This window comes from Streptomyces sp. NPDC047880, assembly GCF_040706515.1.
In the GTDB taxonomy this organism is placed as follows: Bacteria; Actinomycetota; Actinomycetes; order Streptomycetales; family Streptomycetaceae; genus Streptomyces.
On sequence record NZ_JBEZOK010000029.1, the window covers coordinates 57,672 to 114,218 of the forward strand.

The 56,547-nt window shown below is 72.1% G+C and carries 52 protein-coding genes and 1 tRNA gene (1 of these 53 cut by a window edge); 33 read left to right on the forward strand and 20 right to left on the reverse strand.

Annotation, left to right across the window (positions count from 1 at the left end; translation table 11 throughout):
• The first annotated feature begins 72 nt into the window (after positions 1–72).
• Positions 73–963, forward strand: coding sequence for a rhomboid family intramembrane serine protease (locus tag AB0937_RS32650; protein ID WP_366716866.1), 891 nt, complete (start codon positions 73–75; stop codon positions 961–963).
• 254 nt (positions 964–1,217) lie between these two features.
• On the opposite strand, the gene crgA is transcribed toward AB0937_RS32650, so the two are convergent.
• Positions 1,218–1,472: a cell division protein CrgA gene (gene crgA, locus AB0937_RS32655; protein ID WP_221755573.1), complete on the reverse strand. Its 255-nt coding sequence runs from the start codon at positions 1,470–1,472 to the stop codon at positions 1,218–1,220.
• A gap of 139 nt (positions 1,473–1,611) precedes the next feature.
• Between crgA and AB0937_RS32660 the strand changes: the two genes are divergently transcribed.
• Genes AB0937_RS32660 through AB0937_RS32685 form a run of 6 tightly spaced genes read left to right on the forward strand, consistent with a single transcriptional unit; the run spans position 1,612 to position 5,820 of the window.
• Positions 1,612–2,394, forward strand: coding sequence for a DUF881 domain-containing protein (locus tag AB0937_RS32660; RefSeq protein ID WP_366716868.1), 783 nt, complete (start codon positions 1,612–1,614; stop codon positions 2,392–2,394).
• 20 nt (positions 2,395–2,414) lie between these two features.
• A complete protein-coding gene (locus AB0937_RS32665; protein ID WP_366716870.1) occupies positions 2,415–3,092 on the forward strand; it encodes a class E sortase in 678 nt (225 codons plus the stop codon).
• A 17-nt stretch (positions 3,093–3,109) separates the two neighbouring features.
• Complete coding sequence (locus AB0937_RS32670) at positions 3,110–3,307, forward strand: hypothetical protein (RefSeq protein ID WP_366716872.1); 198 nt, start codon at positions 3,110–3,112, stop codon at positions 3,305–3,307.
• The gene (locus AB0937_RS32675) at positions 3,304–3,942 is read left to right on the forward strand and encodes an aminodeoxychorismate/anthranilate synthase component II (RefSeq protein WP_366716874.1); all 639 of its coding nucleotides are present in this window, start codon (positions 3,304–3,306) and stop codon (positions 3,940–3,942) included. The genes AB0937_RS32670 and AB0937_RS32675 overlap by 4 nt, the downstream gene beginning before the upstream one ends.
• Complete coding sequence (locus AB0937_RS32680; RefSeq protein WP_366716875.1) at positions 3,939–5,057, forward strand: class E sortase; 1,119 nt, start codon at positions 3,939–3,941, stop codon at positions 5,055–5,057. Before AB0937_RS32675 ends, AB0937_RS32680 begins: the two co-directional genes overlap by 4 nt.
• A 13-nt stretch (positions 5,058–5,070) precedes the next feature.
• Positions 5,071–5,820 carry a class E sortase gene (locus tag AB0937_RS32685; RefSeq protein ID WP_366716877.1) on the forward strand — a complete coding sequence of 250 codons (750 nt, stop codon included), beginning with the start codon at positions 5,071–5,073 and terminating at the stop codon, positions 5,818–5,820.
• 90 nt (positions 5,821–5,910) lie between these two features.
• Here AB0937_RS32685 and AB0937_RS32690 read toward each other — a convergent pair whose 3' ends face one another.
• From AB0937_RS32690 to AB0937_RS32720, 7 genes are all read right to left on the reverse strand, one after another.
• Complete coding sequence (locus tag AB0937_RS32690; protein ID WP_366716879.1) at positions 5,911–6,315, reverse strand: hypothetical protein; 405 nt, start codon at positions 6,313–6,315, stop codon at positions 5,911–5,913.
• A gap of 165 nt (positions 6,316–6,480) precedes the next feature.
• Complete coding sequence (gene pknB / locus AB0937_RS32695; protein WP_366716880.1) at positions 6,481–8,505, reverse strand: Stk1 family PASTA domain-containing Ser/Thr kinase; 2,025 nt, start codon at positions 8,503–8,505, stop codon at positions 6,481–6,483.
• Between the two features lie 169 nt (positions 8,506–8,674).
• A complete protein-coding gene (locus AB0937_RS32700) occupies positions 8,675–10,153 on the reverse strand; it encodes a penicillin-binding protein 2 (protein ID WP_366716882.1) in 1,479 nt (492 codons plus the stop codon).
• Positions 10,150–11,607 (reverse strand): FtsW/RodA/SpoVE family cell cycle protein, encoded by a 1,458-nt coding sequence (locus AB0937_RS32705; protein WP_366716883.1) that lies wholly within the window; start codon positions 11,605–11,607, stop codon positions 10,150–10,152. The genes AB0937_RS32700 and AB0937_RS32705 overlap by 4 nt, the downstream gene beginning before the upstream one ends.
• A gap of 22 nt (positions 11,608–11,629) precedes the next feature.
• Complete coding sequence (locus tag AB0937_RS32710; protein WP_366716884.1) at positions 11,630–13,189, reverse strand: Stp1/IreP family PP2C-type Ser/Thr phosphatase; 1,560 nt, start codon at positions 13,187–13,189, stop codon at positions 11,630–11,632.
• Positions 13,190–13,329: 140 nt separating this feature from the next.
• On the reverse strand, positions 13,330–13,842 hold the full coding sequence (locus AB0937_RS32715) for an FHA domain-containing protein (protein WP_366716886.1): 513 nt from the start codon (positions 13,840–13,842) through the stop codon (positions 13,330–13,332).
• A gap of 10 nt (positions 13,843–13,852) precedes the next feature.
• The gene (locus AB0937_RS32720; RefSeq protein ID WP_366716888.1) at positions 13,853–14,713 is read right to left on the reverse strand and encodes a DUF3662 and FHA domain-containing protein; all 861 of its coding nucleotides are present in this window, start codon (positions 14,711–14,713) and stop codon (positions 13,853–13,855) included.
• A 472-nt stretch (positions 14,714–15,185) separates the two neighbouring features.
• Between AB0937_RS32720 and AB0937_RS32725 the strand changes: the two genes are divergently transcribed.
• Positions 15,186–15,269 (forward strand) — tRNA-Leu (locus AB0937_RS32725).
• A 108-nt stretch (positions 15,270–15,377) separates the two neighbouring features.
• On the opposite strand, the gene AB0937_RS32730 is transcribed toward AB0937_RS32725, so the two are convergent.
• From AB0937_RS32730 to AB0937_RS32740, 3 genes are all read right to left on the reverse strand, one after another.
• On the reverse strand, positions 15,378–15,911 hold the full coding sequence (locus AB0937_RS32730) for a helix-turn-helix domain-containing protein (protein ID WP_366716890.1): 534 nt from the start codon (positions 15,909–15,911) through the stop codon (positions 15,378–15,380).
• 66 nt (positions 15,912–15,977) lie between these two features.
• Positions 15,978–18,416: an ABC transporter permease gene (locus tag AB0937_RS32735; RefSeq protein ID WP_366716892.1), complete on the reverse strand. Its 2,439-nt coding sequence runs from the start codon at positions 18,414–18,416 to the stop codon at positions 15,978–15,980.
• Positions 18,410–19,135 carry an ABC transporter ATP-binding protein gene (locus tag AB0937_RS32740; RefSeq protein WP_366716894.1) on the reverse strand — a complete coding sequence of 242 codons (726 nt, stop codon included), beginning with the start codon at positions 19,133–19,135 and terminating at the stop codon, positions 18,410–18,412. Before AB0937_RS32740 ends, AB0937_RS32735 begins: the two co-directional genes overlap by 7 nt.
• Positions 19,136–19,291: 156 nt before the next feature.
• Between AB0937_RS32740 and AB0937_RS32745 the strand changes: the two genes are divergently transcribed.
• From AB0937_RS32745 to AB0937_RS32765, 5 genes are all read left to right on the forward strand, one after another.
• Positions 19,292–20,563 carry a sensor domain-containing protein gene (locus AB0937_RS32745; protein ID WP_366716896.1) on the forward strand — a complete coding sequence of 424 codons (1,272 nt, stop codon included), beginning with the start codon at positions 19,292–19,294 and terminating at the stop codon, positions 20,561–20,563.
• On the forward strand, positions 20,553–21,212 hold the full coding sequence (locus tag AB0937_RS32750; protein ID WP_366716967.1) for a response regulator transcription factor: 660 nt from the start codon (positions 20,553–20,555) through the stop codon (positions 21,210–21,212). The genes AB0937_RS32745 and AB0937_RS32750 overlap by 11 nt, the downstream gene beginning before the upstream one ends.
• 97 nt (positions 21,213–21,309) lie before the next feature.
• On the forward strand, positions 21,310–22,047 hold the full coding sequence (locus AB0937_RS32755; protein ID WP_366716898.1) for a VOC family protein: 738 nt from the start codon (positions 21,310–21,312) through the stop codon (positions 22,045–22,047).
• A 163-nt stretch (positions 22,048–22,210) separates the two neighbouring features.
• A complete protein-coding gene (locus AB0937_RS32760) occupies positions 22,211–22,993 on the forward strand; it encodes a ScbR family autoregulator-binding transcription factor (RefSeq protein WP_366716900.1) in 783 nt (260 codons plus the stop codon).
• A 121-nt stretch (positions 22,994–23,114) separates the two neighbouring features.
• Positions 23,115–24,407, forward strand: a complete 1,293-nt coding sequence (locus AB0937_RS32765; RefSeq protein WP_366716901.1) for a cytochrome P450 — start codon at positions 23,115–23,117, stop codon at positions 24,405–24,407.
• Here the strand turns inward: AB0937_RS32765 and AB0937_RS32770 are convergent, their stop codons facing one another.
• Together AB0937_RS32770 and AB0937_RS32775 are read right to left on the reverse strand one after the other, a co-directional pair.
• Entirely contained in the window at positions 24,408–25,331 is a 924-nt protein-coding gene (locus tag AB0937_RS32770; RefSeq protein ID WP_366716902.1) for an NAD-dependent epimerase/dehydratase family protein, read from the reverse strand.
• Positions 25,328–26,425: a ScbA/BarX family gamma-butyrolactone biosynthesis protein gene (locus tag AB0937_RS32775; protein WP_366716903.1), complete on the reverse strand. Its 1,098-nt coding sequence runs from the start codon at positions 26,423–26,425 to the stop codon at positions 25,328–25,330. Before AB0937_RS32775 ends, AB0937_RS32770 begins: the two co-directional genes overlap by 4 nt.
• Before the next feature lie 366 nt (positions 26,426–26,791).
• Here AB0937_RS32775 and AB0937_RS32780 point away from each other — a divergent pair, with 366 nt between their 5' ends.
• The 4 genes from AB0937_RS32780 (at position 26,792) to AB0937_RS32795 (ending at position 30,754) form a co-directional block, all read left to right on the forward strand.
• The gene (locus AB0937_RS32780) at positions 26,792–27,490 is read left to right on the forward strand and encodes a ScbR family autoregulator-binding transcription factor (protein WP_366716904.1); all 699 of its coding nucleotides are present in this window, start codon (positions 26,792–26,794) and stop codon (positions 27,488–27,490) included.
• Positions 27,491–27,685: 195 nt separating this feature from the next.
• On the forward strand, positions 27,686–29,125 hold the full coding sequence (locus AB0937_RS32785; RefSeq protein WP_366716905.1) for a DUF2252 domain-containing protein: 1,440 nt from the start codon (positions 27,686–27,688) through the stop codon (positions 29,123–29,125).
• A 270-nt stretch (positions 29,126–29,395) separates the two neighbouring features.
• The gene (locus AB0937_RS32790; protein WP_366716907.1) at positions 29,396–30,217 is read left to right on the forward strand and encodes a hypothetical protein; all 822 of its coding nucleotides are present in this window, start codon (positions 29,396–29,398) and stop codon (positions 30,215–30,217) included.
• Between the two features lie 207 nt (positions 30,218–30,424).
• A complete protein-coding gene (locus AB0937_RS32795) occupies positions 30,425–30,754 on the forward strand; it encodes a rhodanese-like domain-containing protein (RefSeq protein WP_053670196.1) in 330 nt (109 codons plus the stop codon).
• Between the two features lie 133 nt (positions 30,755–30,887).
• Here AB0937_RS32795 and AB0937_RS32800 read toward each other — a convergent pair whose 3' ends face one another.
• Positions 30,888–32,021: an acyl-CoA dehydrogenase family protein gene (locus AB0937_RS32800; protein WP_366716909.1), complete on the reverse strand. Its 1,134-nt coding sequence runs from the start codon at positions 32,019–32,021 to the stop codon at positions 30,888–30,890.
• A gap of 380 nt (positions 32,022–32,401) precedes the next feature.
• Between AB0937_RS32800 and AB0937_RS32805 the strand changes: the two genes are divergently transcribed.
• From AB0937_RS32805 to AB0937_RS32815, 3 genes are read left to right on the forward strand one after another with little or no spacing between them, the layout of a single operon-like run.
• Positions 32,402–33,364: a DUF5819 family protein gene (locus tag AB0937_RS32805; RefSeq protein ID WP_366716969.1), complete on the forward strand. Its 963-nt coding sequence runs from the start codon at positions 32,402–32,404 to the stop codon at positions 33,362–33,364.
• Positions 33,361–34,572 carry an HTTM domain-containing protein gene (locus AB0937_RS32810; RefSeq protein WP_366716911.1) on the forward strand — a complete coding sequence of 404 codons (1,212 nt, stop codon included), beginning with the start codon at positions 33,361–33,363 and terminating at the stop codon, positions 34,570–34,572. The genes AB0937_RS32805 and AB0937_RS32810 overlap by 4 nt, the downstream gene beginning before the upstream one ends.
• On the forward strand, positions 34,569–35,312 hold the full coding sequence (locus AB0937_RS32815; RefSeq protein ID WP_366716913.1) for a TrmH family RNA methyltransferase: 744 nt from the start codon (positions 34,569–34,571) through the stop codon (positions 35,310–35,312). The genes AB0937_RS32810 and AB0937_RS32815 overlap by 4 nt, the downstream gene beginning before the upstream one ends.
• A gap of 83 nt (positions 35,313–35,395) precedes the next feature.
• Here the strand turns inward: AB0937_RS32815 and paaN are convergent, their stop codons facing one another.
• Entirely contained in the window at positions 35,396–37,087 is a 1,692-nt protein-coding gene (paaN, locus tag AB0937_RS32820) for a phenylacetic acid degradation protein PaaN (RefSeq protein WP_366716915.1), read from the reverse strand.
• 160 nt (positions 37,088–37,247) lie between these two features.
• Here paaN and AB0937_RS32825 point away from each other — a divergent pair, with 160 nt between their 5' ends.
• From AB0937_RS32825 to AB0937_RS32835, 3 genes are all read left to right on the forward strand, one after another.
• Positions 37,248–38,765: a 3-hydroxyacyl-CoA dehydrogenase gene (locus tag AB0937_RS32825; RefSeq protein WP_366716917.1), complete on the forward strand. Its 1,518-nt coding sequence runs from the start codon at positions 37,248–37,250 to the stop codon at positions 38,763–38,765.
• Entirely contained in the window at positions 38,762–39,352 is a 591-nt protein-coding gene (locus AB0937_RS32830) for a TetR/AcrR family transcriptional regulator (protein ID WP_366716919.1), read from the forward strand. Before AB0937_RS32825 ends, AB0937_RS32830 begins: the two co-directional genes overlap by 4 nt.
• Before the next feature lie 88 nt (positions 39,353–39,440).
• A complete protein-coding gene (locus tag AB0937_RS32835; protein ID WP_366716921.1) occupies positions 39,441–39,749 on the forward strand; it encodes a hypothetical protein in 309 nt (102 codons plus the stop codon).
• 18 nt (positions 39,750–39,767) lie between these two features.
• On the opposite strand, the gene AB0937_RS32840 is transcribed toward AB0937_RS32835, so the two are convergent.
• On the reverse strand, positions 39,768–40,253 hold the full coding sequence (locus AB0937_RS32840) for an Lrp/AsnC family transcriptional regulator (RefSeq protein ID WP_366716971.1): 486 nt from the start codon (positions 40,251–40,253) through the stop codon (positions 39,768–39,770).
• A 190-nt stretch (positions 40,254–40,443) separates the two neighbouring features.
• On the opposite strand from AB0937_RS32840, the gene pdhA reads away from it, so the two are divergent.
• The 6 genes from pdhA to AB0937_RS32870 all read left to right on the forward strand — a co-directional run bounded on the left by pdhA (position 40,444) and on the right by AB0937_RS32870 (position 47,701).
• On the forward strand, positions 40,444–41,589 hold the full coding sequence (pdhA, locus tag AB0937_RS32845; RefSeq protein ID WP_366716923.1) for a pyruvate dehydrogenase (acetyl-transferring) E1 component subunit alpha: 1,146 nt from the start codon (positions 40,444–40,446) through the stop codon (positions 41,587–41,589).
• Positions 41,586–42,590: an alpha-ketoacid dehydrogenase subunit beta gene (locus AB0937_RS32850; protein WP_366716925.1), complete on the forward strand. Its 1,005-nt coding sequence runs from the start codon at positions 41,586–41,588 to the stop codon at positions 42,588–42,590. Before pdhA ends, AB0937_RS32850 begins: the two co-directional genes overlap by 4 nt.
• On the forward strand, positions 42,590–44,068 hold the full coding sequence (locus AB0937_RS32855; protein WP_366716927.1) for a dihydrolipoamide acetyltransferase family protein: 1,479 nt from the start codon (positions 42,590–42,592) through the stop codon (positions 44,066–44,068). Before AB0937_RS32850 ends, AB0937_RS32855 begins: the two co-directional genes overlap by 1 nt.
• Before the next feature lie 86 nt (positions 44,069–44,154).
• On the forward strand, positions 44,155–45,210 hold the full coding sequence (locus AB0937_RS32860; protein ID WP_366716929.1) for an NTP transferase domain-containing protein: 1,056 nt from the start codon (positions 44,155–44,157) through the stop codon (positions 45,208–45,210).
• On the forward strand, positions 45,207–46,595 hold the full coding sequence (locus AB0937_RS32865) for a molybdopterin molybdotransferase MoeA (RefSeq protein ID WP_366716931.1): 1,389 nt from the start codon (positions 45,207–45,209) through the stop codon (positions 46,593–46,595). Before AB0937_RS32860 ends, AB0937_RS32865 begins: the two co-directional genes overlap by 4 nt.
• Complete coding sequence (locus AB0937_RS32870; RefSeq protein ID WP_366716933.1) at positions 46,592–47,701, forward strand: potassium channel family protein; 1,110 nt, start codon at positions 46,592–46,594, stop codon at positions 47,699–47,701. The genes AB0937_RS32865 and AB0937_RS32870 overlap by 4 nt, the downstream gene beginning before the upstream one ends.
• A 131-nt stretch (positions 47,702–47,832) precedes the next feature.
• Here AB0937_RS32870 and AB0937_RS32875 read toward each other — a convergent pair whose 3' ends face one another.
• Together AB0937_RS32875 and AB0937_RS32880 are read right to left on the reverse strand one after the other, a co-directional pair.
• Positions 47,833–48,681 carry an ABC transporter permease gene (locus AB0937_RS32875; RefSeq protein ID WP_366716935.1) on the reverse strand — a complete coding sequence of 283 codons (849 nt, stop codon included), beginning with the start codon at positions 48,679–48,681 and terminating at the stop codon, positions 47,833–47,835.
• Positions 48,678–49,697, reverse strand: coding sequence for an ATP-binding cassette domain-containing protein (locus AB0937_RS32880; protein ID WP_366716937.1), 1,020 nt, complete (start codon positions 49,695–49,697; stop codon positions 48,678–48,680). Before AB0937_RS32880 ends, AB0937_RS32875 begins: the two co-directional genes overlap by 4 nt.
• A gap of 170 nt (positions 49,698–49,867) precedes the next feature.
• Here AB0937_RS32880 and AB0937_RS32885 point away from each other — a divergent pair, with 170 nt between their 5' ends.
• Positions 49,868–50,857, forward strand: a complete 990-nt coding sequence (locus tag AB0937_RS32885; RefSeq protein WP_366716939.1) for an NAD(P)H-quinone oxidoreductase — start codon at positions 49,868–49,870, stop codon at positions 50,855–50,857.
• Between the two features lie 81 nt (positions 50,858–50,938).
• Here the strand turns inward: AB0937_RS32885 and AB0937_RS32890 are convergent, their stop codons facing one another.
• The gene (locus AB0937_RS32890; protein WP_366716941.1) at positions 50,939–51,250 is read right to left on the reverse strand and encodes a hypothetical protein; all 312 of its coding nucleotides are present in this window, start codon (positions 51,248–51,250) and stop codon (positions 50,939–50,941) included.
• Positions 51,251–51,756: 506 nt separating this feature from the next.
• Here AB0937_RS32890 and AB0937_RS32895 point away from each other — a divergent pair.
• Positions 51,757–52,323 carry a PadR family transcriptional regulator gene (locus tag AB0937_RS32895; protein WP_366716943.1) on the forward strand — a complete coding sequence of 189 codons (567 nt, stop codon included), beginning with the start codon at positions 51,757–51,759 and terminating at the stop codon, positions 52,321–52,323.
• Positions 52,324–52,408: 85 nt separating this feature from the next.
• Positions 52,409–52,948 (forward strand): bacterial proteasome activator family protein, encoded by a 540-nt coding sequence (locus AB0937_RS32900; protein WP_366716973.1) that lies wholly within the window; start codon positions 52,409–52,411, stop codon positions 52,946–52,948.
• 76 nt (positions 52,949–53,024) lie between these two features.
• On the opposite strand, the gene AB0937_RS32905 is transcribed toward AB0937_RS32900, so the two are convergent.
• Positions 53,025–54,665 carry a protein kinase gene (locus AB0937_RS32905; RefSeq protein ID WP_366716945.1) on the reverse strand — a complete coding sequence of 547 codons (1,641 nt, stop codon included), beginning with the start codon at positions 54,663–54,665 and terminating at the stop codon, positions 53,025–53,027.
• Between the two features lie 357 nt (positions 54,666–55,022).
• Here AB0937_RS32905 and AB0937_RS32910 point away from each other — a divergent pair, with 357 nt between their 5' ends.
• A protein-coding gene (locus tag AB0937_RS32910) for a protein kinase (protein ID WP_366716947.1) crosses the window boundary here: on the forward strand, positions 55,023–56,547 show its 5' portion. 71 nt of this gene lie beyond the right edge of the window; 1,525 of the gene's 1,596 nt are visible here — the first part of the coding sequence; the start codon lies at positions 55,023–55,025; its stop codon lies beyond the right edge, outside the window.

A 56,547-nucleotide genomic window follows, 5' to 3' on the forward strand; every position in this document is an offset into this window, starting at 1 on the left:
AGGGAACCAATCGCCCCGCTCATCCGTAAGGATGAGCGGGGCGGGCTTTTCTCACACGACCTAGGGGAGACCATGGACGACCAGGCTGCGGGCAGCCCGCAGGACGCCCACAGCGTCCCCATGTGCTACCGCCACCCGGACCGCGAAACGGGCATTCGCTGCACTCGCTGCGAGCGCCCCATCTGCCCCGAATGCATGGTCAACGCCTCCGTCGGCTTCCAGTGCCCCGAATGCGTCCGCACCGGCTCCGGCACCGGTCACCCGCCCTCGGCCGCCATGCCCCGGACGATCGCGGGCGGCTCCGTCGCCGCCGACCCCCGGCTGCTGACCAAGATCCTCATCGGCATCAACCTGGCCGTGTTCATCGCCGTCCAGGTCCACGAGTCGCTGCTGAACGACATCGTCCTCCTCGGCGCCTGGCCGCCCGCGCCCTTCACGCCCACCCAGGGCGTGGCCGGAGGCGAGTGGTACCGCATGGTCACGTCGATGTTCACGCACCAGGAGATCTGGCACATCGCCTTCAACATGCTCAGCCTGTGGTGGCTCGGCGGTCCCCTCGAAGCGGCGCTCGGCCGCGCCCGCTACCTCGCCCTCTATGTCATCTCCGGCCTCGCCGGCAGCGCCTTGGCCTACCTGCTGGCATCCCCGACCACGGCGACCCTGGGCGCCTCCGGCGCGATCTTCGGCCTCTTCGGCGCGACGGCCGTGCTGATGCGCCGGCTCAACTACGACATGCGGCCGATCATCGCGCTGCTGGTGATCAACCTGATCTTCACCTTCAGCCCCGGCTTCAACATCTCCTGGCAGGCCCACATCGGCGGCTTGGTCGCCGGTGTCGTCGTCGGATACGCCATGGTCCACGCCCCGCGCGAACGCCGCGCCCTGGTCCAGTACGGCACCTGCGCCCTGGTCCTCGGCGTAGTCGTGCTCATGACCGTGTTGAGGACGGCGCAGCTCGCCTGACCAGGCGTTGTCCACAGCGGGTGCCGGATCTTGTGCATACGGTGCGGGAACACATGTGCCCCCTGTCGCTGACCTACGTTTCCGCAGATCAGGCAGGGGGCGAACAGGTTTTCGAGTACCGGTACTTCCGTCATACCGGCGTCAACGTCCAACGGGTTATCCACAGATCGTCTTCATTATCCCCATGTGGAAAACCGCTGTGGATAACTCAGCGAACAACCCTGGGCAGAGCTGCGTTCACCGGCCGGTGACCGCTACTTCCACTGGGTCGAGACACCGAATCCGGCGGCGATGAAGCCGAATCCCACCACGATGTTCCAGTTGCCCAGCGAGTCGATGGGCAGCGATCCGTCGGTGACGTAGAAGACGACGATCCAGGCCAGGCCGATGAGGAACATGGCCAGCATGACGGGCGCGACCCAGGCACGGTTGGTCAGCTTGATCGCGGTCGTCTGCTTGGCAGGCGGCGGCGTGTAGTCGGCCTTCTTGCGGATACGTGACTTCGGCACGAGGGTCTCTCCTGTCGATGCGCTGCGTGGCCGCGCAGGTAACTGGGTCGGTCTCGGGGCAGCGTAAGGGGACTCCGATTGCTCCCCCGGGCGTCCGTTAGCGTAGTGCTTCCGCCGCGCCGAAGGAGATAAGGGTACGTTGAGCAATTCTGCCGACTCCCCCGGGACGGGATCCACCCCTGAGCGCGCGCGCCGTTTCCGGCCCGTGCGCATCCTCACGGCGGCCGTGTTCGCTCTCGCGGGGCTGATCTTCTTCACCAGCTTCAACACCGCCAAGGGCACCAACATCCGTACGGACACCTCGCTGCTGAAGCTGTCCGACCTCATCCACGAGCGCAGCCGTGAGAACGGGGAGCTGGACGAGACCAACGGCACCCTGCGCCAGGACATAGAGGCCCTCGCCGAGCGGGACGACGGCAGTACCAAGGCGGAGGACGACAAGCTCAGCGCGCTGGAGAAGCGCGCGGGCACACAGAAGCTCAGGGGTGACTCGCTCACGGTCACGCTCAACGACGCTCCGCCGGACGCCACCGCCAAGCTGCCCGGCTACCCCGAGCCGCAGCCGGACTACCTGGTCATCCACCAGCAGGACCTCCAGGCGGTGGTGAACGCGCTGTGGCAGGGCGGGGCCAAGGGCATCAAGGTCATGGACCAGCGGCTGATCTCGACCAGCGCGGTGCGCTGCGTGGGCAACACCCTGATCCTCCAGGGGCGCGTGTACTCGCCGCCGTACAAGATCACGGCGGTCGGTGACCCGGGCAGGCTGAAGAACGCGCTCGCGGCCTCCGCCGCGATCCAGAACTACATGGTCTACGTCAACGTCTACGGGCTCGGCTGGAAAGTCGAGGAGAACGGCCCGGTGACTCTGCCCGGCTACTCGGGCACAGTGGATCTGCATTACGCGAAGCCCGTGGAGCAGTAGCCGGACCGGGGGAGCTGCCGGTGCGCGTGATCGTCAGGACCGTCAGCGAACTGTGCATCACCGTCGGCAGCCTGATCGTGCTGTTCGTCGTCTACGTGCTCTTCTGGACCGGTGTGCGGGCCGACGGCGTCATGGACGACCAGATCGACCTGCTCCGGAAGGAGTGGTCGAAGCCCCGTCCGCCGGCCGGCGCGTCCCCCGAGGGGCCGGTGAAGCCCGCGCCGTACGCCCAGGGCAGGCCTTTCGCGATCATGTACATCCCGCGCTTCGGTTTCACGTGGAACAAGCCCGTGCTCGAAGGCACCGCCACCGGCACCTTGAAGAAGGGGCTGGGGCACTATGCGCAGACCGCTCAGCTCGGGCGGAAGGGGAACTTCGCCGTCGCCGGCCACCGCCGCACCTACGGCGATCCCTTCAAGGACTTTCCCGAGCTCAGGCGGGGTGACGCGGTGGTGCTGACGGACGGCACGACCTGGTTCACGTATCGGATCGACAAAGGCCCGTACAAAACAGTGCCCTCGGACATCGAGGTGATCGACCCTGTCCCACGTACATCCGGGTACACGCGTTCGGGCCGGTACCTGACGCTGACCACGTGTGAACCGGAATGGGGACACAGCCACCGGCTGATCGTCTGGGCGCACCTGGACTCCACTCAGCCCGTGGAGGCCGGGAAACCAGAGGCGCTGCGCCGTTAGTCTGGTGGCTGTACGGCGTGCGTCTGGTGCCGTGGTACGACGGAAGGGACGGCATGTACGGCTGGATCTGGCGGCATCTGCCGGGGAACACGTGGGTGAAGGCAGTGATCTCACTCGTCCTGGTCGTGGCCGTGGTCTACGTCCTCTTCCAGTACGTCTTCCCGTGGGCGGAACCGCTGCTGCCCTTCAACGATGTGACGGTGGACAACCAGTGAGCGCGCGCATTCTCGTCGTCGACAACTACGACAGCTTCGTCTTCAACCTGGTCCAGTACCTGTACCAGCTGGGCGCCGAGTGCGAGGTCCTGCGCAACGACGAGGTGTCGACGGCGCACGCCCAGGACGGTTTCGACGGGGTGCTGCTCTCCCCCGGGCCCGGCACGCCGGAGCAGGCCGGCGTGTGCGTCGACATGGTCCGGCACTGCGCGGACACCGGTGTCCCGGTCTTCGGTGTCTGCCTCGGCATGCAGTCGATGCAGGTGGCGTACGGCGGTGTGGTCGACCGGGCGCCGGAGCTGCTGCACGGCAAGACCTCGCTGGTCGAGCACAGCGGGGGCGGCGTCTTCGCGGGCCTGCCCTCGCCCTTCACGGCGACGCGCTACCACTCCCTGGCCGCCGAGCCGGCCACGGTTCCGGACGAGCTGGAGGTCACGGCCCGTACGCACGACGGCATCGTGATGGGTCTCAGGCACCGCGAACTTCCGGTCGAGGGCGTGCAGTTCCACCCCGAGTCGGTGCTGACCGAGCACGGGCACCGGATGCTGGCCAACTGGCTGGCGGAGTGCGGCGACCAGGGTGCGGTGGCGAGGTCGGCCGGGCTCGCCCCGGTGGTGGGCAGGGCCTCGGCGTGACCGCCCTGCGCCCCGAGCGCGAGTCCGACACCTCGTACGGGCAGCAGTCGTACGGGGCGCGGGGTGCGTTCGAGGAGTGGCGGGGCGGGGAGTCGTACGGGGTGACCCCGCACTCCCAGCCGCAGCAGCCGTACGCGTCGTACGGACCCGTGCCGGACGAGACGTATCTGCCGCCCGCCGACGAGGAGACGGTGGCGCTGCGGATTCCGGACCCCCTGCCGCAGGGCGGCGGCTCCACGGCGGGCTCTGCGGCTTCCTCCGCCACGCGCCGGGACGGACCCGCCCACGGTGGGCGCGCGGCCCGCAGAAAGGCCGCCAAGCGCCGTCACGGGCGCCATGGCGGAGCCTCGGACACGTCGGACACCCCGTCCGCCCGCAGCGGGGGCCGGGGCGGGGCGCCGCTGTCGCGAGTCGAGGCGCGGCGGCAGGCGCGGGCCCGCAAGCCGGGGCCGGCGGTCGTCGCGAGCCGGGCGATAGGCGAGGTGTTCATCACCACCGGCGTCCTGATGCTGCTGTTCGTCACCTACCAGCTGTGGTGGACGAACGTGCGGGCGCACGCCCAGGCCGGCAAGGAGGCCAGCAGCCTCCAGAACGACTGGGCGAGCGGCAAGCGGAACCCGGGGGCCTTCGAACCGGGGCAGGGTTTCGCCATCCTGCACATTCCGAAGCTGGACGTGGTGGTGCCGATCGCCGAGGGGACCAGCAGCAAGGGTGTGCTCGACCGGGGCATGGTCGGCCATTACGCCGAGGGTGCGCTGAAGACGGCGATGCCTGGTGACAGGACCGGCAACTTCGGGCTCGCGGGTCACCGCAACACCCACGGAGAGCCGTTCCGGTACATCAACAAGCTCGCTCCGGGCGATCCGATCGTCGTGGAGACGCAGGACGAGTACTTCGTCTACAAGATGGCGTCGATCCTGCCGGTGACGCCGCCGAGCAACACGAGCGTGCTGAATCCGGTGCCCAAGGGGTCGGGATTCACCAAGCCCGGCCGTTACATCACGCTGACCACGTGCACGCCGGAGTTCACCAGTAAGTACCGGATGATCGTCTGGGGCAAGATGGTCGAGGAACGGCCGCGCAGCAAGGGCAAGCCGGATGCGCTCGTCAGTTAAGGGCAGATGACCAGTGGCAGCGACCACCGACACGGATCACGAAGAGCACACCGGCAGGAGGTCCCGGCCGCCCGCGGCACGACGCCGTGTCGGGCCGGTCGCGATGGCGGTCAGCTTCTTCGGGGAACTCCTCATCACCGCGGGCCTGGTCCTCGGCCTGTTCGTCGTCTATTCGCTGTGGTGGACGAACGTGGTCGCCGACCGTGCGGCGGGCAAGCAGGCGGACAAGGTCCGTGAGGACTGGGCACACGGCCGGGGCGGCCCGGGGGTGCTGGACACGCGCAACGGCATCGGGTTCCTGCACGTGCCGTCGATGCGCAACGGCGAGGTGCTGGTCGAGAAGGGCACGTCGAACAAGATCCTCAACGACGGCGTCGCCGGCTACTACACCGACCCGGTCAAGGCGACCTTGCCGATGTCGGGCAAGAACGGGAACTTCTCCCTCGCCGCCCACCGTGACGGCCACGGTGCCAAGTTCCACAACATCGACAAGATCAGCATGGGTGACCCGATCGTCTTCGAGACGAAGGACAAGTGGTACGTCTACAAGGTCTACGGCATCCTTCCCGAGACGTCGAAGTTCAACGTCGAGGTCCTCTCGCAGGTCCCGAAGGAGTCGGGCCGGAAGAAGCCGGGCCACTACATCACGCTGACGACCTGCACGCCGGTGTACACGAGCACGTACCGGTACGTGGTGTGGGGTGAGCTGGAGCGTGTGGAGAAGGTGGACGCGGACCGCACGCCGCCGAAGGAACTGCTCTGACGGCACTCCCGGCGGGAGAGCGGCCGCCGGCATGACGAAGGCCCGAAGGCGCGCCGTACCGACGCACCCTCGGGCCGGAACCCACGTCCGTCAGGACCACTCGATGCAGGAGTTCAGCTTCCTGTTGCCTTCGAACCGGGCCACCTCGGCGCCGACCTCGAAGATGCCGTAGTCGTCCCTGGCGGTGGTGGAGGCGTACTCGTGGTCGCCCTTGCCGCCCGTGGCCTTGTGCCACGGCCAGTAATGCGTCTTCCCGTTGTGCTGCTTGGACAGGAAGCGGATCCGCGCGTGGTGGTCATCCGCGAGAGTGTCCGTGATGTGCCATTCGAGCTCGAGCGAGGAGACCGCGCCGTCGAAGGTGGGGATGAAGATGAAGCCGTCCGCACCCGTCGTCTTGCAGCCCGGGCTCACCGCGGCCTGAGCCGGACTGGTGGTCAGTGTCCCCACGAGCAGTGCGGCCGCTGCCACACCGAATATCTGCGCAATCCTCTTCACGTGCGTCCCCGTTTCTGGATGGTCCGTGGGCTCGGTCAGCCTCACGCGTGGTCAGTACGTACGTGAACATGCTAACCAACGGATCATCAAGAAGCTTTTGGATAAAGGGTGATGGCCCGGGCTCCCCCTGGGAGCCCGGGCCATCACCCGTGGTGCGGTGTGCCGTCAGTCGTCTTCGTTGCTGCCGGTGATGCCGCCGAAGAGGCCGCCGTTTCCGCCGCCGCCGTTGTTGTTGCCGCCGTTGTTTCCGAAGCCGACCGTCTGGAGGGTGATCGTCGTCCCTGCCGGGTCGTCGACCTCCTGGTTGGCGCCGGGGTTCTGGCCGGCGACGAGGGCGTTGTCGCTCTGGTCGCTGCCCTCGGCGAACTGGATGTTGGTGAAGCCCTGCTGCGCGAGGGTCTGCTTGGCCTGGCCGACCGTCTGGCCGACGACCTGCGGGACCTTGACCTTCTTCTGCTGCTTCTTCTTGCCGATCTGGATGTTGACCGACGAGTTCGGGTCGACCGACGTACCGGCCTGCGGGGTGGTCTGGATGACCTTGCCGACCTGGCTGTCGTCGTCGGTCTCCACCTCGGTGCAGTTGCCGACCAGGTCGCTGGCCTGCATCTGCTGCTTGGCCGCGTCACAGCTCTGGCCGAGCACGTCCGGGACGGTGGACTTCTCCGCCTCCTTGGCCACGGTCAGGGTGATCGTGGAGCCCTTCTCCTGCTCCGTGTCGCCCTTCGGGTCCTGGTCGGTGACCACGCCGGGGGTGCGGTCGGACTCCTCGGTCTTCTGGTCGACCACAAAACCCTTGTCCTCGAGCTGGGCCTTGGCCTTGTCGTAGGTCAGGCCCGTGACGTCCGGCACGGTCACCTTCGGCGCCCCCGTCGACACGACCAGGGAGATGGTGTCGCCCTTGTTGACCTCGACCCCGGGCTTCGGGTTCTGAGCGCAGATCTTGCCCTTGGTCTGGCTGTCGCAAGGCTTGCTGGAGAAGGACAGTTCCAGGTCGGAATTCTTGGCCAGCTGCTGGGCGCCCTGCTTCGACTCACCGATGAAGTTGGGTGCCGCGAGGGCGTCGTTGCCCGCGCCGTCGCCGCTGAACGCCCACCGGCCGATCAGGATCGCCCCCACCAGGACCAGGATGCCCGCGACGACCAGCAGGATCGTGGAGGTGCTGGACTTGCGCTGCTGCCCGCGGCGCCGGTCGGGGCGGTCGTCGTAGCCGTAGCCGCCGTCGTCCGGGTTCATGGGGGGCAGCATGGACGTGGCGCCGGCGCCGGAGTCCGCGCGCAGGGCCGTCGTCGGCTGGTCGTCGGGGTAGCCGCCATAGCCCGCGGAGCCCATCGCTGCCGTGGCGGCGACCGGCTGGCCGTCGAGGCAGGCCTCGATGTCGGCGCGCATCTCGTCGGCCGACTGGTAGCGGTAGTCCGGGTCCTTGACGAGCGCCTTCAGCACGATCGCGTCCATCTCGGGCGTGATCTCGGGGTCGAAGACGCTCGGCGACTGCGGCTCCTCCCGGACGTGCTGGTAGGCCACGGCCACCGGGGAGTCGCCGACGAAGGGCGGACGGACGGTCAGCAGCTCGTAGAGCAGACAGCCGGTGGAGTACAGGTCGGACCGGGCGTCGACCTGCTCGCCCTTGGCCTGCTCCGGCGAGAGGTACTGGGCGGTGCCGATGACCGCGGAGGTCTGCGTCATCGTCATGCCGGAGTCGCCCATGGCGCGGGCGATGCCGAAGTCCATGACCTTGACCTGGCCGTTGCGCGTGAGCATGACGTTGGCCGGCTTGATGTCGCGGTGGACGATGCCGGCACGGTGGGAGTACTCCAGGGCCTGGAGGATGCCGATGGTCATCTCCATGGCACGCTCCGGCAGCAGCTTGCGGCCGGAGTGCAGCAGCTCACGAAGGGTCGAGCCGTCCACGTACTCCATGACGATGTACGGGATCGACACGTTGTCGATGTAGTCCTCGCCCGTGTCGTAGACCGCGACGATCGCGGGATGGTTGAGCGAGGCGGCCGACTGGGCCTCCCGGCGGAACCGGGCCTGGAAGGAAGGGTCACGCGCGAGATCCGCGCGCAGCGTCTTCACCGCCACGGTGCGGCCGAGGCGGGTGTCATGCGCGAGGTAGACCTCCGCCATGCCACCACGCCCGAGCACCTGGCCCAGTTCGTACCGGCCGCCGAGGCGACGCGGCTCTTCCATAGCTACCTACCAGCCCTCTCCGTCGGTCCCGACCGGCACGCTTGTACGGTCGGAGGCTGCCGTCCGGGCCTACCGTACCCGGCTCGCTTTGTGTGACCTGGCCAAGCCCGTCAGCCGATACAGGACCGGTATCGCAACGTGCACCGATGTGAAGCAGGCGTGAGCGGGGTCACTTCTTGCTGTCGATGACCGCCTCCATCACGTTCCTCGCGATCGGCGCCGCGAGGCCGCCGCCGGAGATGTCGTCACGGACGGCGTTGTCGTCCTCGACGACGACCGCCACCGCGACCGGCGAGCTGCCGTCGTCGCCCTTGGCGTAGGAGATGAACCACGCGTAGGGGTTCTCGCTGTTGTCGACGCCGTGCTGGGCGGTACCGGTCTTGCCGCCCACCGTGACACCGGGGATCTTGGCGTTCGAGCCCGTGCCCTTCTCGACGACCGTCTCCATCATCGACTGGAGGATCTGCGCGTTGTCCGGCGACAGCGGCTGGCTCAGCTCCTCGGGGTCGGTCTTCTGGATCGGGTCGAGGCCGGGCGACTGGAGCTCGTCGACCATGTACGGCTTCATCAGCTTGCCGTCGTTGGCGACGGCCGAGGCGACCATGGCCATCTGCAGCGGGGTCGCGGCGGTGTTGAACTGGCCGATGGACGACAGCGCGGTCTGCGAGGGGTTCATGTCGTCGGAGAAGACCGAGGCGTTGGCGCGGACCGGCGTGAAGTGCTCCTCGTCGAAGCCGAACTTCTTGGCCATGTCCAGCATCTTGTCGTTGCCCAGGTCGGCGCCGATCTTGCCGAACACGGTGTTGCAGGAGTACTGGAGGGCGACCCGCAGCGAGGCGTTCTTGCAGGGGATGTTGCCCTCGTTGGGCAGCTTGGTGTTGGTGCCCGTCATGACCCACGGGTCCGGCGAGTCCGTCTTGCCGTCGGCGGTCGTGTACTTGCCGTCCTCCAGCGCCGCGGCCGCGGTGACGACCTTGAAGGTGGAGCCGGGCGGGTAGGTCTCGCGCAGTGCCCGGTTGAGCATCGGGTCGGCGGGGTTGTTCTTCTTCTGCAGCTTCGTCCAGGCCTTGCTGTCCGTCTTCGTGGAGTTCCCGGCGAAGGACGACGGGTCGTACGACGGGTAGGAGGCCAGGGCGAGGATCTTGCCCGTCGACGGCTCCAGGGCGACGACGGCGCCCTTGCCGCCCTGCTTCTCGAGACCGTTGTACGCGGCCTTCTGGGCGGCGGCGTTCAGGGTGGTGACGACGTTGCCGCCCTGCTGCTTCTTGCCCGTGAGCATGTCGAGGGTGTTGCGGAAGAACAGCCGGTCGTCGTTGCCGGTGAGGATGCCGTCCTCGAGGTTCTCCAGCTGCGTGGCGCCGAAGGCCTGCGAGGCGTAGCCGGTGACCGGCGCCCACATGGGGCCGTCCTTGTAGGTGCGCTTGAACTTGAAGTCGCTGCCCGACGACTCGGCGGAGCCGGTGATCGCCTTTCCGCCGACGATGATGTTGCCGCGGGGGGAGGCGTAACGCTCGATGGTGACGCGTCGGTTGTTCTTGTTGGTCCGGAGCTCGTCGGCCTGGACGTACTGGATCCAGTTGTCGCGGATCAGCAGTGCCAGAACGAGCAGGCCGCAGAAGATCGCGATCCGGCGCAGGGGCTTGTTCATGACGGGCGGACCACCTGGGTCATCTCGGCGTCGGGGTTGGCGGCGGGGGCGGGGGCCGGGCGGCGGGCGGTGTCGCTGATGCGCAACAGGATGCCGATCAGCGCCCAGTTGGCGATCACGGAGGAACCGCCGTACGCCACGAACGGCAGCGTCATACCGGTCAGCGGGATGAGGCCCATCACACCGCCGGCCACGACGAACACCTGGAGGGCGAAGGCACCGGACAGGCCGATGGCCAGCAGCTTGCCGAACGGGTCACGGGCCGCGAGGGCGGTACGCACGCCGCGCTCGACGATCAGACCGTAGAGCAGCATGATCGCCATGACGCCCGCCAGCCCCAGCTCCTCGCCGAAGGTGGCGAGGATGAAGTCGGAGTTGGCGGCGAAGCCGATGAGGTCGGAGTTGCCCTGCCCCAGGCCGGTGCCGAGGGTGCCGCCGGAGCCGAAGGCCCACAGCGCCTGCATGGCCTGCTCGGAGTGGACGACGCCGTCCTGGACGGCAGCACGGGAGAGCTCGAACTCACGCATCGGGTCGAGCCAGGCCTGGACACGCGTCTGGATGTGCGGCTCGAAGCTCGCCACGCCGACCGCGCCGACCGCGGACATCAGCAGACCGAAGACGATCCAGCTGGTCCGCTCGGTGGCGACGTACAGCATGATGACGAACATCCCGAAGAACAGCAGGGACGTACCGAGGTCGGTCTCGAAGACCAGGATCAGGATCGACATCACCCAGACGACGAGGATCGGACCCAGGTCACGGCCGCGCGGCAGGTACAGCCCCATGAAACGGCGGCTGGCCAGGGCCAGGGCGTCCCTCTTGACCATGAGGTAGCCGGCGAAGAACACCGCCAGGGCGATCTTCGCGAACTCACCGGGCTGGAGCGTGCCGAGGCCGGGGATCTTGATCCAGATCTTGGCGCCGTACGTCGGAGCACTGAGACCGGGGATCAGCGGCATCACGAGCAGGAGCAGGGCCGCTGCCATGGAGATGTAGGTGTACCGCTGGAGGACCCGGTGGTCCTTCAGGAAGATCAGCACGACCACCAGCAGTGCGACACCCATCGCCGAGTACAGCAGCTGGCGCGGTGCCGCCTCGACGAAGGTCCTGCTCGCCTGCAGCTTCTCCGACTGGTCCAGCCGCCAGATCACCACCAGCCCGAGCCCGTTGAGCAGGGTCGCCAGCGGCAGCATCAGCGGGTCCGCGTACGGCGCGAACTTGCGGACGACGAGGTGCCCGACGCCCGCGAGCAGACCGAGCCCGAGCCCGTAGCTCAGCAGGCCCGGCGGCACCGAGTCGTGGAGTGCCAGGCCGACGTTGGCGTAGGCGAACACCGGGATGACGACGGCGAACACCAGCAGTGCGAGCTCGGTGTTGCGCCGGCTCGGCGCGCCGATGGCGCCGATCGTGGACGTGTGGTGCGTCGCCGAGGGCGACGTATTCGTACCGCTCATCGTGTGACAGGGCCTCTCACGGCTACTGCTTACCGCACAGCGAGACGACCTTCTGCTCTTCCTCCGAGAGGCTGGGGCCGGGGCTGGGGGTGGGTGCGGTCGTGGTCGGGGGCGTGGACTTCTCCGGGGCCGACGGTGAACCCGACGGGCTGGACGGGTTCGGTGTCGGTGTGGCCTTGGACGTGAAGGAGGCGGGAGTGGTTCCCGTGGTGCCCCCGGCCTCGCCTTCGCCGGTCTTGGAGTTGTTCTTGCTCTCGGCTTCGCGCCGCTGCGCCTCCTTCTTGCACGCGGAGGCCTGCACCGACAGTTCCTGGATCTTCGCCTGGGCGTTCTTGAGCCCGCCCTCGGGAATCGTCTCCTTGACCTGCTTCTGCTGGTAGGGCGGCAGGTACTTGAGTTCGATCTCGGGGTGGTCCTTCTGGACCTTCGAGAGCGAGACCCAGGCCAGGTCCTGGCTGATGCCCCGGTACAGGGCGACGTGCTCGTCCTCGGCGCCGACGTAGTACTGCGTCTGCGTCCAGCGGTATCCGCCGTACAGACCGCCGCCGACGACGGCCAGGGCGAGCGCGCCGTAGAAGGATCTCTTCAGCCAGCGGCCCTTCTTGCGGCGGGGCTTGGTGAAGTCGTCGTCGCCGTAGTCGAAGCCGTCCGCGGGGATGTATCCGGTGGTGTCGCCGGAGCCGGGCGGGCCGAACTCGCCGCTCCCGCCGCCGCGGCCGTGCCCGAGGCGGCCGAGCCCGGAGGCGCGGCCCGCGGGGGTCTGCATGATGCCGTTGTCGTGCAGCTGGTGCTGGTTCTCGGCGACGGCGCCGACCACGACGGGGGTGTCGGACAGCTGTCCCGCGAGGGTGTCGCCGGTGTCGAGGTCGAGGACGTCGGCGATGATGACCGTGATGTTGTCCGGGCCGCCGCCGCGCAGGGCGAGCTCGATCAGGTTCTGGACGGTCTCCTGGGGGCCCTGGTAGCTGGCGAGGGTGTCCTCCAGGGTCTGGTGGGACACCACGCCGGACAGGCCGTCGGAGCAGATCAGGTAGCGGTCGCCGGCGCGGACCTCGCGGATGGACAGGTCCGGCTCGACGTGGTCGCCGGACCCGAGGGCGCGCATCAGCAGCGAGCGCTGCGGGTGCGTGGTCGCCTCCTCCTCGGTGATGCGGCCCTCGTCGACCAGGCGCTGCACCCAGGTGTGGTCCTGGGTGATCTGGGTGAGGACGCCGTCGCGGAGCAGGTAGGCGCGCGAGTCGCCGACGTGGACCAGGCCGAGGCGCTGGCCCGTCCACAGCAGGGCGGTCAGGGTCGTCCCCATGCCTTCCAGCTGGGGGTCGTCCTCGACCATGGAGCGCAGCTGGTCGTTGGCGCGCTGTACCGCGGTGCCGAGCGAGGTGAGGATGTCGGAGCCGGGGACGTCGTCGTCGAGGGCGACGATCGTGGAGATGGCCTCGGAGGAGGCGACCTCACCGGCCGCCGCGCCGCCCATGCCGTCGGCGATGGCGAGCAGGCGCGGGCCGGCGTATCCGGAGTCCTCGTTGCCCTCCCGGATCATGCCCTTGTGCGATCCGGCCGCGAAGCGCAGTGACAGACTCATGCGCACCTCGCCTGTCGGCTCCGGGTACAGCCGGTCGTGTCGAGCCACACTGCCCACCCTCCGGTCGGGAGCGCGCGGGGGGCCGGGGTGGGGCCCGCCACTGCGTGCTCGCTCCGCTCGCGCCTATCCATGATGTAGCACTACTTCCGCAGCTCGATGACGGTCTTGCCGATGCGGATCGGCGCGCCCAGCGCAATCGGTGTGGGAGTCGTCAGCCGGGACCGGTCCAGGTACGTGCCGTTGGTGGAGCCGAGGTCCTCGACGATCCACTGGCCGTCGCGGTCCGGGTAGATCCTGGCATGGCGGCTGGAGGCGTAGTCGTCGTCCAGCACGATCGTCGAGTCGTGCGCCCGGCCCAGGGTGATGGTCTGGCCCTGGAGCGCGACCGTGGTGCCGGTGAGGGTGCCTTCGGTCACGACCAGCTTGGTGGGGGCGTTACGGCCCCGGCGGCCGCCGGTGGGCTGCTGGCGCTGCTGCGGCGGCGCCTGGCGGGCGGCGGCCTGCTGCTGCCGGCCTGCCTCGCGGCGCGATCCGCGCTGGGTGACACGCGTACCGAACAGGTCGCTGCGGATGACCTGCACGGCCACGATCACGAACAGCCACAGTACGGCCAGGAAACCCAGCCGCATGACCGTGAGGGTCAGCTCTGACATTGCCCCCGCTTCACCCTTCGGCTTGCCGGTAAATGATGGTGGTGCTGCCCACGACGATCCGCGAGCCGTCGCGGAGCGTAGCGCGGGTGGTGTGCTGCCCGTCCACCACGATGCCGTTGGTGGATCCGAGATCCTGGATCGTCGAGGGCGTTCCGGTCCGGATCTCGCAGTGCCGGCGGGAGACGCCGGGGTCGTCGATCCGCACGTCGGCGTCGGTGCTGCGGCCCAGCACCAGCGTCGCGCGGGAGATCTGGTGGCGGGTGCCGTTGATCTCGATCCAGTGGCGGGTGCGTCCGCCCGCGGCCGGGGGCCGCTGGGCGCTCGCGGCGGGCGGGTAGCCGTAACCGCCGGGGCGGCCGCCGGGCGGCGGCGCGGCCGGCATGGGCGGGGCGCCGGCGGGTGCGGCGGACGGCGGGTAGCCGTAGCCACCGGGGCGTCCGCCCTGCGGGGCCGCGGGCGCGGCGGCGCCGCCTCCCGGGCCGCCCTGCTGGCTGCTGGAGGAGGCGAGCGTACGGCTGCGCACCCGGTACAGGCCGGTGTCGAGGTCGTCCGCCTTCTCCAGGTGCACCTTGATCGGGCCCATGAAGGTGTAGCGCTGCTGCTTGGCGTAGTCGCGCACCATGCCGGCGAGCTCGTCGCCGAGCTGGCCGGAGTAGGGGCTGAGCCGCTCGAAGTCGGGTGTGCTCAGTTCGACGATGAAGTCGTTGGGGACGACCGTCCGGTCGCGGTTCCAGATGGTGGCGTTGTTGTCGCACTCACGCTGGAGAGCTCCCGCGATCTCCACGGGCTGGACCTCGGACTTGAACACCTTGGCGAAGGTGCCGTTGACCAGACCTTCGAGACGCTGCTCGAACTTCTTCAGGACTCCCATGGGGCACCTCCTCCGTCGTTGCCGTCCTGTGTACTGCCCTGCGGACCGCTTGGCTGGTACTGCTTACTGATCGTATCCACGCGCCGCTCGATCGGCTGGTTCCCCCTGTCAGCCCCGCCGACGGGTGTCGACGCATGACGAAGTTCCCTGTGGAGCTCGTCTTCGAACTCCTCCGGTGTTACTGCTGCGCGTATCCGCCTCCGGTATGCCTGACAAGGATCGTAGAGGCGGCTGAAGACCAGTGTCCCGCACCTGGCTGTGGACCCCGCCTCCTCCTGCGGAGACGGCGGGTACCGGTACGAGGTTGATACGTGAACCGGTACGGGTTGATACGTGGCAGGGACATCGACCGTTCGCCGGCGGGTCTGCCTGCGGGGATAAGGGATGTGAACCCACCCCTTCCAGCGTGCTAATGTTCTGGGTGTCGGAAGGCGCCGGCCCCAACGGGGCAGACGCCCAGGACACACCCAATGCGCGGGTGGCGGAATAGGCAGACGCGCTGGATTCAGGTTCCAGTGCCCGCAAGGGCGTGGGGGTTCAACTCCCCCCTCGCGCACCGTCGGAACGGGCGGCATCGATCAGATGCCGCCCGTTCTTCGTGTGTCCGGATGTGCCGTCTCGGGCCGGGCCCGGAGCCGTGCAGCCGTGCCGTGTGAGGAAGCTCTCAGGCCTGTTCGGCCGGGCCGTCCCCCAAGGTCCGCCCCGGTGCGAAGCGTTCCCGGACGAGCGGGTCGTCGAGGAGGCGGGGCGGGTAGCCGGGGCCGGTGCGGGCGCTCATGTCCCGCTGGTGCAGTACCTCGCCGCAGGCCGAGCAGACGACCCGGGCCTCGGTGTCGTGGCCGCAGGGCCGGTGGTGCAGGACCACGGGGGCGCCCGCGTCGTCGGCCAGCCAGCGGTCCCCCCAGGCGTTGATCGCGGCGAGCACGCCGAAGAAGTCGCGGCCCTTGTCCGTGGGCAGGTACTCGTGACGGACCGGGTCGCTCTGGTAGACGCGCCTGTGCAGCAGGCCCTCGGCCTCCAGGCGCCGCAGCCGGTCGGTGAGGGTGTTGCGGGCGATGCCCAGGGTGTTGATGAAGCCGTCGAAGCGGGATTCGCCGTAGAAGACCTCGCGCAGCACCAGGAGGGTCCAGGCGTCGCCCAGGATGTCGGCGGTGCGGGCGATCGAGCAGGGCCAGGTGCCGAACGAGGTCCGTCGCATGGGTTCACTGTAGAAGGCGGCCGCCTTGTCGGTCTCATGATGAGATCGGCCCTTCCGGCCGGGGCGCTACTCGCGCATGCCCGCCAGGTCCGCCGGGCGGCGGCGCAGGGCGAGGGCGGCGGGGACCGTGGCACTGACCACGGCCAGGAGGGCGCAGGCGGTCGCCGTCGCGCCGAGGGCCTGCCACGGGAGGGTGACGGCGGACGGCACCGACAGCAGGGCGAGGGCGGCCCCCATGCCGGCCAGGTTGACGCCGGTGACCAGCAGGCCGAGCAGCACGCCGGCCGTGACGGCCGTCAGGGCCTCGGCCGCGGTCAGCCGCAGCACCTGCCGGCGGGTCGCTCCGGCCAGCCGCAGCACGGCCAGGTCACGGGCCCGGTCGGAGGCCGCCATGACCGTGGTGCTGGCCACGGAGATGCCCGTGTAGAGCAGGGCGATACCGAGGACCATGAGGAGGCCGAGGCGGGTGGTGCGGTTGGTCTCGGGCTGGTTGGCGTGCAGCCATGCGTCCCGGGTGAGGACCCGCGCGCCTCCCGGACCGGCCGCCTCGCGCAGCGCGGTGGCCACGGCCCCGGGGGTGGTGCCGTGCTCCAGGGCCACGTCCACGCGGTCGACCGTGGCGCCCGGGGCGTTGCGCGGGGTGACGTAGACGCCGTTGCCGCCCGTGCCGGTGGGCATCACCGCGGCGATGCGGAGGGTGCGCGGGGCTCCGTCGCCGAGCCAGACCCGGACGCGGTCGCCCACCCGGTGCCGTTCCCACTCCTCGTTGACGATGATCGAGTCGTCGTCGAGGTCGCTCACCCCGCCGGCGCCGAGCGGCAGGCGGGTGGTGGCCGCCAGATCGCGGGGGATCGCGGCGCGGGCCTCGGAGCGGATCAGGGCCACCCCGTCCTCCAGCACGTGCACGGCCGTCGACGACGTCGGGGAGATCCGCGCGCCCGGCACGGCACGCAGCCTGTCCAGGGTGGCGGCGTCGAAGCCCTGCCCGGCGGCGGGGGTGACGACGAAGGCGGCGGTGGTGCGTTCGCTCGTCTCGGTGGACTTCGCCTGGTCCAGAGTCGCGGTGGCGCCCAGGAGCGAACCGGCGAGCGCGACCGTGATCAGGACGGGGGCCGCGAGGGCGGCGGTGCGGCGCACCGCGGTGGCGGTGTTCTCGCGGACCACGGTGCCCAGGACCGAGGGCAGGCAGGTCAGCAGGCGCGTCAGGGGGCGCAGGACGAGGGGGGCGAGCAGGGCGGCCGCCGTGATCAGCAGCATGGGGCGGCTGATGTACGTCTTGCGGTGGAGCAGGTCGCCCGGGTCGGTGGTGAGGGACAGGGCCAGGGTCACGGCGGCGACGAGCAGGAGGGCCGTGCCGCAGAACAGACGTCCCCGGGTGAGCGGTCCGCTGTCGGCGGCGGCCTCGCGCAGGGCCTCGGCGGGGGCGGTGCGGCCGGCCCGCCAGGAGGCCGCGGTCGCTCCGCACAGGGCGACGAACAGGCCCGTCCAGAAGGCGGCGTGGTAGGGCCAGGTGTGCTCGCCGATGGTGAACCAGGCGGGGGCGAGGCCCTCTTCGGCCACCCGGGCCGCCAGCAGCGGCGCCCCGTAGGAGCCCAGCGCGCAGCCGGCCACCGAGGCGAGCACACCGACGGCGAGGGCCTCGGCGAGGACGGCCCGGCGCAGCTGCGCGGGACTGGCCCCGGCGGTGCGCAGCAGGGCGAACTCCCTGCGGCGCTGGGCGACCGCGAAGGCGAAGGTCGACGCCACGACGAACACGGACACGAACGCGGTGACGCCGCCGGCGGTGCCGAAGAGGGCGTTCATGGCGGTGAGCGCCTCACGGTCCCGGTCCGGGTTCGCATCGGCGAGGCGGCGTGCCGTGCCGGTGAGCACCTGGGCGCTGTCGCCCACCGCCGCGCGTACGGACGCCGGGTCGGCCGCGACGACCAACTGGTCTGCCGCCGGGCGCAGTTGTGCGGCGCGGGCGTCCGCGAAGAACACGGCGTTCTCGAAGCCGCGCGGGGTCAGCGTGCCCACGACGCGTACGGTGCCCGCGTCGGTGTGGATCCACCGGCCCGGGCGGGCCCAGTCGCCGGTGACGGCGACCTCGCCGGCCGTGCGGGGGGCCCGGCCGGTGGCGAGGTCGTACGGGGCGAACGCGGCGGTGGACCAGGGGTGGCCCACCAGGCCGGCGGGAGCGCCGGGTGCCCGGACGGGGAACGAGCGGTCCTCGACGACCGGGCCCAGCGTCCGCAGCCGTGCGACGGTCGCGGCCGGTACCGGACGCGGGTGGGCGAGCCGGGAGGCGCGCACGCCGATCGGGGTCGGTACCCGCAGGGTGTCCTGCCCCTTGACCACGACCGGCGCGGCGGCGAAGCGTTCGGGGGCGCGCTCCGGGGCGGTGAGCGTCGAGGCCAGGGCCAGGCCCATCACGGTGAGCAGGGCCACGCCCAGGCAGAGCGCGACGAAGCTGCCGGTGAAGGTGGCCCAGCGGGCGCGCAGGGTGTGCAGGGTGACGCTCAGCACGGCACGGCCTCCAGACGGGTCATGCGGCCGGCGATGGTTTCGGCGTCGGCGCCCGTCAACGCGCCGCTCACACGGCCGTCGACGAGGAAGACGACACGGTCGGCGTACGCGGCGGCCACCGGGTCGTGCGTGACCATGACGACCGTCTGGCCCTCGCGGTCGACCATGCCGCGCAGCAGGCCGAGCACCTCACGGCCGGTGCGGGTGTCCAGGGCGCCGGTCGGTTCGTCGGCGAACAGCACATCGGGCCGGGTGATCAACGCGCGGGCCAGGGCGACGCGTTGCTGCTGGCCGCCGGAGAGCTGGGCCGGCCGGTGCCGGGACCGGTCCGCGAGCCCGACCTGACCGAGCGCCTCGCGCACCCGGGCCGTGGGGACGCGGCGGCCGGCCAGGCGCAGGGGCAGGGCCACGTTCTGCTCGGCGGTCAGCGAGGGCAGCAGGTTGAACGCCTGGAAGACGAACCCGACGCGTTCGCGCCGCAGCAGGGTCAGCCGCCGTTCGCTCAGCCCGGTCAGCTCGGTGCCGCCCACGGCGACCGAGCCGGAGGTGGGCCGGTCCAGGCCGGCCGCGCACCGGAGCAGCGTGGACTTGCCGGAGCCGGAGGGGCCCATGACGGCGGTGAGGGTCCCGGCGGGGAACGCGAGCGAGACCGCGTCGAGTGCGGTCAGGGGCCCGTATCTCCTGGTGAGCGAGTCCAGCCGGACGGCGTCGTGTGTCATGGGTTCCCCCTGGTGTCGGTGTCGCTTCCACGAAACCGGGCGGGGGCGGGCCGGCGCACTGCGGCAGGGCCTAGACCCGGGGTAGGGCCAGGCATACCCCCGGGCCTCTGCCTGCGCCCATGGCCGCGGCACCGGGCGGCTCCTACGGTGATCCGCATGCATCCTCGGAACGTGTGGCAGGCCCTGTCCCGCCCCGGCTACCTGCTGTCGGCGTGGCCCTGGAGGTCGGCGGCCTACCTGCTCACCGGCGCGGTCACCGGCGTGGTCGTGCTGGTGGGCATCGTGCTGGGGGCGGTGGCCGGCGGGGTGCTCGCGCTCGCGCTGGTGGGGCTGCCGCTGCTGCTCGGGACGGCCCTGGCGGGGATTCCGGTGGCGGCCCTGGAGCGCTACCGGCTGCGGCTGGTCGACGAGGAGCCGGCGCCCGGCCCGCACGAGGAGCCCGGGGAGCCGGGGCTGCGGGCCTGGCTGGTGACGCGGTTGCGGGAGCGGGCCACCTGGCGGGAGCTGGGCCACGCCCTGCTGTTCGCGGGGCTGCTGTGGCCGGTGGACGCCCTGGCGTTCGCCGTCCTGCTGCCGGGGCCGCTCTCCGTGGTGGCGACGCCGTTGCAGCTGGCCCTCTTCGGTGAGGCGAAGGTCCTCAAGGTGTGGCTGGTCACCGGCTGGCCGGCTGCCGTCGGCTGGGCAGTCCTCGGGCTGGTGCTGCTGGCCCTGGGCGGCTGTCTGCTGGGTGTCGTGGCCGGGGCCCGGGCCGGGCTGGCCCGGCTGCTGATCGCGCCGCGGGAGGCCGAGCTGGGGGCCCGCGTGATCGAACTGGCCCGCTCCCGGGTGCGGTTGGTGGACGCCTTCGAGACGGAGCGGCGGCGGATCGAGCGCGATCTGCACGACGGGGCGCAGCAGCGGCTCGTCGCCCTGACGATGACGCTCGGGCTGGCTCGCCTCGACGCCCCGCCCGGCCCGCTCGCCGACCAGCTCGCCAAGGCGCACCAGGAGGCGGGCACGGCCCTCGCGGAGCTGCGCGAGCTCATCCGCGGCATCCACCCCAAGGTCCTCGCCGACTACGGTCTGGAAGCGGCGGTGGCCGACGCGGCCGACCGTTCGGCCGTGCCCGTGGACGTCGGCCTGGAGCTGCCCGGACGGCTCTCCCCGGCGGTGGAGGCCGCCGCGTACTTCGTGGTGTGCGAGGCGCTCGCCAACGTGGGCAGGCACAGCGGGGCCGGCCGGGCGGAGGTCAGCGGGGAGCACCGCGACGGTCGGCTGCTGCTGCGGATACGCGACGACGGGCGCGGCGGGGCGCGGGCCGGGGAGGGCAGCGGGCTGACCGGACTCGCCGACCGGGTGTCGGTGCTCGATGGCAGACTCTCCCTGTCCAGTCCGCCCGGCGGACCGACCCTGCTGTGTGTGGAGATCCCTTGTGACCCTGCGAGTTGAGCGGCCGCTGCGGGTCGTCCTGGCGGAGGACAGCGTCCTGTTGCGGGACGGGCTCGTCGGACTGCTGGAGCGCTGCGGGCACGAGGTCGTCGCGGCCGTGGGGGACGCCGGTGCGCTGGTCGCGGCCGTCGGGGAGCACGACCCGGACGTGGTCGTGACGGACGTGCGGATGCCGCCCGGCTTCCAGGACGAGGGCCTGCACGCGGCGGTGCGGCTGCGCCAGGAGCGGCCCACGCTGCCCGTGCTGGTCCTCAGCCAGTACGTGCAGCGCCGGTACGCCGCCGAGCTGCTGGACTCGGGCGACGGCACGGGCGTCGGCTATCTGCTCAAGGACCGCGTCGGCCAGGTCGAGGAGTTCGTCGAGGCGCTCGGCGAGGTCGCGGAGGGCGGCACGGTCGTCGACCCCGAGGTCGTACGGCAGTTGCTGCGCCGCCGCCGCGACCCGCTGGAGCGGCTCACCCCGCGCGAGCGGGAGGTGCTGGCGCTGATCGCCGAGGGCAGGTCCAACAGCGCGATCGCCCGCGAACTGGTCGTCTCCGAGGCGGCCGTGGGCAAGCACGTCTCCGGCATCCTCACCAAGCTCGACCTGCCCCCGGCCGACGCCACCCACCGCCGGGTGCTGGCCGTGCTGGCGTATCTGCGGGCCTGACGGGGCGTTTCCGCGGGCCTGACGGGCGTATCGGCGGGCCCGACGAGGCGGATCCGAGGGTCTGACGGACCGGCAGCCCCGCCCATAGGGTGCACGCATGACGCTGCAACTTGTTCAGGTGAACTTCAAGGCCCGGGACGACTCGGCGCTCGGCCGGTTCTGGGCGGACGTGCTGGGCTGGGGCGTTTCCAGCGAGGGCCCCGGGGTCACCAACCTGGAACCGGTGGGCTTCGACTGGCCTGACCCGTCCGCCGTCTGCGTCGATCTCGTCCGCGTCCCGGACCCGGAGTCGGTGCGGTACCGCGTCCATCTCGAACTCGCCACCACGTCGGACGCCCATCAGGCGGAGCTGGTCGCACGCCTGAAGGACCTCGGGGCGACCCCCGTCGACCCGGGTCGGGGTGACGTGCCGTGGACGAAGCTGGCCGACCCGGAGGGCAACGTCTTCAGCGTCCTGGAGCCGCGGGAGCTCTACCGCGACACCGGGCCCATCGCCGCCGTGGTCGTCGACTGCGCCGACCCGCGGGTCATGGTCCGGTTCTGGGGAGAGGCGATCGACTGGACCGTCCATGAACTGACCGACGACCGCGCCCTGCTGCGCTCCGCCGAGGGGGTCGGGCCGTACCTGGAGTTTCGCCGCACGCCGGACGACCGGGTCGTCACCGGTCGCGTCCACCTCGACGTCAGGCCCGACCCGATCGAGGACCAGGCGAAGGAGGTCGCCCGGCTCGAAGGGCTCGGCGCAACCCGGGCCGATGTGGGGCAGGGCGACGTCCCCTGGGCCGTCCTGGCGGACCCGGAGGGCAACGAGTTCTGCGTGCTCGGCCGGGGCTGACGGGGACTGCGTCCGGTCCTTTCGCACGGCGGTACGGCAGTGCGCACCCGTACGGGACGGCCCGAGGAGCACTTCCAAGGGCCTTGCGTGGTGCGCACGTTGTATTAAAACCAGCGAGTTGGTTTCATTGCGTCGCCATCAGAGCCCTGCAGGGGAGCCACGGGTGACCAAACAGGACCGGGCCGTCCGGACCCGTCTCGCGCTGATCCGTTCCGCGGCCGAGCAGTTCGAGGCCCGGGGATACGTCCGGGCCTGCCTGGCGCAGATCAGCGCGGGTGCCGGCGTCAGCTCCGGCGCGCTGCACTTCCACTTCGCCAACAAGGCCGCCGTCGCCGAGGCCGTCGAGCACGCGGCCGCCGGTGCCCTGCACGAGGCGGCGGGGCACGGCCGGGACGCCGGCGGCAGCGCTCTGCAGCGGCTCGTGGACGTCACCCACCACGTCGCCCGGCTGATGTGCGCCGACGTGGTGGTGCGGGCCGGGCTGCGGCTGAACGCCGAGGGTCACGGCGGGCGGACGCGGGACCTGCGCCGCGAATGGCGGGAGTGCGTGCAGGGGCTGCTGGCCGAGGCGGAGGGGCGGGGCGAACTCGCCGCCGGTGTGACACCGCAGCGCACCGGCGCCGTCGTCCTCGCCGCCACGACCGGTATCGAGGTCCTGGCCCGGGACGACCGCGACTGGCTCGCCCGGCCCTCGCTGACCGATCTGTGGCACCTGCTGCTGCCGTGCCTGGCGGCACCGTGCCTGGCCGGAGCGCTGGATCCGGCGGGGAGCGGATCGGCGGCGAGTGGACCGAGTGGATCGCCGGGGAGCGGGTCGGCGGGGAGTGGGCCGGCAGCAAGTGGGCCGACGGCCGGTGGGTCGGCGGAAGCGGCGCCGGTGGGGAGCGGATCGGACGTTCCGGGCGTCCGGGCGCAGGCGTGCGGTGTGGGGCTCGCGCTGCGGTAGGGACGCGCCCCCTGGTCGAGCACGCTGCCGAGCCGTGACCGAAACAAACCGGATGGCAAGTTTTTCGGGCGCGCTGATCGCACGATGGTCTCCCAGCATCTGGACCGAGGAGCGATGAGCCATGACTCAGCCCGCCTGCCCCTTCCTGTCGATCGACCCGTCCGGTCAGGACCTGTACGGCGAGATATCCCGCATCCGTGACCAGGGCCCGGCCGTGGAGGTCGAACTCCCCGGCGGCGTACGGGCGTGGTGGATCAACGGCCTGGAGCTGAACAAACGGCTCCTGGCCGGCCCCGAGACGAGCAAGGACGCCTTCCAGCACTGGCCGGCCTGGATCAACGGGGACATCTCCCGCACCTGGCCGCTCGCCATCTGGGTCTCGGTGCGCAACATGGTCACCGCCTACGGCTCCGACCACAGCCGGCTGCGCAAACCGATGGCCGCCGCCTTCACCAAACGCCGCGTCGACGCGCTGCTGCCACGCGTCCAGCAGATCGTCGACCAGGCGCTGGACGCACTGGAACGCGTCCCGGACGGCGAAGTCGTGGACCTGCGGGCGGCGTTCGCGGCGCCCGTCCCGCACGAGGTGGTGTGCGAGCTCTTCGGCGTACCGGGCGGCGAGGACGGCCCGCGCGCGGACCTCTACCGCATCATCAACCGCTTCTTCGACACGGCCATCTCCCTGGAGGACGCGCAGGCCAACGCCGTCGACCTCTACGGCACGCTGACGGCCTTCCTCCAGCACAAGCGCGAACACCCGGCCGACGACCTGACGACGGCGCTGATCGCCGCGCGCGACGAAGGTGCCCTGAGCGAGCAGGAGTTGATGGACAACCTGATCCTGCTGCTCACCGCGGGTTTCGAGACCACGGTCAACCTCATCGACAACACCGTGCACAGCCTGCTCGCCCACCCCGGGCAGCTCGACCTCGTCCGCTCCGGGCGGGCGACCTGGGAGGACGCCCTGGAGGAGTCGCTGCGCTTCGAGGCGCCGGGTGCCATGTCGGGGCTGCGCTACGCCGTGGAGGACATCGAGATCGAGCCGGGCCTGACCATTGCCAAGGGCGACCCGCTGGTGGTCTCCTTCGCCGGTGCCGGGCGCGACCCCGAGCGGCACGGGCCCGACGCCGAACGGTTCGACATCACCCGCGGCACCAGCCGCGACCACGTGTCCTTCGGCCACGGGGTGCACCACTGCCTGGGCCGGCCCCTGGCCATGGCCGAGGCGACCGTGGCCCTGACGTCGCTGTTCGCGCGCTTCCCGCGGCTGGCCCTGGCCGATCCGTCGTGTCCGCCGAAGCGGCTGCGGTCCATCATCTCCACCGGCCACGAGGAACTGCCGGTGCTGTTGCACGGCCGGCGCCCCGGCCCGCGACCGGAGTCCGAGCGGGAGCCGGAGGCGGCGCCGGAGTGATCAGGAGACCTTCCGGCCCTGGAGGAAAGCGCGGTACCAGGGCACCGCGCGGGGGAAGGCGGCCGTGAACCCCTCACCGGGCGAGCAGTCGAAGGTCTTCCAGAACGTGTCGTCCACGAACCAGTGGTCGACCGTGAGCATGCCGAGGTGATGCAGGGCGAGCGGTGACCCGGCGGCCCGGTCGAGGGCGGTGGCGACGTCCACGGCCGCGCCGCCGCCGGGGTCCCCGAGCTCCCGGCACACGGCCGCCAGCAGGTCCGGAACCGGCACCGGCTCGGGGTGGCCGACGTGGTGCACACCGCCGCCGGGTGCCGGGGAGAGCGCGGCGGCCACCACCGCACGGCCCAGGGTGTCGGCGTCGATCATCGACTGGAGCGCCTCGCAGCCGGTCAGGGTGGCCGACAGCTCGTTCATCAGCCACACCAGCCCGGGGATCACCCAGCGGTCGCCCTCGCCGTACACGAGGTGCGGGCGCAGCACCAGGCCGCCCGCGTCGAGGACGTACCGTTCGGCGGCGGCCCGGGTGCGGCTGGTGGGCGAGGCGGGTGCGATCGGCACCTCCCCGGGGCGCACGCCGCGGAAGGGGCCCCGGCCCTGCACGGCGGCCGTACTGACGTACACGATCCGGCGCACTCCGGCGCGCACGGCCTCCTCGACCAGGGCCCGGGTGCCGTGGTCGTTGACCGCCTCGACGGTCTCGGCGTCGCCGCCGACCCGCGTGGCGCAGTGCACCAGGACGTCCGTGTCGGCGCAGACGCCGCGCAGGGAGGGCGGGGCACAGAGGTCGCCGTGCACGTACTCGGGTCCGGGCGGTGCGTGCCGGGACAACAGGCGTACGCGGACGCCCGGTTGCCGCTTCGCCGTGGCGGCGACCCGGCCGCCGACGAAGCCGCTCGCGCCGGTGATCAGAATCTTGAGCGTCACGACAGGGACCGTACCCGCGCGGGGCGGGCGGAGGTCAGGTCGGCGGTGAAGACCGGCTCGCCGTCCTGCCGCCCCGACACCCGTACGGTCACCTCCCCGGGACGCTCGTCGACGACCTCGGTCTCGATCCGGCACGGGCTGTGCAGTTCGGCGTAGCGGGCGAATTCCGCCGTCATCCTGAGCGGCAGGAACGGGTGCAGGCCCGACGCGGCGGTCGCGGCCTGGCGGGCCGCCTCGAACAGGACCATGCCGGGAACGTGGTCGTTGGGGCGCGAGAAGAGCACCGGGTGACCGGTGTCGACGCGCAGGTTCCAGACGCCGGGGCGGTCGCCGGGAGCGAGGACGACGTCCTCGGCGCGGGCCCGGCCCGCGGTCCGCGGCGCAATGCCCGCCGGGAGCGGCACCGGTATGTCCAGGGCGTGCAGCCTGCCCGCGCGCAGACGGCGGTAGGCGCGCGGTGGGGTGCAGCCGGTGCTTCCGGTGCCGCGGGCGACGAGACGTCCCGCGCGGCGGAACTCCATCGTGGTCCGCATGCTGCGCAGCCCGCGGCCGCGGCGGCGGACCTCGGAGCACACGACGTCGAACTCGACGGGTTCGGCGGCGTCCGCGAGCAGGAGTGCGGCCGGGTCGACGTGGACCGTCATGTCCCACATGACGAAGTGCGTGTCGGCCGGGGCACCGAACTCGGCGTGCGCGAGCACCATCGAGGCCTGCCGCAACGTTTCGCCCACGACCATCGGGTCCTGGTGACGGTCGTCCACGGGGCCGAAGAAGGGGTGGTCGGCCGGCCAGTGCCCCGTGAAGTGGAAGCGGCTGTCGGAGATTCGGGTCCACCGGGTGGGGAAGACGTCCGTCTCAGCGGTGCGATGGGCGAGTTCCTTGGTGACGACGGCGGTGTGGGAGCGGGGGGTGGGGCGTTCGGTGACGGCACGTTCGGTGACGGGGATCTGTGGTGCGGATCGGCCGGTGGCAGGGGTCGCGGACCGTGGCGGGCGGACTTCGGTGGTGGGGCGGGCTGCGGTGGCGGGGCGTGCTTCGGTGGTGGGGCGTGCTTCGGTGGTCGGGTGTGCTTCGGTGGTGCGGGTCGGTGACATGGGTTCGTTCGCTGGTGAGTGGGCCGACGGGGCCGAGAGGGCGGACGGGGGTGTGCCGGTCGCTGCCGGGATCGCCTGTACCCGCCGCTCTCGGAGGGCGGTGTTCTGTGGCGTGTTCTCGACGGTCGTAGCCGTTGCGTTTGCCGGACTGCCCTCACGTCCGGTCTGATCCTCCGTGAGTGGGCTTAAAGGCCCTGTCTGCGGCATGAGAACCCCCAGGATCGGCTGCCTGGCCGCGGTCGACGCTTGACTAAGATACGGACGAGCCGGTTTTTTTCAAAGGGTGAACCAAGCCGCTGGAACAGGCTCTCGCGCCCTCGCCACACAGCGACTTCACAGGGATCGACGGAGATCAGGAGGCATCCGATGGCGCGACAGGAGCGCGCGATCCGCACCCGGCGGACCATCCTGGAGGCGGCAGCGGCCGTCTTCGACGAACGCGGCTACACCTCGGCGACCATCGGCGAGATCCTGGACCGGGCCGGCGTCACCAAGGGCGCGCTGTACTTCCACTTCGGTTCCAAGGAGGAGCTGGCGGTGGGGGTGTTCGAGGAGCAGCTCGCGATCACGCTCCCGCCGCAGACCAGCAAGCTCCAGGAACTCGTCGACTCCGGTCTGGTGATGGCCCGTCGCCTGCGGTCCGAACCGCTGGTGCGGGCCAGTGTGGGGCTCGCCCTCGACCAGGGGGCCATGGACCTCGACCGCACCCCGGCCTTCCGGATGTGGATCGACCAGAACACGCAGATGCTGACCGAGGCGAAAGCGCGGGGCGAACTGCTCCAGCACGTCGACGTGGCGGAGACGGCCGAGCTGCTGGTCGGCAGCTTCTCCGGGGTGCAGCTGCTGTCCCAGCTGCGCTGCCAGCGGCAGGATCTGGAGCGCCGGGTCGTGGTGCTGTTCGAGCACTTCCTGCCCAGCATCACGGTGCCGGCGGTGCTGGCCCGGCTCGACATCTCGGTGGAGCGGGCCGAGCGGGTGCTGGCGCAGGTGCTGACGGAGGAGGGTGCGGCCGTGCCGGCCCGGGCCGCCGTGCCCGCGCAGACGACCGTGGCTTCGGGGGCGTGAGCACTGCCGCGAGGCCCGGTGCCGCTTGGGCCGGCGCGGTCCGGCCCCGCTGGGCGCGGCCCCGCTGGGCGCGGTCCGGCTCGGCGCGGGTTGTCCACAGCCGTGGAGTTGTCCACAGGGTCTGACGCGTTTCGGCCGCCGGTTGTACGGTCGGCACGAGTGGATGTTCGTGCGCGTGCGGGGGAGGCGGTCGGGATGACCAGGACTGGAGCTCAGGACGAGAGCGGGAGCACGGCGAAAGGCGGGGCACCGCGCAGGCTGCCCCGGGTCCGCGGCTTCGCCGAGTGGCCGGCCGCCGGTTCGCCCAAGGACGAGGGCAAGGCCCTGCGCAAGCGGATCCCGCGCAGTGCCCACGCCTCGCTCGACCTGGACGCCTCCCGGCCCGACGCGGTGAGCGCCGTCGAGGAGTCGGGCCGCGGGCGGCTGCCCGAGCTGACCCCGATCCGGGTCGGGCGCATGGCCGCCAACCCGTTCGCGTTCCTGCGCGGCTCGGCGGGACTCATGGCGTACGACCTCGCGCGCACGCCGATGACGAGCATCCGGGCCCAGCTCTGCGGCGACGCCCACGCGGCCAACTTCGGCCTGTACGGCGACGCCCGCGGCGGGCTGGTCATCGACCTGAACGACTTCGACGAGACGGTGCCCGGCCCTTGGGAGTGGGACCTCAAGCGCCTCGCGGCCTCCCTGGTGCTCGCGGGCCGGGTGGCGGGCGCCGACGAGGACCAGTGCCGCAAGGCGGCGTACGACGCGGCGGGCGCCTACCGCAGAACCATGCGGCTGCTGGCCAGGCTTCCGGTCCTGGACGCGTGGAACGCCATCGCGGACGAGGAGCTCGTCTCCCACACCGACGCCCATGATCTGCTCGGCACGCTGGAGCGGGTCGCCGAGAAAGCCCGCCACAACACCAGCGGCCGCTTCGCCGCCAAGTCGACCGAGGCCACCGAGGACGGCGGGCGCCGCTTCGTCGACGCGCCACCGGTGCTGCGGCGCGTCCCGGACGCCGAGGCCGCGGCGGTGGCGGCGTCCCTGGAGGAGTACGTCGGCACGCTGCAGGAGGACCGCCTGCCGCTCCTCGCGCGGCACGCGGTGCAGGACGTGGCGTTCCGCGTGGTCGGCACGGGCAGCGTCGGCACCCGGTCCTACGTCGTGCTGCTCCTGGACCACCGGGGCGAGCCGCTGGTGCTTCAGGTGAAGGAGGCGCGGGCGTCGGCGCTGGTGCCGCATCTGGCGACGGCCGGTTTCGAGGCGCCGGAGGCCGGCCATGAAGGCCGCAGGGTCGTGCTGGGCCAGAAGCGGATGCAGGTCGTGAGCGACAACCTGCTGGGCTGGACGACGGTCGACGGCTTGCCCTTCCAGGTCCGGCAGTTCCGCAACCGCAAGGGCAGCGTCGATCCTGCCGCCCTGGCCGCCGATCAGCTGGACGACTACGGCCGCATGACCGGCGCCCTCCTGGCCCGGGCGCACGCGCACAGCGCCGATCCGCGGCTCATCGCCGGCTACTGCGGGAAGAACGAGGAGCTGGACGAGGCGATGGCGGCCTTCGCCGTGACCTACGCGGACCGGACGGAGGCGGACCACGCGGATCTGCTGGCGGGGCTGAAGGCGGGGAAGGTGGCGGCGGAGCTGGGAGTGTAGGGGCGCCACGGCCGGCGGGCGAGCCTCGGTGCAGGGCCGCGGGTCGCGGGCCGGTATGCCGCAGCCCCGCTCGGGGCAGGGGTGGGACGGTCGGTGCGGTGAGTCTCCGGCTGGGCTTCGGCCCGGGGGGTGAGGCCGACGGTCGATGGCATCGAGTCCTGGGCCCGCCGTCGCCCCCCGGGGGAGTGGGCGACGGTCGGTGCGACGAGGTTCCCGGCCCGTTCTCCTCCGGGGCGTGGGCGCGGTCGGTGTGTGACCTAGGCTGGTCGGGTGACGACCCCGGAAGCTGAGCAGGATGGTGGCGACGCCGCACGGCCCGAGGCGCGGCTGGAGCGGGCCGTACGGGCCGCCGAGCAGGCGTTGATCGAGTACGAGATCGCCGTGGAGACCTTCCGCGTCGAGGTCGATAACTTCTCCCGGCTGCACGAACAGAAGCTCGGACCGCTGTACGCCCGGCTCGAGGAGCTGGACGCCCGGATCCTGGAGGCCAGAGCCGCCCGCAGCGGCGACCCCGCGGACCGGCAGCGGGCGGAGGAGGCCAGGGCGCGGCTCGCCCCGATCCCCGGCGTCGAGGAACTGCTGCACGGCTGGATGGACGGCGACGGCCTGTTCCCCGAGGCGTCGGCGATGCTCACGGACCAGCCGGTCCGGCCCCCGCAGCGGGTCCGCCCCAGCGAGGAGGCCCGCAAGCTGTACCGCGACCTGGCCCGCAAGGCCCACCCGGACCTGGCGCAGGAGGAGAAGGAACGCCGCCGGCGCGAGGAGTTCATCACACGGGTCAACGCCGCCTACGCCCGCGGCGACGAGACGGAGCTGCGGGAGCTCGCCGCGGAATGGGCCGAGGGACCCGAGCTGAAGCGGGGCCCGAGCCGCGCCGAGGAGCTCTATGCCCGCCTCGAATGGCTCGCCCAGCGCAAGGAGCTGCTCGGGCTGCTCGCCCGGGAACTGGAGGACAGCGCCATCGGCCACATGCTGCAGCTGGCCCCGGACGACCCGGACCGGCTCCTGGACGAGATCGGGCAGGGGCTGCTCGCCCAAGTCACCGACCGCGAGACGGAGCTGGCCGCGCTGCTCGGCGAGGGCGACGGCTAGTGCCGCGGCGGGCAACGTTTGCCCGTGAAGGAGCGGCGTCCGGTGCGTGGGCAGAAGGCAGTTCGCCCCAGGGCAACGGCACCCAAGGGGCCATGGTCGTGACGGTGAGCCGCGGCCCGGGTCGGCACGAGGGGCAGGGCTGAGCCGTGCCCGGCCGGTGCCGCGGCCGGTTCCGGTAGCGTCGGACGCATGAGTTTTGGAGCTGGTGTGCCCACGGTCGCGGTCGCGGACCTCAAGGACGGTGACTTCCTGCTGGACGTCCGGGAGGACGACGAGTGGAAGGCCGGCCACGCCGCAGGGGCGCTGCACATCCCGATCAGCGAGTTCGTCGCCCGGTACGGCGAGCTGACCGAGGCCGCCCCGCAGGACGGCCGCGTCCATGTGATCTGCCGTTCGGGTGGCCGGTCCGCCCAGGTCACGATGTATCTGGCCCAGCAGGGCGTCGATGCCGTGAACGTGGACGGCGGCATGCAGGTGTGGGAGGCGGCGGGCCGTCCCGTCGTGACGGACGACGGGCAGCAGGGGTTCGTCCTCTAGGTACCGCTGACCAGGGACCCCCGACCAGGGACCCCCGACCACGGATGGTCGACCGGGGACACCGGGGACACGGGGGACACGGGGGACACCGGGGACACCGACCGGGGGCTCCCGGCGGACCCGGCCGTCGGGGTCAGGCGGGCGGATGGGCCGCCAGCAGGTCGCCCAGGGCCTCCTCGTGTGCCGCGGCCGGGCCGAGTGACAGTTCCAGGTGTTTGGCCCAGGCGTGGTAGCGGTGCAGGGGATAGTCCACGTCGGCGCCGAATCCGCCGTGCAGGTGCTGGGCGGTCTGCACGACCCGGCGGACGCCCTCCGCCGCCCAGATCTTGGCGACGGCCACGTCTCCGGCGGCGGGCAGCGGGCCCGGTGCTCCCGAGGCGATGCGCCACGCGGCCTGCCACAGCGTGGCCTCCATCGCGCGCAGGTCGATGTAGCGGTCGGCGGCCTGCACGGCGACGGCCTGGAAGGTGGCGATCGGGAACCCGAACTGCTCCCGTTTGCCCGTGTACTCCCCGGTCATCCGCAGCACGCGTTCCCCGAGCCCGAGCGCCAGCGCGCACGTCCCGGTGGTCAGCAGGTCCCGCAGCCACTCCCACGCCCCGTCGGCGTCGATGACGTCCCGGGAAGCGAGCCGTGCCGACGCCAGCCGCAGCTCGCCGAGCCGCTCGCCGCTGGTGGAGAACTGCTCCGCAAGCCGCACACCCGCGTGCCCGCGCGGCACCAGGGCCAGTACGGTCCGGCCGGTCCCGGTGTGCGCGGGGACGAGCGTGACGTCCGCGTCGTAGGCCCACGGCACCGCCGTCTGCACCCCGTCCAGCACCCAGTCCCCGCCGTCCCGCCGGGCGGTCACGGACTGACCGGCCGGGTCGTGGCCGGTGTGGCCGTGCGCGGCGACGGTCAGCACGGTCTCGCCGCGGCCGGCCCGGGCGAGCAGGTCCGCCTTCGCCTCCTCCCCGCCGAAGGCCTGGACGGTCGCGGCTGCCGCACTGCTCTCCAGCAAAGGCACCCTGGCCAGTACCTGTGCCGACTCCCGCAGCACCAGGCACAGCGCGACGGCGTCCAGGCCGGCCCCGCCGTACCGCGCGTCGAGCAGCAGGCTCAGCAGGTCGGCGTCGGCGAGCCTGGCCCACAGGGCGCGGTCGCAGGTCTCGGCGACGGCGCCCGGGGTGAGGGCCGGGCTGGGCACGGCGTCGGGGGCGCCCCCGGCGAACACGCCCTTCGCCGCCTCGGCCGCCGCCTGCTGCTCCTCGGTGAAGGTGAAGTCCACGGTGCCTGTCCTCCCGGCGGGTCCCGTTGAGCTGACGGGGCGTCAAGATAGAACAGGTTCTAGAAGAAGGGAATGGGTGTACGGGCGGGCACCGTAGGGTGTCACTCCTGCCGGCGACCGGCCGGGGCGCCCTGTGGATAACCTGCGGGGGTCCCCCGAGGACCAGGGGGACGGCGGCTCCCCGGGCGGTCGCACGCGCCGTACGGTCATCCTCCGTGGTGTGGCGACGGCCACTTCGGGAGGGGCGGGCAGGGGCTGTGCGCGGGTGGGTGTCCTGAGTACCGTGCCGGTGCCGATGCCGCGCGGTGGAGCGCGGGCGGTACGACGCCCTCGCGACCGGGCGGACGGAACGACGGACCGGGATCGTGGAACGGGGCGGAATGGACGCGTACGACGAGGGCTCGACCGCCCGGCACGGCCCGGACGCGCCGGGCCGCCCGACCCCGCCCGAGTGGCAGGACCTGCCGGCGGACCACGACGCCCCGGCGGACCACGACGCCCCGGCGGACCACGACGCCCCGGCGGAACCGGCCGGGCCCGCCGGGCCGCTCGAGATGTCCGGGCCCGCCGGGCCGCTCGAGACGTCCGGGCCGGTCGAGCCGCTCGTGATGGACGGGCAGCCCGTGATGGATGGGCAGCCCGTGATGGATGGGCAGCCCGTGCCGTACCCGCCCGGTGCGCCCCGTACCGGCATCGCCGCGCTCTCCCTGCCTTACCAGGTCGGTGTCGCCCTGGCCCTCGCGGTGGTCGCCATCGGGGTGTGCGTGCATCTCGGGATGACGTTCCTGCACGTCGCGCCGGCGAACACGGTCACCAGGGCGCACGGCAAGGCCGTCGACGACTGGATCTATCCGGAGTTCGAGCAGAACTGGAAGCTCTTCGCACCGAACCCGCTCCAGCAGAACATCTCGATCCAGGTCCGTGCCGGGGTCCGCGGGCCGGACGGCATGACGCTGACCACCGGCTGGTACGACCTGTCCGCCGAGGACGGCCGTGCCATCGACGGCAACCTGCTGCCCAGCCACACCCAGCAGAACGAGCTGCGCCGGGCCTGGGACTTCTTCGTCGCGACGCATGACGGCGAGAACCGACCGGTGGGGCTGCGCGGCGCGCTCTCGGAGGCGTATCTGCGCCGGATCATGGTGCTGCGCCTCACCGACGACGACGCGGTACGGGCCGCGACCGGGGGCGCCGGGGCCATCGAACGGGTGCAGGTGCGCTCCCGGACCAGCAACGTGCCGCCGCCCCGGTGGAGCCGGGAGAAGGTCTCCACGACACCGTCCTACCGGGAGCTGCCGTGGTGGAAGGTGCCGCGGGACGAGGCCGAGGGAGGAGTGCGGTGAACCGCTTCTCGCTCGCCGTCTCCCGTGGCATCGCCCGGGTCACCGAGGCGGCCCTGGGCCCCTACCAGACGGCCGTCGTCCGCATCGGGTTCAGCGCCACCTGGCTGCTGTTCCTGCTCCGCGAACTCCCCCACCGGCACGAGCTGTACGGTCCCGACGGCCCCTGGAGCTGGGATCTCGCCCAGCAGCTGGTCGGCTCCAACGGCTCCTTCACCGTCCTGATGTGGTCGGACGGCCGGGTCTGGTTCGAGATCGTCTACGCGCTCGCGGTCCTCTCCGGCGCGCTGCTGATGCTGGGCTGGCGCACCCGCACCATGTCGGTGCTGTTCATGGTCGGCGTGCTGTCGCTGCAGAACCGCAGCGTCTTCATGGGCGACGGCGGCGACAACGTGCTGCACCTGATGTCGATCTACCTGGTGTTCACGCGCTGCGCCCAGGTGTGGTCGCTGGACGCCCGGCGGGCCGTGCGGGACAGGGCGGCCCGTGCGCGGGGCGAGCGGGTCACGGACCGGACCGGGCCGGTGCTGTGGGGCGTGCTCGGGTTCGTGCTGGTCGCGGTCACCCTGGCCGGCCGTATGCAGGGGGACCGCCTGATACCGGTCCTGCTGTGGACGGTGTGGGTGGTGCTGGGCCTGTGGCGGCTGGTGGGACGCCGGGCCAGGACCGGTGAGCCGCGGATCCTGCTGGACGTCGTCGCGAACATCGTGCACAACGGCGCGCTGCTCGTGATCATGGCGGAGGCGTGCCTGATCTACGCGACAGCCGGCTGGTACAAGATCCAGGGCTCGCGCTGGCAGGACGGCACGGCGGTCTACTACCCGCTCCACCTGGAGTACTTCTCGCCCTGGCCGGCGCTTGCGGACCTGCTGTCCGCCAGCGGCACGATGGTGATGCTGGTGACCTACGGGACGGTCCTCGTGCAGGTCGCCTTCCCGTTCACGTTGTTCAACCGGCGGGTGAAGAATGTCCTGCTGGCCGTCATGATGACCGAGCACGCCGTGATCGCCGTGGTCCTCGGGCTGCCGTTCTTCTCGCTGGCGATGATCGCGGCGGACGCCGTGTTCCTGCCGACGGGCTTCCTGCGCCGCCTGGGCGGCCGGGCGGTACGCGCGCGGGACCGGCTGCGGCGCCGGGGCGGGCGTGCGCACCTGCCCGGGCAGCGCACCCGCGAGAGCCCGGAGGCCACGCACGTAGGCTTCGGGGCATGACCGACCCCGTGACCACCTGGCACCGGCTCGCCGGTGACACCGTCCTGCTCGACGGGTTCCACGCCCTCAAGCACGCGCTGCGCTTCGGCGCCGAGGTGCCGCTGGCGGTCACGGTCGACCGGACGGCCGCGCTGGGCCTCGCCGACGCGCTGGCCCCGGACGTGCGGGACGCGCTGGCCGGGTTGCTGGTGGAGGTGCCGCACGAGACGTACGCGTCGCTCGTGCCGCGCCCGCATCCCACGGCCGTGGCCGCCCTGGCCGTACGGCCGTCCCGTGCCTCCGGCCTCGCGAAGCTGGCGGCCGTGCCGCGAAGGGCCCCGGTCGTGGTCCTCGACCACCCCCGCAACCTGGGCAACGCCGGTGCGGTGATCCGTCTGGCCGCCGGTCTGGGGGCGACCGGCGTGGTGACGACCGGGACGCTCGACCCCTGGCATCCGACGGTCGTGCGGGGCGGGGCGGGGCTGCACTTCGCGACGACGGTGGAGCGGCTGGCCGTCGAGGAGCTGCCGCCGGGCCCGCTGTTCGCCCTGGACCCGGAGGGCGACGACATCCGGGGCGTGAAGCTCCCGGACGACGCCGTCCTCGCGTTCGGCTCGGAGCGCACGGGCCTGTCGACGGAACTGCGCGCCCGCGCGGACCATCTGCTGTCCCTGCCGATGCGCCCCCAGGTCAGCAGCTACAACCTGGCGACGAGCGTGGCGATGACCCTCTACCACTGGAGCCTCGGAACGCCCCTGTAGGAGCGCCCTTCAGGGGCGCGGGGAACCGCGCGGGCAACCACAGCGCACCGGCCGCCCGCGCGACAACGAGAACCCCCGAGCTCCTAGGCGTCCCGCCGCACCTCGACCACCCGGAACCGGTTGGCGACGAACGCCCCGTCACACAGCGCCGCACTCGCCGCCGGGTTTCCACCGGACCCGTGGAAGTCGGAGAACGCGGCCGTCTGGTTCACGTACACCCCGCCCGTGAGGTTCAGCGACAGCTGCGCCGCCTCCTCCAGGCAGACCTCCTGCACGGTCTGCTCGACCTCGGGGTCGGTCGTGTACGCCCCGACGGTCATCGCACCCTTCTCACGGACGGTCCGCCGCAGCAGCTCCGCCGCGTCCGCCGCGGAGTCGACGGCCACGGCGAAGGACACCGGCCCGAAGCACTCGCTCATATACGCGGCCTCGTCGTCCGGCTTGGCCCCGTCCAGCTTGACGATCACCGGCGTACGGACGACCGCCCCCGGGAAGTCCGGGTTGGTGATCTCGCGGGAGGCCAGGGCGACCTCGCCCAGCCCGGCGGCGGCCTCCAGGCGGGCCTTCACGTCCGGGTTGACGATCGCCCCGAGCAGCGCGTTCGCCCGGGCGTCGTCGCCGAGCAGCCCGTCGACGGACTTGGCGAGGTCCGCGACGACCTCGTCGTAGGACTTGGGGCCCTGGTCCGTGGTGATGCCGTCGCGGGGGACCAGCAGGTTCTGCGGGGTGGTGCACATCTGGCCGCTGTACAGGGACAGCGAGAACGCCAGGTTGGAGAGCATGCCCTTGTAGTCGGACGTGGAGTGGACGACGACGGTGTTGACGCCGGCCTTCTCCGTGTAGACCTGGGCCTGGCGGGCGTTGGCCTCCAGCCAGTCGCCGAACTCGGTCGAGCCCGTGTAGTCGATGATGCGGATCTCGGGGCGCAGCGCGAGCGTCTTGGCGATGCCCTCGCCGGGGCGCTCGGCGGCCAGCGCCACCAGGTTCGGGTCGAAGCCGGTCTCCGCGAGCACCTCGCGCGCGACCTGCACGGTGAGGGCGAGCGGCAGCACCGCGCGCGGGTGGGGCTTGACCAGGACCGCGTTGCCGGTGGCGAGGGAGGCGAACAGGCCCGGGTAGCCGTTCCACGTCGGGAAGGTGTTGCAGCCGATCATCAGGGCGATGCCGCGCGGGACCGGCGTGAACTGCTTGTTCATCGCCAGCGGGTCGCGCTTGCCCTGCGGCTTGGTCCACTCGGCGTTGTCGGGCGTGCGCACCTGCTCCACGTAGGCGTAGGCCACCGCCTCCAGGCCGCGGTCCTGCGCGTGCGGTCCGCCCGCCTGGAACGCCATCATGAACGCCTGGCCGGAGGTGTGCATGACGGCGTGCGCGAACTCGTGCGTCCGGTCGCTGATGCGCTTGAGGATCTCCAGGCAGACCACCGCGCGCTGCTCGGCGCCCGCGTCCCGCCAGGCGCGCTGGCCGGCCTTCATGGCGGGCAGCAGCACGTCGAGGTCCGCGTGCGGGTACGTCACGCCCAGGTCGACGCCGTACGGGGACGTCTCGCCGCCCACCCAGTCGTCCGTGCCCGGCTGGCCGAGGTCGAGGCGGGTGCCGAGCAGGGCGTCGAAGGCGGCCTTGCCCGCCGCCGCGTCCAGGCTGCCGTTCTCCCCGTAGGCCTTGGGGTGTTCGGGGTGCGGGGACCAGTAGGCGCGCGTGCGGATCGCTTCCAGCGCCTGGTCGAGGGTGGACCGGTGCCGGGCGATCAGCTCGTGCGCCGAGAGTGCGGCGGTCATGGATGACCAACTCCTCGTCTCAAGAACTCCTCGTCGAGTTCATGACCTGGGCAGAAACCTGGGCAGGAACACTCGGACAGAGCTAGAGTAACCGAACGATCGGTCGGTTCAAGGGGGTCCGCCGCATCTGTGGAAAACCCCGTGCGGGAGGATCGCGCACATGACAGCACTCGACCTCAGCAGCCCCGTGGCCGTCGTCGGCACCGGCACCATGGGTCAGGGAATCGCCCAGGTCGCGCTGGTCGCGGGCCATCCCGTCCGGCTGTACGACACCGTCCCCGGGCGGGCCCGGGAGGCAGCCGACGCGATCGGCGCCCGACTGGACCGGCTCGTCGAGAAGGAGCGGCTCACCGGCCCCGAGCGGGACGCCGCCCGCGCCCGGCTGCTGCCCGCCGGGACCCTCGCCGAACTCGCGGACTGCGCCCTGGTCGTCGAGGCCGTCCTGGAGCGGCTGGACGTCAAGCAGGAGCTGTTCGGCGAGCTGGAGGGCGTCGTCTCCGACGACTGCCTGCTCGCCACCAACACCTCGTCCCTGTCGGTCACCGCCATCGGCGGAGCCCTGCGCGTCCCGGGCCGGTTCGTCGGCCTGCACTTCTTCAACCCGGCGCCGCTGCTGCCGCTGGTCGAGGTCGTCTCCGGTTTCGCCACCGACGTCACGTACGCCACGCGTGCGTACGAGACCGCCCGCGCCTGGGGCAAGACGCCGGTCGCCTGCGCGGACACCCCCGGCTTCATCGTCAACCGCATCGCCCGGCCCTTCTACGCCGAGGCCTTCGCGGTGTACGAGTCCCAGGGCGCCGACCCGGCCACCATCGACGCCGTGCTGCGCGAGTCGGGCGGCTTCCGGATGGGCGCGTTCGAGCTGACCGACCTGATCGGCCAGGACGTCAACGAGTCGGTCACGCGGTCGGTCTGGCAGTCCTTCTTCCAGGACGTGCGCTTCACGCCGTCCCTCGCCCAGCGGCGCCTGGTCGAGTCCGGCCGGCTCGGGCGCAAGACCGGCCACGGCTGGTACGACCACGGCGACGGCGCCGAGCGCCCCGAGCCGGACACCGCCGAGAAGCGGCAGCCGCCCGCGTACGTCGTCGCCGAGGGCGACCTGGGGCCGGCCGCCGAGCTGCTCGCGCTGGTCCGCGAGGCGGGCATCCCGGTCCGCGACGAGGACGAGGACAACGGCAGCCGCCTGGTACTGCCGAGCGGCGGGCAGCTCGCGCTCGCCGACGGGCAGACCTCGGTGGAGTTCCGCGACGTCGTCTACTTCGACCTCGCGCTCGACTACCGCGCGGCCGGCCGGATCGCCCTGTCCGCCTCCCAGGACACCTCCCCGCAGACCCTCTCCGAGGCCATCGGCCTCTTCCAGGCGCTCGGCAAGCAGGTCAGTGTCATCGGCGACGTACCGGGCATGATCGTCGCCCGTACGGTGGCGCGGATCATCGACCTGGCGCACGACGCGGTCGCCAAGGGCGTCGCCACCGAGGAGGACATCGACACCGCGATGCGCCTCGGCGTCAACTACCCCCTGGGCCCCTTCGAGTGGAGCCGCCGGCTCGGCCGCTCCTGGGCCTACGCGCTGCTGGACGACCTGCACCTGCGCGACCCCTCGGGGCGCTACGCGCCCTCCCTGGCGCTGTACCGCCACGCCCATGCCTCCGACAAGCGGGAGGGCACCGCCTCATGACCACCGCCAAGCGCGACACCTACACCCCGGACACCCTGCTGTCCGTCGCCGTCCAGGTGTTCAACGAGCGCGGCTACGACGGCACCTCCATGGAGCACCTCTCCAAGGCGGCCGGTATCTCCAAGTCGTCGATCTACCACCACGTGACCGGCAAGGAGGAACTGCTGCGCCGGGCCGTGGACCGGGCCCTGGACGGGCTCTTCGGGATCCTCGACGAGGAGCACGCACGCGTGGGGCGCGCCTCCGACCGGCTGGAGTACGTGGTGCGGCGCATGGTCGAGGTGCTGATCACCGAACTGCCCTACGTGACGCTGCTGCTGCGGGTGCGCGGCAACACCGACACCGAGCGGTGGGCCCTGGAGCGGCGCCGCGACTTCGACCACCGGGTCGCCGACCTGCTCAAGGCGGCTGCGGCGGACGGGGACGTGCGCGCCGACATAGAGGTCCGGCTGGTGACCCGGCTGGTCTTCGGCATGATCAACTCGATCGTCGAGTGGTACCGCCCGGACGGCCGCGGCATGAGCGAACGCGAGGTGGGCGACGCGGTGGTGCACCTGGCCTTCGGAGGTCTGCGCAAGGCCGGGTGACGGCGTCCTCCGCGTGAGTACCCGCGCGCGGGCGGGCTGAGTACGCGTGACGATGTCCCGGCCCCCCGGCGGTGATGGGGTGGGACGCATGCCCGGACCTGACGCACCGCTCACCCGCGCCACCCACCGGACCTGGTGGCGGGCACCGCTCGCGGCCACCCTGCCCGGACTGCCGCTCCTCGTGCTGGAGTACCGCTGCTTCGCAGCCCAGGACGGCCCCGGCGCCTTCTCGGGCGTGCTGTTCTGGGCGGCCGGCCTGCTCGCGCTCGCCTGGGTGCTGCCGCACCGCCGGTCCCTGCGCGGACTGCGGATCGCGGCCGCCGGCACCGGGCTCGGCTGCGCACTGCTCCCGGTGACGTTCGCGGTGCTGCTCGGCGTCGCGGTGGCCGCGAGCTGACGGGCGCGTCCATGGCCGTCAGCCCTGCGGTTCCAGGTCCTCCTCCTCGAACACCAGCAGGGTGCGCGTGCTGAGCACCTGGGGGATCGCCTGGAGGCGGGTCAGGACCAGCTCGCGCAGGGACCGGTTGTCGGAGACGTGGACCAGCAGCAGCACGTCGAAGTCTCCTCCCACCAGGGCGATGTGGGAGGCGCCGGGCAGCTGTCTGAGCTCCTCGCGGACCGTGCGCCAGGAGTTCTGGACGATCTTCAGCGTGATGTACGCGGACGTGCCCTGACCCGCCCGCTGGTGATCGACCCGGGCGCCGAAGCCCCGGATGACACCGTCCTCGAGGAGCCGGTTGATGCGGGCGTAGGCGTTCGCCCGGGAGACGTGGACCCGCTCGGCGACCGACCGTATCGACGCGCGGCCGTCCGCCTGCAGCATGCGCAGGATGTCCTGATCTATGGCGTCCAGGGGTCGTGGCGGCGGCAGCACGCCACTGTCGTCCTGGCCTTCGGCCATTTGTTCAGATGCCACCTGCGCCGACCTCCCTACCATGGACGTACTGCGTCCATCTCAGGTCGTGGAGAACCGTTTGTCCACAGCCTGGGGTCACCCATAGCCAAATTGTGCCGTCGACCGAACAATCGGTAGGTGAGGCGGGTCACAGCCGACGCGTCTCTTCGAGCCGCTCCCACGAGGAGGTGCCGTCATGACGGTCATGGAGCAGCGGGGCGCGTACAAGCCGACCCCGCCGCCCGCCTGGCAGCCCCGGACGGATCCCGCGCCGTTGCTGCCCGACGCCGAGCCGTACCGCGTCCTCGGCACCGAGGCGGCCGCCAAGGCCGACCCCGAGCTGCTGAGGGCGCTGTACGCGCAACTGGTGAAGGGCCGCCGCTACAACGCGCAGGCCACCGCCCTCACCAAGCAGGGCCGTCTCGCGGTCTACCCCTCCACCACCGGCCAGGAGGCCTGCGAGGTCGCCGCCGCCATGGTCCTTCAGGAGCGTGACTGGCTCTTCCCGAGCTACCGCGACACGCTCGCCGTGGTCGCCCGGGGCGTGGACCCCGTCGAGGCGCTCACCCTGCTGCGCGGCGACTGGCACACCGGCTACGACCCGCACGAGCACCGGGTCGCCCCCCTGTGCACCCCGCTCGCCACCCAGCTCCCGCACGCCGTGGGCCTCGCGCACGCCGCCCGCCTCAAGGGCGACGACGTGGTCGCGCTGGCCATGGTCGGCGACGGCGGCACCAGCGAGGGCGACTTCCACGAGGCGCTGAACTTCGCCGCGGTCTGGCAGGCCCCGGTCGTCTTCCTCGTGCAGAACAACGGCTTCGCCATCTCCGTCCCGCTCGCCAAGCAGACCGCGGCCCCGTCGCTGGCCCACAAGGCGGTCGGCTACGGCATGCCCGGCCGCCTGGTCGACGGCAACGACGCCGCGGCCGTGCACGAGGTGCTCTCCGACGCCGTACGCCACGCCCGCGCGGGCGGCGGCCCCACCCTCGTCGAGGCGATCACCTACCGCGTCGACGCCCACACCAACGCCGACGACGCGACCCGCTACCGCGGCGACGCCGAGGTCGAGACCTGGCGCGAGCACGACCCGATCCGGCTGCTGGAGCGCGAGCTGACCGGGCGCGGCCTGCTCGACGAGGCCGGCATCGAGGCCGCCCGGCAGGACGCCGAGACCATGGCCGCGGCCCTGCGCGAGCAGATGAACCAGGACGCGGTCCTCGACCCGATGGACCTGTTCGATCACGTCTACGCCGAGCCCACGCCCCAGCTGCTGGAACAGCGGGACCAGCTGCGGGCCGAGCTGGAGGCCGAGTCCGAGTCCGAGGGGGGCACGCACCGATGACCACCGTCGCCGTCAAGCCGGCCACCATGGCGCAGGCCCTCACGCGCGCGCTGCGCGACGCCATGGCCGCCGACCCCGCCGTGCACGTCATGGGCGAGGACGTCGGCACCCTCGGCGGCGTCTTCCGCGTCACCGACGGACTCGCCAAGGAGTTCGGCGAGGACCGCTGCACGGACACCCCGCTCGCCGAGGCCGGCATCCTCGGCACCGCGGTCGGCATGGCCATGTACGGCCTCCGCCCGGTGGTGGAGATGCAGTTCGACGCGTTCGCCTACCCGGCGTTCGAGCAGCTCATCTCGCACGTGGCGCGCATGCGCAACCGCACCCGCGGCAGGATGCCCCTGCCGATCACCATCCGTGTCCCCTACGGCGGCGGGATCGGTGGCGTCGAGCACCACAGTGACTCCTCCGAGGCGTACTACACGGCCACTCCGGGGCTCCACGTCGTCACGCCCGCGACCGTAGCCGACGCCTACGGGCTGCTGCGCGCGTCCATCGCCTCCGACGACCCGGTCGTCTTCCTGGAGCCGAAGCGGCTGTACTGGTCGAAGGACTCCTGGAACCCCGAGGAGCCGGCGCCCGTCGAGCCGATCGGCCGCGCGGTGGTGCGCCGCCCGGGCCGCAGCGCCACGCTCATCACGTACGGGCCGTCCGTACCCGTCTGCATGGAGGCGGCCGAGGCGGCCCGAGCCGAGGGCTGGGACCTCGAAGTCGTCGACCTGCGCTCCCTGGTGCCGTTCGACGACGAGACGGTGAGCGCCTCGGTGCGGCGCACGGGACGGGCGGTCGTCGTCCACGAGTCGGGTTCCTACGGCGGCCCGGGCGGGGAGATCGCGGCGCGGGTCACGGAGCGCTGCTTCCACCATCTGGAGGCGCCGGTGCTGCGCGTGGCCGGGTTCGACGTCCCGTATCCGCCGCCGATGCTGGAGCGCCACCACCTGCCCGGTGTGGACCGGATCCTGGACGCCGTGGGGCGTCTGCAGTGGGAGGCCGAGAGCTGATGGCACAGGTGCTGGAATTCAAGCTGCCCGACCTCGGTGAGGGGCTGACCGAGGCGGAGATCGTGCGCTGGCTGGTCGAGGTCGGCGACGTGGTCGCCATCGACCAGCCGGTCGTCGAGGTCGAGACGGCCAAGGCCATGGTCGAGGTGCCCTGCCCCTACGGCGGTGTGGTCACGGCCCGCTTCGGCGAGGAGGGCACCGAACTGCCCGTCGGGGCGCCGCTGATCACGGTGGCCGTGGGGGAGCGGCTCGCCTCGGGCGCCGAGGACACCGGCTCCGGAGGGTCGGGCAACGTCCTGGTCGGCTACGGCACCTCCGAGGCGCCCGCGCGGCGCCGCCGGGTCCGGCAGGACCGGCCGCTGTCCGGCGCGCCCGCGACAGCCGGTCAGGCCGATCCCGCGGGGTCGCCGACCGGGCGGGCGGATGCCGCAGCGGCCACGGAGCCCGTTTCCCCGGCTTCGTCGGCGCAGGCGGGTGGATCCGTGACGACCGTGAACGGCCGGGCCGACGGTCCCGGCACGGCGGACGGCCTCGGTGCCGCAGACGGCCCCGTCCCCGTGATCTCACCCCTGGTGCGCCGGCTGGCGCGGCAGAACGGCCTGGACCTGCGGGCGTTGACCGGATCCGGCCCCGACGGGCTGATCCTGCGGGCGGATGTGGAGTACGCGCTGCGCGTCGCGGGCACTCAGGGCGCCCCGGCGGCATCGCCGGCCGCACCGCACCCGCACGACGTGCAGCACGCACCGAGCCCGGCCCTCGCCTCCCGCCCCTCCGCGGCGGCGGCCCCCGGCGAGACCCGCACCCCGCTCAAGGGCATCCGCGGCGCCGTCGCCGACAAGCTGGCGCGCAGTCGCCGGGAGATCCCGGACGCCACCTGCTGGGTCGACGCGGACGCCACGGAGCTCATGCGGGCGCGCGCGGCCATGAACGCGGCCGGCGGACCGAAGATCTCCCTCCTGGCCCTGCTCGCCCGGATCTGCACCGCGGCCCTCGCCCGCTTCCCCGAGCTCAACTCCACGGTCGACACGCAGGCCCGGGAGATCGTGCAGTTCGACCACGTGCACCTGGGGTTCGCGGCGCAGACCGACCGGGGCCTCGTCGTGCCGGTCGTGCGGGACGCGCACGCGCGGGACGCCGAGTCGCTGACCGCCGAGTTCGCCCGGCTGACCGAGGCGGGCCGCACGGGGACGCTGACACCGGGCGAACTCACCGGCGGGACCTTCACCTTGAACAACTACGGCGTCTTCGGCGTCGACGGCTCCACGCCGATCATCAACCACCCGGAGGCCGCCATGCTCGGCGTCGGCCGCATCGTCCCCAAGCCGTGGGTGCACGAGGGCGAGCTGGCGGTGCGGCAGGTCGTGCAGCTCTCGCTCACCTTCGACCACCGGGTGTGCGACGGAGGCGTGGCCGGCGGCTTCCTGCGGTACGTCGCGGACTGCGTGGAACAGCCAGCGGTGCTGCTGCGGACGCTGTGATTCCCGATCCTCGTCCGGGCCGGTGCAGGTGATCGCGTCGCTTCCCCCGCGTTCCGTGTGATCGCGGGGGCACGCATACTCGGGGGGTGACCGCCTACCAGCCCCCCGGTGAACCCGGCGCCGCCCCCGGCCCCGCGCACGGGGACGGCCCCGCCCGGTACGACGCCGTCGTGCTCGCCGGCGGTGCCGCCAGGCGCCTGGGCGGCACGGACAAACCCGGCGTGCGGGTGGGCGGACGGCCCCTGCTCGACCGGGTGCTCGCGGCCTGCGCCACCGCCCGCACCACCGTCGTCGTCGCCGCGCCCAGGCCGACCGCACGGCCCGTGACCTGGGCGCGTGAGGACCCGCCCGGCGGCGGACCGCTGGCCGCGCTCGACGCCGGGCTGCGCCACACCACGGCCGAGCACCTCGTGGTGCTCTCCGCCGATCTGCCGTTCCTCCGGGAGCCGACCGTGGGCCGCCTGCTGAGCGCGCTGCGGACGAGCGGCTCGGACGGCGTGCTGCTGACCGACCCCGGCGGCCGTGACCAGCCCCTCGTGGCCGCCTACCGGGCATCGCGGCTGCGTGCGGAACTCGCGCTCCTCACCGGCCGGCACGGCGCTCTCACCGGTCTCCCCCTGCGGCGTCTGACCGCCGAGCTGAACCTCACCCGCATCTCCGACCCGGTCGCGTCCTTCGACTGCGACACCTGGGACGACATCGCCACCGCCAGGGCACGTATCAGGGAGCATGGGCACGTGTTGGATGAATGGATTTCCGCCGTCAAGGACGAACTGGGGATCGACCTCGACGTCGACACCCGCGGCCTCCTCGACCTCGCCCGCGACGCCGCCCACGGTGTGGCCCGGCCCGCGGCGCCGCTGACCACCTTCCTCGTCGGCTACGCGGCCGCTCAGGCCGGCGGCGGCCCCGAGGCGGTCGCCGAGGCCGCCCGCAAGGCCGTGGCGCTCGCCGCGCGCTGGGCACAGGAGAGCACGTCCGAGGCCGGGCCCCCCGCCGACGGCCCACAGCAGCCTCAGGGCGGTGTGGCCGCCGAAGGCGCGCAGCAGCCCCGGGGCGACGCGGCCGCCGACGCCACGCAGCCCCCGCAGGGCGATGTGGCCCCCGACGCCACGCCCGACACCCGGCCGGACGCCGGATGACCCCGCACGGCGCCCGTGCCGGAGAGGACGCCGAGGACCTCGACGTCGAGGAGGTGCTCGCCCTCGTGAGGAACAGCAACGGCGACCACCTGCCCGGCCCCGCGGCCCGAGGCGAGAAGGACAGCGCCCGCACCGCGTCCCAGCCGGACACCCCGGCCCGGCCCGGCAGCCACCACCGCGCCACCGCGTGGCCCGAGGCCCGGGCCCTCGCCGAACGCGCCGGCCGCGACGCCGCCCGGGCCGCCCGCCGAGCCCCCTTCTCCGCACCCCTCGACACCGCCCTCGGCCTGACCCTCGCCGCTCCCCTCGACGCCCTCACCGACCTCCCCTCCTTCGACACCTCCGCGATGGACGGCTGGGCGGTCTGCGGCCCCGCACCCTGGCACGTACGGGACGAGGGGGTCCTGGCCGGGCACGCCGCGCCCGGGTCCCTGACCGACGGCGAGGCCGTCCGGATCGCCACCGGCGCCCGCATCCCGCCGGACACCACCGCGGTCCTGCGCAGCGAGCACGGCCGCACCGACGACAAGGGCCGCCTCCACGCGACCAGGGACGTCGTCCCCGGCCAGGACATCCGCCCGCGCGGTCAGGAATGCCGTACCGGCGACCAGCTGCTCGCCGTCGGCACGCTCGTCACCCCGGCCGTCCTCGGGCTCGCGGCGGCGGCCGGATACGACACCGTCACCGCCGTCCCCCGGGCCCGCGCCGAAGTCCTGGTGCTCGGTGACGAGTTGCTCACCGCGGGTCTGCCGCACGACGGCCTGATCCGGGACGCGCTCGGCCCCATGCTGCCGCCCTGGCTGCGGGCGCTCGGCGCCGAGGTCACCGCCGTCCGGCGCATCCGCGACGACGCCGACGCGCTGTACGAGGCCGTCACCGCCTCCGACGCCGACGTCCTTCTCACCACCGGCGGCACCGCCGCGGGTCCCGTCGACCACGTCCACCCCACGCTGCGCCGGATCGGTGCCGAACTCCTCGTGGACGGGGTCAAGGTGCGCCCGGGCCACCCGATGCTGCTGGCCCGCACCACGCAGACCCAGCACCTCGTGGGCCTGCCCGGCAATCCGCTCGCCGCCGTCTCCGGCCTGCTGACCCTCGCCGAACCGCTGCTGCGGATCCTCACGGCCCGCCCGGCCCCCGAGCCGTACACGATGCCGCTCCGGGAGGCCGTCCAGGGGCACCCGCACGACACGCGGCTCGTCCCCGTGGTCCTGCGCGGTGACGAGGCCGTACCGCTGCACTACAACGGCCCCGCCATGCTGCGCGGCATCGCGGCGGCCGACGCGCTGGCCGTGGTCCCGCCGGGCGGTGCACGCACGGGACAGGAGACGGAACTGCTCGACCTGCCCTGGGCGTCCGGAGGAATCGGGGTGTGTTTCACGTGAAACTTCCGGGCCAGGACGCGATCGCCCGCCAGGCCGACGAACATCTGGTGACCCATCGGGTGAAACTCCCGAGGAAAGTGGTGGAGCATCCGATCCGCCAGGTCGCCAAACGGCTCTCCATGGCGCTGTTCGTCCTCGTGCTGACCGCGTTGATCGTCTACGCCGACCGCGACGGCTACAACGACAACGCGGGCGGCGGCATCAGCCTCCTCGACGCGTTCTACTACGCGACCGTCACCCTCTCCACCACCGGCTACGGTGACATCACCCCGGCCAGCGAAAGCGCCCGGCTCACCAACATCCTCGTCATCACGCCCCTGCGCGTGCTGTTCCTGATCATCCTGGTCGGCACCACGCTCGAAGCCCTCACCGAACGCACCCGGGAGGAGTGGCGGCTGACCCGCTGGAGGTCCACCTTGCGCGATCACACCGTCGTCATCGGCTTTGGCACGAAGGGCAGGTCGGCGATCCGGACCGTCGTCGCGACGGGCCTGAAGAAGGAGCAGGTCGTCGTGGTCGACCCCAGCTCCAAAGTGATCGACGCCGCGACCGCCGAGGGCTACGTGGGCATCATCGGGGACGCCACCCGCAGCGAGGTCCTCACCCGGGCCGAGGTGCACAAGGCGCGGCAGATCATCATCGCGACCCAGCGCGACGACACGGCGGTCCTGGTCACGCTGACGGCTCGCCAGCTCAACCGCGGGGCGAAGATCGTGGCCACCGTGCGGGAGGAGGAGAACGCCCCGCTCCTCAAGCAGTCGGGCGCGGACGCGGTCGTCACCAGCGCCAGCGCCGCGGGCCGGCTGCTCGGTCTGTCCGTGCTCAGCCCCTCCGCCGGGATGGTGATGGAGGACCTCATCCAGCAGGGCAGCGGCCTCGACATCGTCGAACGGCCGGTCGTCAAGGCCGAGGTGGGCAAGACGCCCCGGGAGGTCGCCGACCTGGTGGTGAGCGTCATACGCGGTCACCGGGTGCTCGGTTACGACGACCCTGCCGTCGGCAGGCTGGAGTTGACCGACCGCCTCATCACGATCGTGCGGGCGACCCCGGCCACCCAGGTCGCGCCGGACATCCGCCCGATGCCCCCGATGCCCCGCAACAACTGACGCGCGAAGCGGCCGGCCCCGCAGCCTGGCTGAGCGGCCGGCCCGCCCGCGACCGGACGATGTGCGACGGCCGGCCGGCCCGCACCCCGATCAGTGCGCGACGGCCGGCCGGAAACCCGGACCCCCGAGGGTTACTTCCGGTTGTACAGCCGCATCGTGACCGGCCCGAAGACCAGCACGAACAGGGCCGCCCAGCCCAGCGACCAGGCGACTTCGCCGGCCGGCCAGTCGCCGCCCATCAGGCCGCGCACCGCCGACGCCAGATGGGTGATGGGGCTGTTGTTCACGAACGCCTGCAGCCAGCCCGGCATCGTCTTCGGATCGACGAACACGTTGGACAGGAACGTGAGCGGGAAGATCACCATCATGCTCACGCCCATCACCGACTTCTCGGTGCGCAGCATCAGCCCGAACATCGTCCAGATCCACGAGAAGGCGAACGAGAAGGCCACCAGCAGGGCGATCCCGGCGAGCACGCCGACGGCCCCGCCGTCCGGCCGGTAGCCGAGGATGATGCCGACGGTGAGCATCACGACCGAGGCGATCGTGTACCGCAGGGCGTCACCGAGCAGATAGCCGACCATCGTCGACGGACGCCAGATCGGCAGGCTGCGGAACCGGTCGAAGACGCCCTTCTCGATGTCGGTGTTCACGGAGACCCCCGTGTACATGGTGATCATCACGACCGACATCACGAGGATGCCCGGCAGCAGGAACTGGATGTACTCCTCCGGCGAGCCGGCCAGCGCCCCGCCGAACAGGTACGTGTACATCAGCACCATCATGATCGGGAACGCCGTGACGTCGAAGAGCTGCTCCGGCACGTGCTTGATCTTGAGGATCGCCCGCCAGCCGAAGGTCATCGACGCCGACCACGCGCTGGGCCGCGGCGGCCGCTCCTTGGAGACGAGCAGCGCGGCGAGGGACTCGGCGCTGACCGGGGCGAGTTCCTTGCTCTCGGTGGTCGTCGCGGTGCTCATGCCGCCACCTCGTCCTTCGGGTCGCCGGAGCGGTCGGCGGAGTCGTGCGTGTCGTGCCCGGTGAGGGCGAGGAACACCTCGTCCAGGCTGGGCTGGCCCAGCGAGAAGTTGTCGACGGTGATGCCGGCCCGCGCCAGCTCGTTCAGTGCGCGGGCGGCCTGCTCGGCTGCGGAGTCGTCGCTCGCCGCCGTGCCGAGACGGGCGGTGAGGGCCACCGGGTCGGGCTCCGGCTGCACCTGCGCGTCGAGGGCGCGGCGCAGCAGGCCGGCCGCGAGATCGCGCTGGTCGCCATCGCGCAGCCGCAGGTGGACGGACCCGGCGCCGACGGACGACTTCAGCTCGCCCTTGGTGCCCTCGGCGATCACCCTGCCCCGGTCGATGACGGCGATCCTGGACGCCAGCTGGTCGGCCTCGTCCAGGTACTGCGTGGTCAGCAGCACGGTGGTGCCCTGGGCGACGACGGCCCGCACGATGTCCCAGACCTGGTTGCGGCTGCGCGGGTCCAGGCCGGTCGTCGGCTCGTCGAGGAACAGCAGGTCCGGGGTGTTGAGGATGGACGCGGCGATGTCGATGCGGCGCCGCATGCCCCCCGAGTAGTGCTTGACCTGCTTCGCGGCCGCGTCCGTGAGCCCGAAGGCCTCCAGGAGCTGGGCGGCGCGCTCCCGGGCGGCCTTCTTGTGATGGCCCAGCAGCCGGCCCAGCAGGACCAGGTTCTCGGTGCCGGTGAGGTCCTCGTCCACCGACGCGTACTGGCCGGTGAGGCTCACCCGGCCGCGCACCTCGTCCGCCTCGCGGACGATGTCGTGGCCGAAGACATGCGCCTCGCCGCCGTCCGGCCGCAGGAGCGTGGCGAGCATCTTCACGGTGGTGGTCTTGCCGGCGCCGTTCGGGCCGAGGACGCCGTAGACCGTGCCCGCGGGCACGGACAGGTCGACTCCGTCGACGGCCCTCGTCTCGCCGAACGTTTTCACCAGGCCCGCGGTCTCGATCGCCAGGCCGGACAACTGCGTGCTCATGCTTCGGGTCCTTCCGCGTGCTTGGGCTACGCATGGAAAGACCTTTACCGTCGCGCAAACTCATCGGTGGCGCACCCGACTTTTTCGGCGGGACGGCTCCGGCGGCGCAGGCGGGGAGGCCTCGGGACGCGGCGGACTCGGTCCCGGGACCGGCGGGTACGGTCCCTTGCATGCATGCGATCACGATTCCCGAACCTGGTGGGCCCGAGGCGCTGGTCTGGGACGAGGTCCCCGACCCCGTGCCCGGCGAGGGCGAGGTCCTGGTCGAGGTGGCGGCCGGCGCCGTCAACCGGGCCGACATCCTGCAGCGGCAGGGCTTCTACGAACCGCCGCCCGGAGCGTCCCCGTACCCCGGCCTGGAGTGCTCCGGGCGGATCGCCGGGATCGGCACCGGCGTCTCCGGCTGGAAGGTCGGCGACGAGGTGTGCGCGCTGCTGTCCGGCGGCGGTTACGCCGAGAAGGTGGCCGTCCCGGCCGGACAGCTGCTGCCCGTGCCCGAGGGCGTCGGCCTGACGCAGGCGGCGGCGTTGCCCGAGGTGGCCTGCACGGTCTGGTCGAACGTCTTCATGATCGCCCACCTGCGGCCCGGCGAGACGCTCCTCGTGCACGGTGGCTCCAGCGGCATCGGCACGATGGCGATCCAGCTGGCCAAGGCCGTCGGAGCGCGGGTGGCCGTGACGGCCGGTACGAAGGAGAAGCTGGAGCGGTGCGCCGAGCTGGGCGCCGACATCCTGGTCAACTACCGCGAGCAGGACTTCGTCGAGGAGGTCGGGAAGGCGACGGACGGCGCCGGTGCGGACGTGATCCTCGACAACATGGGCGCCAAGTACCTGGAGCGCAACGTCAAGGCCCTCGCCGTCAACGGCCGGCTCGCGATCATCGGCATGCAGGGCGGCGTCAAGGGCGAGCTGAACATCGGCGCCCTGCTGGCCAAGCGTGCCGCGATCAGCGCGACGTCACTGCGGGCCCGGCCCCTTGAGGAGAAGGCCGCCATCGTCGCGGCCGTACGCGAACACGTCTGGCCCCTGCTCGCGGGGGGCCATCTGCGCCCGGTCGTCGACCGCGAACTCCCGATGCGGGACGCTGCCGCCGCGCACCGGGTGGTGGAGGAGAGCGGCCACATCGGAAAGGTCCTGCTGATCACCCCCCAGGGCACCTGAGCCCTCCCGGCCCCCAGGGGTGTCCGCACAGGCGGGTCGTTCGCCCGGAGGGCGGGGCAGGCGGGACTGTGCGGCCACTCCCTAGGCCCGGCGCAGTCGCAGTGCGACGAAGGCCAGGGCCAGGCCCAGGCCGATCAGGACCAGGCCGCTGCCCAGGGGCAGGATCCGCAGGACCGGGCCGACGGGGCGTTCGGCGGTGGCTGCCTCGTGTACGGGCTGCTCCGCCGGGGCGGACGGCACCGGGGCGGTCTCCCGTGGCTCCTCGGGGAGGGCCGTGGCGTCGAAGAGGTCCGGCCGCTGTACCGCGTCCTCCGGCCGTCCCGGCCGCTCCCGGCCCTCTCCGGCCCTGCTCCCGGCCCGGGAGGGCTCACCGGCGGCGGAGGGTGCCGCCACGGACGCCGCCGACGAAGCCGCCCGGGCCGACGGGGACGAGGGGGCCGAAGGGGCCGACGGGGCCACCAGGGGTGACGGGGCGGACCGGGGCGGTGAAGCAGCCGGGGGGGACACGGTCGGCCGGGGGACCTGCCCGGCCGTCCCGGCCTGTCTGGCCGGGACGGCCGACGAGGCTGATGAAGCGGGCCTCGGGGACCGGGCGGGGAGCGGACCGGACCGCTCCCCCTCCGCCCTCTCCGGGTCCGTCCCCTCGTCGTGGGTGAGGACAGCCCCGTACGACGGGACGGATGCGAAAGGTGAGACGAGCGCGCCGGCCCCCAGGGCGAGCACCAGTCCCGCCGCCCGCAGCGCGCGTAGCCATGGAGTCACGGGGGTGACCCCTTCCCGCCGTGCCCGGTAGGGCAGAAACGGCAAGTTCGGTCATATCGAGGCAATCAGCCTCACACCGCCCCGCGCGCCCGGCACTCCGGGTTCGGCCGACGGGCGGAATCGCGCACAATCCGGTTATGTCGATACGTCACGGGCTGCTGGCCCTGCTGGCGGCCGGCCCCCGCTACGGCTCCCGCCTGCGCTCCGACTTCGAGGCCCGCACCGGCGGCACCTGGCCGCTGAACATCGGGCAGGTCTACACGACGCTGGGCCGCCTGGAACGGGACGGCATGGTCGCCCGGGACGACGTCGACGCGGCCGGACGGACGCTGTACGCGCTCACCGAGACCGGCCGGGCCGAACTGCGCTCCTGGTACGACCGCCCCGTGGAACGGGCCGGCCCGCCGCGCGACGAGCTGGCGATCAAGCTGGTGATGGCGCTCGGCACGGACGGCGTCGACGTGCGGGAGGTCGCGGAGGCCCAGCGGCGGCACGTGACGCGGGCGCTGCACGACCAGGTGCGGCAGCGGGCCGAGGCCCTGGCCCGCGCGCCGGACCACCCCGGGGAGCTGGCCCGGCTGCTCGTCCTGGAGCAGCTCGTCCTCCACGCGGAGGCCGAGGTGCGCTGGCTGGACCACTGCGAGGCCCGCCTGCACCGTTTCACCCGCGGGGAGTCACCCCCGCCGGAGCAACCCGGAGCCTGAGCGACTCGTCTCCTCCAGCACGGTGGATCAGCCCTCCGTGGGGGCACCACGGAGGTGAGGTGCAGGCGTGCGACAGAATGGCGACATGGAGATGCCGAGGAACGAACGGTCGTCGGAGAACCCGCAGATCCTGGTCGTGGGCCAGGACGGCATGGCGCTCGGTGGCGGCGGCGCAGACGATGACTCCCGCGAGACCCCGGTCACGGAACAGGTGGAGCAGCCCGCGAAGGTCATGCGGATCGGCAGCATGATCAAGCAGCTGCTGGAGGAAGTGCGCGCGGCTCCCCTGGACGAGGCCAGCCGGGTGCGGCTGAAGGACATCCACGCCAGCTCCGTGAAGGAGCTGGAGGACGGTCTCGCGCCCGAGCTGGTCGAGGAACTGGAGCGGCTCTCCCTGCCCTTCACGGACGAGGCGACCCCCAGCGACGCGGAGCTGCGCATCGCGCAGGCCCAGCTGGTCGGATGGCTGGAGGGGCTCTTCCACGGGATCCAGACGACGCTGTTCGCCCAGCAGATGGCGGCCCGCGCCCAGCTGGAGTCCATGCGCCGCGCTCTCCCGCCCGGGGTCGGCGACGGCCATGACGAGCAGCACCCCGGCGGCCGGACCGGCGGCCCCTACCTGTAGACGTCCCCAGGCCGCACGGAGTGAACGAAGGGCCCGGCAGCCGGAAGCCGCCGGGCCCTTCCCCGTGTCAGGGACCTCAGGAGGGCGGGTTGCCCGTCGAGACGCTCAGCTCGATCTCGGGCATGTCCTCCGGGTCGACGTCGGTGTCGGCGGACGGGAACTGGTTCATCACCGTGCCGTCGCCGTAGGTGTTCTCGTCGACCTTCTTCTCGTTCACTTCCCAGCCGGCCGCCTGGAGACAGGCCTTGACCGACTTGATGTTCTTGAACTTGAAGTCCGGGATCTGGATCTTGTCGGGGTCGTTGTACGACTCCCGCGGCTCCGTGCACTCCTCGGTGTCGATCGTCTTCGTGGTGTCCGGGCCGCGGTAGCCGGGCTTCTTCTCCGCGGAGGCCGAGGCGCTCGGGCTGCTGCCGCCGCCGCCCTTGTCGTCCTCGCTGCCGCCGTTCAGCAGCAGCGCGGTGACGAGGCCGCCGATCGCGACCACCGACACGATGACCGAGCCGATGATCACCGGCTTGTTCCTGCCGCCGGAGGAGGCCGCCGGGGCCTGGGGCGACAGGTTGTACGGCGGCGGCGTCGACGGGCCCGGCTGCGGGGAGTACCCCGCCGGGGTCGGCGTCTGGTAGCCGCCTGCCTGGGGATATCCGTACGCCGGGGTCGGCCCCGTCGGGGCGGGCGTGCCGTACGGGTTCGGGGGCGGGGTCGGCTGGTACGGCGTCTGGACCTGGCCCGAGGGCGCCGGGGTCGCCTGGTCGACCGGCGGGAACACCGCCGAGCCGACTCCCGCGCCGCTCGGCGCCGGGGTGCCCGGGACGATGCTCGGTGGCGCGGCCTGGAAGGACGCCGCCACCCGCAGGCACTCGTCCCGCATGGCTTCGGCGCTGGGGAAGCGCTCGTTCGGGTTCTTCTTCAGCGCGCGGGCGATCAGCGCGTCCACGGCCGGGGGCAGGGCGCGGTTGACCGCGGACGGGACCGGCGGCTCCTCCTGCACGTGCGCGTACGCGATCGCCAGCGGCGAGTCCGCCTCGAAGGGCAGCCGCCCGGTCACCAACTGGAAGAGCATGATGCCGACCGAGTACAGGTCGGAGCGGGCGTCCACCCCGCGGCCGAGGGCCTGTTCGGGCGAGAGGTACTGCGGGGTGCCGACGACCATGCCGGTCTGCGTCATCGACGTCACACCGGACTGCATGGCGCGGGCGATGCCGAAGTCCATGACCTTGACCACGCCGCGCTTGGTCATCATCACGTTGCCCGGCTTGATGTCGCGGTGGACCAGGCCCATCTCGTGGCTGATCTCCAGCGCGGCGAGCACGTCCGCGGTGATCTTCAGCGCCTTGTCAGCGGGCATCGCGCCCTGCTGCCGCACGTCCTCGTCGAGGACCGAGCCGAGCGGGCGGCCCTCGACGTACTCCATGACGATGTACGGCGTCGTCAGGCCGTCGAGGGTGTCCTCGCCGGTGTCGAAGACCGACACGATGTTGGTGTGCGTGAGCTTGGCCACGGACTGGGCCTCGCGGCGGAACCGCTCGCGGAAGGCCTGTTCCCGTCCGAGATCCGTGTGAAGTGTCTTGATGGCGACCTGCCGGTCGAGCACGCTGTCGTACGCCAGGTGCACCGAGGCCATGCCGCCCTGGCCGAGGAGGTCACGCAGCTGATAGCGGCCGCCGGCGAGCGCCCGCCCCGCGTACTGGCCCTGTGCGCCGTCCTGGCTCATGTTCCGTTTCCCCCGTAGCCCTTGAGGCGCCGCCGACTTACGCGGATCCGCCGCAGATCCGTCGTTGATCCAAACCGCCATTCCCGGCCAAGTCTGCCCCAGGGCACTGACACGTCAAGCTCGGTGCCCGTTCCGTGACCGTACGCGAAAGAAGCGTCGCGGAAGCGTTACCGGGGGCGTGCGGGCGGGACACAGAATTTGCACGACAGTAAGGAGTGAAGGTTTCATGGCCGGTCCGTCTCGTGCCGGTCCCGGTGCCCCTTCTCGGGCCGGAGGCTTGCGCGGAGGCTGTAGCGTGGCCGACGGAGACCGTAACAACACCGCGCGCACCGCGGGCAGAAACGACGGCGAGGACTGATGGCACAGCAGCAGCGCGCTCAGGGCCCGTCCGACCCCGAGGCGACTGGCGGCGGCATGTCGGAGGCGCCGGAGTCCTGGGGGAACGGCGGACTGGTCGGGGACGGCCGGTACCGGCTGACCCGCAGACTCGGCCGGGGCGGCATGGCCGAGGTGTTCGCAGCCGAGGACGTCCGCCTCGGACGTACCGTCGCGGTCAAGCTGCTCCGCTCCGACCTCGCCGAGGACCCGGTGTCCAAGGCGCGCTTCACGCGCGAGGCCCAGTCGGTGGCCGGCCTCAACCACCACGCGATCGTCGCCGTGTACGACTCCGGCGAGGACTTCGTCGGCGGCCAGTCCGTGCCGTACATCGTCATGGAGATCGTCGAGGGCCGCACCATCCGCGACCTGCTGCTGAACGCGGAGGCGCCCGGCCCCGAGCAGGCGCTGATCATCGTCTCGGGCGTCCTCGAGGCGCTCGCCTACTCGCACCAGCACGGCATCGTGCACCGCGACATCAAGCCCGCCAACGTCATCATCACGCACAACGGCGCCGTGAAGGTGATGGACTTCGGCATCGCCCGCGCCCTGCACGGCGCGTCCACGACGATGACGCAGACCGGCATGGTCATGGGCACCCCGCAGTACCTCTCCCCCGAGCAGGCACTCGGCAAGGCCGTCGACCACCGCTCCGACCTGTACGCGACGGGCTGCCTGCTCTACGAACTCCTCGCGCTGCGCCCGCCGTTCACCGGCGAGACCCCGCTGTCCGTGGTCTACCAGCACGTCCAGGACATCCCGACGCCGCCGTCCGAGGCCTCCGACGCCTGCCCGCCGGAGCTGGACGGCCTGGTCATGCGCTCCCTCGCCAAGGAGCCCGACGACCGGTTCCAGACGGCGGAGGAGATGCGCGGGCTGGTCCAGTACGCGCTGCAGATGCTCTACGACCAGGGCGGCCACACCGGCACCTGGAACACCGGCCCGGTCGACATGCACGAGGGCCGCACCACCCCGTCGGCCGGCTTCGCCGGAGCGACGGCCGTGATGGGACACCCCGGGGACGTCTCCGGCACCACGCAGATCCCCTCGCCGATCCTGCCCAGCGGCTACGGCGGCGGGGACGACGGCGGCTTCGAGGGCCACGGCAACCGGGGCAGCGGCCGCGGCAAGCTGTGGATCCTCGCCGTGCTCGCGGTGATCGCCGTCGCCGCGGGCGTCGCACTGGCGCTGCAGAACACCGGCGGCGACAAGGACGGCCCGAGCAAGCAGCAGAAGCCGACCACCTCGCAGACGACCGAGAAGAAGACGCCCAGCGAGACGCCGAGCGACGACGACACCGGCCAGCCGACGGACACCACCACGGACGACGGCACCGGCACCGGCTCGGGCAACGGCAACTGGACGCCGACCTACAAACCGTCCGCCACGCCGTCGCAGAGCGCTCCCGCCTCGCCCACCGACGAGCCGACGGATGAGCCGACCAGCGCGGAGCCGACCGGCGAGCCGACGGACGAGGAGCCCACGGACCCGGGCACCCCGACCGACG

Excerpts from the sequence above, each read along its gene's own strand:
- AB0937_RS32650 (WP_366716866.1), top strand. The coding sequence starts at position 73 with ATGGACGACCAGGCTGCGGGCAGCCCGCAGGACGCCCACAGCGTCCCC.
- AB0937_RS32715 (WP_366716886.1), bottom strand. The coding sequence starts at position 13,842 with ATGTCAGAGCTGACCCTCACGGTCATGCGGCTGGGTTTCCTGGCCGTA.
- AB0937_RS32885 (WP_366716939.1), top strand. The coding sequence starts at position 49,868 with ATGCATGCGATCACGATTCCCGAACCTGGTGGGCCCGAGGCGCTGGTC.
- AB0937_RS32875 (WP_366716935.1), bottom strand. The coding sequence starts at position 48,681 with ATGAGCACCGCGACGACCACCGAGAGCAAGGAACTCGCCCCGGTCAGC.
- AB0937_RS32830 (WP_366716919.1), top strand. The coding sequence starts at position 38,762 with ATGACCACCGCCAAGCGCGACACCTACACCCCGGACACCCTGCTGTCC.
- AB0937_RS32745 (WP_366716896.1), top strand. The coding sequence starts at position 19,292 with ATGCATCCTCGGAACGTGTGGCAGGCCCTGTCCCGCCCCGGCTACCTG.
- pdhA (WP_366716923.1), top strand. The coding sequence starts at position 40,444 with ATGACGGTCATGGAGCAGCGGGGCGCGTACAAGCCGACCCCGCCGCCC.
- pknB (WP_366716880.1), bottom strand. The coding sequence starts at position 8,505 with ATGGAAGAGCCGCGTCGCCTCGGCGGCCGGTACGAACTGGGCCAGGTG.
- AB0937_RS32805 (WP_366716969.1), top strand. The coding sequence starts at position 32,402 with ATGGACGCGTACGACGAGGGCTCGACCGCCCGGCACGGCCCGGACGCG.
- paaN (WP_366716915.1), bottom strand. The coding sequence starts at position 37,087 with ATGACCGCCGCACTCTCGGCGCACGAGCTGATCGCCCGGCACCGGTCC.
- AB0937_RS32850 (WP_366716925.1), top strand. The coding sequence starts at position 41,586 with ATGACCACCGTCGCCGTCAAGCCGGCCACCATGGCGCAGGCCCTCACG.
- AB0937_RS32720 (WP_366716888.1), bottom strand. The coding sequence starts at position 14,713 with ATGGGAGTCCTGAAGAAGTTCGAGCAGCGTCTCGAAGGTCTGGTCAAC.
- AB0937_RS32815 (WP_366716913.1), top strand. The coding sequence starts at position 34,569 with ATGACCGACCCCGTGACCACCTGGCACCGGCTCGCCGGTGACACCGTC.
- AB0937_RS32895 (WP_366716943.1), top strand. The coding sequence starts at position 51,757 with ATGTCGATACGTCACGGGCTGCTGGCCCTGCTGGCGGCCGGCCCCCGC.
- AB0937_RS32755 (WP_366716898.1), top strand. The coding sequence starts at position 21,310 with ATGACGCTGCAACTTGTTCAGGTGAACTTCAAGGCCCGGGACGACTCG.
- AB0937_RS32785 (WP_366716905.1), top strand. The coding sequence starts at position 27,686 with ATGACCAGGACTGGAGCTCAGGACGAGAGCGGGAGCACGGCGAAAGGC.
- AB0937_RS32865 (WP_366716931.1), top strand. The coding sequence starts at position 45,207 with ATGACCCCGCACGGCGCCCGTGCCGGAGAGGACGCCGAGGACCTCGAC.
- AB0937_RS32855 (WP_366716927.1), top strand. The coding sequence starts at position 42,590 with ATGGCACAGGTGCTGGAATTCAAGCTGCCCGACCTCGGTGAGGGGCTG.
- AB0937_RS32700 (WP_366716882.1), bottom strand. The coding sequence starts at position 10,153 with ATGAACAAGCCCCTGCGCCGGATCGCGATCTTCTGCGGCCTGCTCGTT.
- AB0937_RS32740 (WP_366716894.1), bottom strand. The coding sequence starts at position 19,135 with ATGACACACGACGCCGTCCGGCTGGACTCGCTCACCAGGAGATACGGG.
- AB0937_RS32780 (WP_366716904.1), top strand. The coding sequence starts at position 26,792 with ATGGCGCGACAGGAGCGCGCGATCCGCACCCGGCGGACCATCCTGGAG.
- AB0937_RS32710 (WP_366716884.1), bottom strand. The coding sequence starts at position 13,189 with ATGAGTCTGTCACTGCGCTTCGCGGCCGGATCGCACAAGGGCATGATC.
- AB0937_RS32775 (WP_366716903.1), bottom strand. The coding sequence starts at position 26,425 with ATGTCACCGACCCGCACCACCGAAGCACACCCGACCACCGAAGCACGC.
- AB0937_RS32840 (WP_366716971.1), bottom strand. The coding sequence starts at position 40,253 with ATGGCCGAAGGCCAGGACGACAGTGGCGTGCTGCCGCCGCCACGACCC.
- AB0937_RS32835 (WP_366716921.1), top strand. The coding sequence starts at position 39,441 with ATGCCCGGACCTGACGCACCGCTCACCCGCGCCACCCACCGGACCTGG.
- AB0937_RS32730 (WP_366716890.1), bottom strand. The coding sequence starts at position 15,911 with ATGCGACGGACCTCGTTCGGCACCTGGCCCTGCTCGATCGCCCGCACC.
- AB0937_RS32705 (WP_366716883.1), bottom strand. The coding sequence starts at position 11,607 with ATGAGCGGTACGAATACGTCGCCCTCGGCGACGCACCACACGTCCACG.
- AB0937_RS32765 (WP_366716901.1), top strand. The coding sequence starts at position 23,115 with ATGACTCAGCCCGCCTGCCCCTTCCTGTCGATCGACCCGTCCGGTCAG.
- AB0937_RS32905 (WP_366716945.1), bottom strand. The coding sequence starts at position 54,665 with ATGAGCCAGGACGGCGCACAGGGCCAGTACGCGGGGCGGGCGCTCGCC.
- AB0937_RS32880 (WP_366716937.1), bottom strand. The coding sequence starts at position 49,697 with ATGAGCACGCAGTTGTCCGGCCTGGCGATCGAGACCGCGGGCCTGGTG.
- AB0937_RS32900 (WP_366716973.1), top strand. The coding sequence starts at position 52,409 with ATGGAGATGCCGAGGAACGAACGGTCGTCGGAGAACCCGCAGATCCTG.
- AB0937_RS32825 (WP_366716917.1), top strand. The coding sequence starts at position 37,248 with ATGACAGCACTCGACCTCAGCAGCCCCGTGGCCGTCGTCGGCACCGGC.